At 60.0% G+C, this 57,671-nt stretch carries 49 protein-coding genes (2 of these 49 running past the window's edge); 26 read left to right on the top strand and 23 right to left on the bottom strand.

Annotated elements, in window-relative coordinates; genetic code table 11:
* A protein-coding gene (locus NR126_RS06415; protein WP_256829906.1) for a hypothetical protein crosses the window boundary here: on the top strand, positions 1-65 show its end. It extends 700 nt beyond the left edge of the window; only the last 65 of its 765 coding nucleotides appear in the window; its start codon lies beyond the left edge, outside the window; its stop codon occupies positions 63-65.
* A gap of 119 nt (positions 66-184) precedes the next feature.
* On the opposite strand, the gene NR126_RS06410 is transcribed toward NR126_RS06415, so the two are convergent.
* Together NR126_RS06410 and NR126_RS06405 are read right to left on the bottom strand one after the other, a co-directional pair.
* Positions 185-1,402, bottom strand: coding sequence for an argininosuccinate synthase (locus NR126_RS06410; protein WP_027619731.1), 1,218 nt, complete (start codon positions 1,400-1,402; stop codon positions 185-187).
* Between the two features lie 129 nt (positions 1,403-1,531).
* A complete protein-coding gene (locus tag NR126_RS06405) occupies positions 1,532-2,440 on the bottom strand; it encodes an OmpA family protein (RefSeq protein WP_027619730.1) in 909 nt (302 codons plus the stop codon).
* 158 nt (positions 2,441-2,598) lie between these two features.
* Between NR126_RS06405 and pyrC the strand changes: the two genes are divergently transcribed.
* Positions 2,599-3,645, top strand: coding sequence for a dihydroorotase (pyrC, locus tag NR126_RS06400; RefSeq protein ID WP_105753912.1), 1,047 nt, complete (start codon positions 2,599-2,601; stop codon positions 3,643-3,645).
* On the top strand, positions 3,642-4,316 hold the full coding sequence (gene rnt / locus NR126_RS06395; RefSeq protein WP_027619728.1) for a ribonuclease T: 675 nt from the start codon (positions 3,642-3,644) through the stop codon (positions 4,314-4,316). The genes pyrC and rnt overlap by 4 nt, the downstream gene beginning before the upstream one ends.
* A gap of 69 nt (positions 4,317-4,385) precedes the next feature.
* On the opposite strand, the gene NR126_RS06390 is transcribed toward rnt, so the two are convergent.
* Positions 4,386-4,988: a peroxiredoxin gene (locus NR126_RS06390; RefSeq protein ID WP_019693358.1), complete on the bottom strand. Its 603-nt coding sequence runs from the start codon at positions 4,986-4,988 to the stop codon at positions 4,386-4,388.
* 254 nt (positions 4,989-5,242) lie between these two features.
* On the opposite strand from NR126_RS06390, the gene NR126_RS06385 reads away from it, so the two are divergent.
* Together NR126_RS06385 and bfr are read left to right on the top strand one after the other, a co-directional pair.
* Positions 5,243-5,461: a bacterioferritin-associated ferredoxin gene (locus NR126_RS06385; RefSeq protein WP_027619727.1), complete on the top strand. Its 219-nt coding sequence runs from the start codon at positions 5,243-5,245 to the stop codon at positions 5,459-5,461.
* Positions 5,462-5,659: 198 nt separating this feature from the next.
* Positions 5,660-6,136, top strand: coding sequence for a bacterioferritin (gene bfr, locus NR126_RS06380; protein WP_027619726.1), 477 nt, complete (start codon positions 5,660-5,662; stop codon positions 6,134-6,136).
* A 90-nt stretch (positions 6,137-6,226) separates the two neighbouring features.
* Here bfr and grxD read toward each other — a convergent pair whose 3' ends face one another.
* Positions 6,227-6,568 (bottom strand): Grx4 family monothiol glutaredoxin, encoded by a 342-nt coding sequence (gene grxD / locus NR126_RS06375; RefSeq protein WP_027619725.1) that lies wholly within the window; start codon positions 6,566-6,568, stop codon positions 6,227-6,229.
* A gap of 97 nt (positions 6,569-6,665) precedes the next feature.
* On the bottom strand, positions 6,666-8,774 hold the full coding sequence (locus NR126_RS06370) for a molybdopterin oxidoreductase family protein (RefSeq protein WP_105753936.1): 2,109 nt from the start codon (positions 8,772-8,774) through the stop codon (positions 6,666-6,668).
* 452 nt (positions 8,775-9,226) lie between these two features.
* Here NR126_RS06370 and argF point away from each other — a divergent pair, with 452 nt between their 5' ends.
* A complete protein-coding gene (gene argF / locus NR126_RS06365) occupies positions 9,227-10,147 on the top strand; it encodes an ornithine carbamoyltransferase (RefSeq protein WP_256829905.1) in 921 nt (306 codons plus the stop codon).
* Positions 10,144-11,253, top strand: a complete 1,110-nt coding sequence (locus tag NR126_RS06360) for an ABC transporter ATP-binding protein (protein WP_256829904.1) — start codon at positions 10,144-10,146, stop codon at positions 11,251-11,253. The genes argF and NR126_RS06360 overlap by 4 nt, the downstream gene beginning before the upstream one ends.
* Before the next feature lie 96 nt (positions 11,254-11,349).
* Here the strand turns inward: NR126_RS06360 and NR126_RS06355 are convergent, their stop codons facing one another.
* The gene (locus NR126_RS06355) at positions 11,350-12,132 is read right to left on the bottom strand and encodes a PhzF family phenazine biosynthesis protein (protein ID WP_256829903.1); all 783 of its coding nucleotides are present in this window, start codon (positions 12,130-12,132) and stop codon (positions 11,350-11,352) included.
* A 99-nt stretch (positions 12,133-12,231) separates the two neighbouring features.
* Positions 12,232-12,702 carry a Cys-tRNA(Pro) deacylase gene (ybaK, locus tag NR126_RS06350; RefSeq protein WP_027619720.1) on the bottom strand — a complete coding sequence of 157 codons (471 nt, stop codon included), beginning with the start codon at positions 12,700-12,702 and terminating at the stop codon, positions 12,232-12,234.
* A gap of 368 nt (positions 12,703-13,070) precedes the next feature.
* Here ybaK and NR126_RS06345 point away from each other — a divergent pair, with 368 nt between their 5' ends.
* The 11 genes from NR126_RS06345 to NR126_RS06295 all read left to right on the top strand — a co-directional run bounded on the left by NR126_RS06345 (position 13,071) and on the right by NR126_RS06295 (position 25,420).
* Positions 13,071-13,922 carry an MIP/aquaporin family protein gene (locus NR126_RS06345; protein ID WP_256829902.1) on the top strand — a complete coding sequence of 284 codons (852 nt, stop codon included), beginning with the start codon at positions 13,071-13,073 and terminating at the stop codon, positions 13,920-13,922.
* Positions 13,923-14,000: 78 nt separating this feature from the next.
* Positions 14,001-15,506 carry a glycerol kinase GlpK gene (gene glpK, locus NR126_RS06340; protein WP_027619718.1) on the top strand — a complete coding sequence of 502 codons (1,506 nt, stop codon included), beginning with the start codon at positions 14,001-14,003 and terminating at the stop codon, positions 15,504-15,506.
* Positions 15,507-15,600: 94 nt separating this feature from the next.
* Positions 15,601-16,356, top strand: coding sequence for a DeoR/GlpR family transcriptional regulator (locus tag NR126_RS06335; RefSeq protein WP_027619717.1), 756 nt, complete (start codon positions 15,601-15,603; stop codon positions 16,354-16,356).
* A gap of 195 nt (positions 16,357-16,551) precedes the next feature.
* Positions 16,552-18,087: a glycerol-3-phosphate dehydrogenase gene (gene glpD, locus NR126_RS06330; RefSeq protein WP_027619716.1), complete on the top strand. Its 1,536-nt coding sequence runs from the start codon at positions 16,552-16,554 to the stop codon at positions 18,085-18,087.
* Between the two features lie 338 nt (positions 18,088-18,425).
* Positions 18,426-19,340 (top strand): glutamate/aspartate ABC transporter substrate-binding protein, encoded by a 915-nt coding sequence (locus NR126_RS06325; RefSeq protein WP_027619715.1) that lies wholly within the window; start codon positions 18,426-18,428, stop codon positions 19,338-19,340.
* 191 nt (positions 19,341-19,531) lie between these two features.
* The gene (locus tag NR126_RS06320) at positions 19,532-20,278 is read left to right on the top strand and encodes an amino acid ABC transporter permease (protein WP_027619714.1); all 747 of its coding nucleotides are present in this window, start codon (positions 19,532-19,534) and stop codon (positions 20,276-20,278) included.
* Complete coding sequence (locus tag NR126_RS06315; RefSeq protein WP_027619713.1) at positions 20,278-20,949, top strand: amino acid ABC transporter permease; 672 nt, start codon at positions 20,278-20,280, stop codon at positions 20,947-20,949. Before NR126_RS06320 ends, NR126_RS06315 begins: the two co-directional genes overlap by 1 nt.
* Entirely contained in the window at positions 20,946-21,680 is a 735-nt protein-coding gene (locus NR126_RS06310) for an amino acid ABC transporter ATP-binding protein (RefSeq protein WP_027619712.1), read from the top strand. The genes NR126_RS06315 and NR126_RS06310 overlap by 4 nt, the downstream gene beginning before the upstream one ends.
* Positions 21,681-21,836: 156 nt before the next feature.
* Positions 21,837-23,738, top strand: a complete 1,902-nt coding sequence (locus NR126_RS06305) for a sensor histidine kinase (RefSeq protein WP_027619711.1) — start codon at positions 21,837-21,839, stop codon at positions 23,736-23,738.
* Positions 23,735-25,063, top strand: a complete 1,329-nt coding sequence (locus NR126_RS06300; protein WP_256829901.1) for a sigma-54 dependent transcriptional regulator — start codon at positions 23,735-23,737, stop codon at positions 25,061-25,063. Before NR126_RS06305 ends, NR126_RS06300 begins: the two co-directional genes overlap by 4 nt.
* An 18-nt stretch (positions 25,064-25,081) precedes the next feature.
* Entirely contained in the window at positions 25,082-25,420 is a 339-nt protein-coding gene (locus NR126_RS06295; protein WP_027619709.1) for a GlpM family protein, read from the top strand.
* Between the two features lie 4 nt (positions 25,421-25,424).
* Here NR126_RS06295 and NR126_RS06290 read toward each other — a convergent pair whose 3' ends face one another.
* Positions 25,425-26,459, bottom strand: coding sequence for an alpha/beta fold hydrolase (locus NR126_RS06290; protein WP_105753917.1), 1,035 nt, complete (start codon positions 26,457-26,459; stop codon positions 25,425-25,427).
* A gap of 145 nt (positions 26,460-26,604) precedes the next feature.
* Entirely contained in the window at positions 26,605-28,914 is a 2,310-nt protein-coding gene (metE, locus tag NR126_RS06285; RefSeq protein WP_256829900.1) for a 5-methyltetrahydropteroyltriglutamate--homocysteine S-methyltransferase, read from the bottom strand.
* 106 nt (positions 28,915-29,020) lie between these two features.
* Here metE and metR point away from each other — a divergent pair, with 106 nt between their 5' ends.
* Complete coding sequence (gene metR, locus NR126_RS06280) at positions 29,021-29,938, top strand: transcriptional regulator MetR (protein ID WP_027619706.1); 918 nt, start codon at positions 29,021-29,023, stop codon at positions 29,936-29,938.
* 73 nt (positions 29,939-30,011) lie between these two features.
* Here the strand turns inward: metR and NR126_RS06275 are convergent, their stop codons facing one another.
* Both NR126_RS06275 and NR126_RS06270 read right to left on the bottom strand, forming a co-directional pair.
* Positions 30,012-30,644 (bottom strand): LysE family translocator, encoded by a 633-nt coding sequence (locus tag NR126_RS06275; protein WP_256829899.1) that lies wholly within the window; start codon positions 30,642-30,644, stop codon positions 30,012-30,014.
* A 24-nt stretch (positions 30,645-30,668) separates the two neighbouring features.
* Complete coding sequence (locus tag NR126_RS06270) at positions 30,669-31,091, bottom strand: NUDIX domain-containing protein (RefSeq protein WP_027619704.1); 423 nt, start codon at positions 31,089-31,091, stop codon at positions 30,669-30,671.
* Positions 31,092-31,308: 217 nt separating this feature from the next.
* Here NR126_RS06270 and NR126_RS06265 point away from each other — a divergent pair, with 217 nt between their 5' ends.
* Together NR126_RS06265 and NR126_RS06260 are read left to right on the top strand one after the other, a co-directional pair.
* Complete coding sequence (locus NR126_RS06265; protein WP_256829898.1) at positions 31,309-32,925, top strand: FMN-binding glutamate synthase family protein; 1,617 nt, start codon at positions 31,309-31,311, stop codon at positions 32,923-32,925.
* A 56-nt stretch (positions 32,926-32,981) separates the two neighbouring features.
* Positions 32,982-33,284 carry a putative quinol monooxygenase gene (locus tag NR126_RS06260; protein WP_027619702.1) on the top strand — a complete coding sequence of 101 codons (303 nt, stop codon included), beginning with the start codon at positions 32,982-32,984 and terminating at the stop codon, positions 33,282-33,284.
* On the opposite strand, the gene NR126_RS06255 is transcribed toward NR126_RS06260, so the two are convergent.
* The 4 genes from NR126_RS06255 to NR126_RS06240 form a co-directional block, all read right to left on the bottom strand.
* Positions 33,262-34,809, bottom strand: a complete 1,548-nt coding sequence (locus tag NR126_RS06255; protein WP_105753920.1) for a glycosyltransferase family 39 protein — start codon at positions 34,807-34,809, stop codon at positions 33,262-33,264. The genes NR126_RS06260 and NR126_RS06255 overlap by 23 nt on opposite strands.
* Complete coding sequence (locus tag NR126_RS06250; protein ID WP_051550562.1) at positions 34,806-35,771, bottom strand: glycosyltransferase family 2 protein; 966 nt, start codon at positions 35,769-35,771, stop codon at positions 34,806-34,808. Before NR126_RS06250 ends, NR126_RS06255 begins: the two co-directional genes overlap by 4 nt.
* Complete coding sequence (locus NR126_RS06245) at positions 35,768-36,142, bottom strand: GtrA family protein (RefSeq protein WP_256829897.1); 375 nt, start codon at positions 36,140-36,142, stop codon at positions 35,768-35,770. The genes NR126_RS06250 and NR126_RS06245 overlap by 4 nt, the downstream gene beginning before the upstream one ends.
* A gap of 168 nt (positions 36,143-36,310) precedes the next feature.
* Positions 36,311-37,732 carry an amino acid permease gene (locus tag NR126_RS06240; RefSeq protein ID WP_027619699.1) on the bottom strand — a complete coding sequence of 474 codons (1,422 nt, stop codon included), beginning with the start codon at positions 37,730-37,732 and terminating at the stop codon, positions 36,311-36,313.
* 474 nt (positions 37,733-38,206) lie between these two features.
* Here NR126_RS06240 and NR126_RS06235 point away from each other — a divergent pair, with 474 nt between their 5' ends.
* Both NR126_RS06235 and NR126_RS06230 read left to right on the top strand, forming a co-directional pair.
* Entirely contained in the window at positions 38,207-41,320 is a 3,114-nt protein-coding gene (locus tag NR126_RS06235) for a transglycosylase domain-containing protein (RefSeq protein ID WP_256829896.1), read from the top strand.
* 166 nt (positions 41,321-41,486) lie between these two features.
* A complete protein-coding gene (locus NR126_RS06230) occupies positions 41,487-46,199 on the top strand; it encodes an NEL-type E3 ubiquitin ligase domain-containing protein (RefSeq protein WP_256829895.1) in 4,713 nt (1,570 codons plus the stop codon).
* A 48-nt stretch (positions 46,200-46,247) separates the two neighbouring features.
* Here the strand turns inward: NR126_RS06230 and NR126_RS06225 are convergent, their stop codons facing one another.
* From NR126_RS06225 to NR126_RS06200, 6 genes are all read right to left on the bottom strand, one after another.
* Positions 46,248-47,450 (bottom strand): hypothetical protein, encoded by a 1,203-nt coding sequence (locus NR126_RS06225; protein WP_256350837.1) that lies wholly within the window; start codon positions 47,448-47,450, stop codon positions 46,248-46,250.
* Between the two features lie 147 nt (positions 47,451-47,597).
* On the bottom strand, positions 47,598-48,086 hold the full coding sequence (locus NR126_RS06220; RefSeq protein WP_256829894.1) for a CS1 type fimbrial major subunit: 489 nt from the start codon (positions 48,084-48,086) through the stop codon (positions 47,598-47,600).
* 63 nt (positions 48,087-48,149) lie between these two features.
* Entirely contained in the window at positions 48,150-48,893 is a 744-nt protein-coding gene (locus tag NR126_RS06215) for a molecular chaperone (RefSeq protein ID WP_256829893.1), read from the bottom strand.
* Positions 48,894-48,952: 59 nt separating this feature from the next.
* Complete coding sequence (locus NR126_RS06210) at positions 48,953-50,215, bottom strand: hypothetical protein (RefSeq protein ID WP_256829892.1); 1,263 nt, start codon at positions 50,213-50,215, stop codon at positions 48,953-48,955.
* Between the two features lie 41 nt (positions 50,216-50,256).
* Positions 50,257-52,779 carry a CS1-pili formation C-terminal domain-containing protein gene (locus tag NR126_RS06205; protein ID WP_105753925.1) on the bottom strand — a complete coding sequence of 841 codons (2,523 nt, stop codon included), beginning with the start codon at positions 52,777-52,779 and terminating at the stop codon, positions 50,257-50,259.
* 108 nt (positions 52,780-52,887) lie between these two features.
* A complete protein-coding gene (locus tag NR126_RS06200; RefSeq protein ID WP_027619692.1) occupies positions 52,888-53,364 on the bottom strand; it encodes a CS1 type fimbrial major subunit in 477 nt (158 codons plus the stop codon).
* A 555-nt stretch (positions 53,365-53,919) separates the two neighbouring features.
* On the opposite strand from NR126_RS06200, the gene NR126_RS06195 reads away from it, so the two are divergent.
* Positions 53,920-54,498: a PadR family transcriptional regulator gene (locus NR126_RS06195; RefSeq protein WP_027619691.1), complete on the top strand. Its 579-nt coding sequence runs from the start codon at positions 53,920-53,922 to the stop codon at positions 54,496-54,498.
* Entirely contained in the window at positions 54,495-55,280 is a 786-nt protein-coding gene (locus tag NR126_RS06190) for a siderophore-interacting protein (protein WP_027619690.1), read from the top strand. Before NR126_RS06195 ends, NR126_RS06190 begins: the two co-directional genes overlap by 4 nt.
* 6 nt (positions 55,281-55,286) lie before the next feature.
* Here the strand turns inward: NR126_RS06190 and NR126_RS06185 are convergent, their stop codons facing one another.
* A complete protein-coding gene (locus NR126_RS06185) occupies positions 55,287-55,919 on the bottom strand; it encodes a Pr6Pr family membrane protein (protein WP_033866340.1) in 633 nt (210 codons plus the stop codon).
* A gap of 6 nt (positions 55,920-55,925) precedes the next feature.
* A complete protein-coding gene (locus tag NR126_RS06180) occupies positions 55,926-56,156 on the bottom strand; it encodes a VF530 family DNA-binding protein (protein WP_027619688.1) in 231 nt (76 codons plus the stop codon).
* A gap of 277 nt (positions 56,157-56,433) precedes the next feature.
* Here NR126_RS06180 and NR126_RS06175 point away from each other — a divergent pair, with 277 nt between their 5' ends.
* Positions 56,434-57,671, top strand: the 5' portion of a protein-coding gene (locus NR126_RS06175) for a carbohydrate porin (protein WP_256829891.1). Its footprint extends 139 nt past the window's final position; only the first 1,238 of its 1,377 coding nucleotides appear in the window; it begins with the start codon at positions 56,434-56,436; the stop codon falls past the right edge of the window.

The following is a 57,671-nucleotide window of genomic DNA, read 5'->3' as shown; positions in this document are numbered from 1 at the left end:
CATCTACTCAGGGCCAGGCCGTACATGCCGAGGCTGGAGAGAGAAAAGACAGGAGTGATGATTGAGAAAGCCAAGAACATGGCCAAGGCAAAAAAGGTTCAACAGAACGTCGAAACCCGGAGAATTCAAACCTGTTGTGACCCCGCCCAGGACGGGATCACAACGGGTGATCAACGTAACATCATCAGAACAACTTGCGGCCTTTGTTTGCGGCAATCCGCATACGCAGGGCATTGAGCTTGATGAAGCCCGCAGCATCAGCCTGGTTGTAAGCGCCGCCATCTTCTTCGAAGGTCGCGATGTTGGCGTCAAACAACGAATCGTCAGACTTGCGACCGGTCACGATTACATTGCCCTTGTACAGCTTCAGGCGCACGACGCCATTCACGTTGACTTGGGAAGCATCGATCATCTGTTGCAACATCAGACGCTCAGGGCTCCACCAGTAGCCGGTGTAGATCAGGCTGGCGTACTTGGGCATCAACTCGTCTTTGAGGTGAGCCACTTCACGATCCAGCGTGATCGATTCGATCGCACGGTGGGCACGCAACATGATGGTGCCGCCCGGGGTTTCGTAGCAGCCACGGGACTTCATACCGACGTAACGGTTCTCGACGATATCCAGACGGCCGATACCGTGCTCGCCACCAATACGGTTCAGAGTCGCCAGGACTGTCGCCGGGGTCATCTCGACGCCGTCCAGCGCCACGATGTCGCCGTTGCGATAGGTCAGTTCCAGGTATTGCGGAGCGTCAGGCGCTTTCTCCGGGGAGACAGTCCAACGCCACATGTCTTCTTCGTGCTCGGTCCAGGTGTCTTCCAGCACGCCGCCTTCATAGGAGATGTGCAGCAGGTTGGCATCCATCGAGTACGGGGATTTTTTCTTGCCGTGGCGCTCGATCGGAATCGCGTGCTTCTCGGCATAGTCCATCAGCTTCTCGCGGGACAGCAGGTCCCACTCGCGCCATGGTGCAATCACTTTCACGCCTGGCTTGAGCGCGTAGGCGCCGAGCTCAAAACGTACCTGGTCGTTGCCTTTGCCGGTGGCGCCGTGGGAAATGGCGTCAGCGCCGGTTTCGTTGGCAATTTCGATCAGGCGCTTGGCGATCAGCGGACGTGCGATCGAGGTACCCAGCAGGTACTCACCTTCATAGACGGTGTTGGCACGGAACATCGGGAACACGAAGTCGCGCACGAATTCTTCGCGCAGATCGTCGATGTAGATCTCTTTGACGCCCATGGCTTGAGCCTTGGCGCGAGCCGGTTCGACTTCTTCGCCTTGACCCAGGTCAGCGGTGAAAGTCACCACTTCACAGTTATAAGTATCCTGCAGCCACTTGAGGATCACCGAAGTGTCCAGGCCGCCGGAATACGCCAGAACGACCTTGTTTACGTCCGCCATGCCATCACTCCACGGGGTTCTACGGAAAGCCGCGCAGTCTACCGCTGCGCAAGGATAAATTACAGAGGCGCGACAGCTTATGACGACGAAGCGACAGATTATGTCGAGTCAGCGACGATTTCAGCGGGTTCAGGAGGTCGATGCGGTGTTTTTGGCCGTGCTGTCCTGAAGGACAGGCTCAGCAGCGGGCGCAAGGCGTTCGAGCTGAACGATTACCCGACGATTCTTTGCCCGGTTAGAAGGGCTGGTGTTGGGTACCACCGGATACTGCTCACCGTGGAAACGCAGGGTAATCTGCGACTCCTGAACGCCGTTGGCTTTGAGGTAATCCATCACCGCCAGCGCGCGGCGACGCGACAGGTCGCGATTGGTCAGACGGTTGCCACTGTTATCCGAATGCCCGTCGAGCTCGATGTGATTGACCGTCGGGTCCGCCTTCATGAACGCCAGCATCTGCTGCAAGCGCACTTTCGCCGATGCGTCCAGTTCGATGCCTCCACCCGGGAAACCCACTGCGGACTGCTTGATCTGGTCATAATTGTTCGGCAGCAGTTTGGCGACGCACTCCTGATATTGAGCATAGGCTGTGCTGAAACTGACCGGTAGCACCCGCACCTCGGACATCCGGCCATCCGCCGCGTAATGGCGAACCACAGAACTGCGACCGTCCATCAGTCCGCCGATCAGCCGCCCGGCCTGTATTTGCGAGCTATTGAAGAGCACTTCACCACTGCCGAGTCGTACCGAGCCCAGGTTGATATCCCCGCGCCCCGGCTGCCAGGGCGCAGCCGCTGCCAGCAAGGTCGCCGAGCCGCCCGTCAGCATGGAGTTGTAAGCCTTCAAGCGAAAGGTCGCCTGCTCGCCGGCCCGGCGCACGAACTCTCCGGTGCCGAAATCGGCAATCGGCTGAGCCAGACGGCACTCGAATTTATCACCTTCGACCTTCCACTCGATGCTCTCCAGGCGAGTCTGGAAAGTGAGTGCCATGGCAGGAAGGCTGGCGAACACACTGAGCAAGGCTAAATAGCGCTGGCGCACGGGAGGCTCCATTGATTTTTGCAACGAAAAGACTGACAGACATATATACGGCGTACCTTGGGGATATCGGTCAGGTGCAGCAAAACTTGATAGCGAGTGCCTGCAAGAGTCTTTTCCGGTAGCATTCCCATGAGTTTGACCCGCCTGGAATCCCCCCAATGTCCGACCGCCTGACCCTGCTGCGTCCCGACGACTGGCATATTCATCTTCGCGATGGTGCTGCGTTGCCCAATACCGTGGCGGATGTCGCGCGCACCTTTGGTCGCGCCATCATCATGCCCAACCTGGTACCACCGGTGCGCAATGCCGCTGAAGCCGACGCCTATCGCCAGCGTATCCTCGCTGCGCGCCCGGCCGGCAGCCGCTTTGAACCGTTGATGGTGCTCTACCTCACCGACCGCACAACTGCGGACGAAATCCGCACCGCCAAGGCCAGTGGCTTCGTACACGCCGCCAAGCTTTATCCGGCGGGCGCGACGACCAACTCCGACTCCGGGGTCACCAGCGTTGACAAGATCTTCCCGGCGATCGAGGCCATGGCCGAAGTCGGGATGCCCTTGCTGATCCACGGTGAAGTCACCCGCGGCGATGTCGATGTGTTCGATCGCGAGAAAATCTTCATCGACGAGCACATGCGTCGTGTGGTTGAGCGCTTCCCAACGCTCAAGGTGGTGTTCGAACACATCACTACCGCCGATGCCGTGCAGTTCGTCAACGAAGCGTCGGCCAACGTTGGCGCGACCATCACCGCGCATCACCTGCTGTACAACCGCAACCACATGCTGGTGGGCGGTATTCGCCCGCACTTCTATTGCCTGCCGATCCTCAAGCGCAACACCCATCAGGTTGCCCTGCTGGATGCCGCGACCAGTGGCAGCGAGAAGTTCTTCCTCGGTACCGACTCGGCGCCCCACGCCCAGCACGCCAAGGAAGCGGCCTGCGGCTGCGCCGGCTGCTACACCGCCTACGCCGCGATCGAGCTGTACGCCGAGGCGTTCGAGCAGCGTAATGCGCTGGACAAGCTCGAAGCCTTCGCCAGCCTCAACGGTCCACGCTTCTATGGCCTGCCAGTCAATACCGACCGTATTACCCTGATCCGTGAAGAATGGACTGCCCCTGCCAGCCTGCCGTTCGGCGAGCTGACTGTTATCCCGCTGCGCGCCGGTGAAAAACTGCGCTGGCGCCTGCTGGAGGAAAACGCGTGAGTGATGACAATTACGACGACGATCAGGAAGGTCAAGGTGGCGGTGGCTCGCGTCACCCCATGGCAGCCAGGTTCCGTGGATATCTGCCAGTCGTCGTTGACGTTGAAACCGGTGGTTTCAACTGCGCTACCGATGCCTTGCTGGAAATCGCCGCGACGACCATCAGCATGGACGAAAAAGGTTTCGTGTACCCGGACCACACCTACTTCTTCCGTGTAGAACCGTTCGAAGGCGCCAACATCGAAGCCGCGGCGCTGGAATTCACCGGCATCAAGCTCGATCACCCGTTGCGCATGGCCGTGAGTGAAGAGACCGCCCTGACCGATATCTTCCGGGGCGTGCGCAAGGCCTTGAAAGCCAATGGCTGCAAGCGTGCGATCCTGGTCGGTCATAACAGCAGCTTCGACCTGGGCTTTCTCAACGCGGCCGTGGCGCGTCTGGACATGAAACGCAACCCGTTTCACCCGTTCTCCAGCTTCGACACCGCGACCCTGGCGGGCCTGGCCTATGGCCAGACGGTCCTGGCCAAAGCCTGTCAGGCTGCGGACATCGACTTCGACGGTCGTGAGGCCCACTCGGCGCGCTACGACACCGAGAAAACCGCTGATCTGTTCTGCGGCATCGTTAACCGCTGGAAACAAATGGGCGGCTGGGAAGACTTCGGCGACTGATTGCACGGCGTTTTCTTGCATCCATGAAAAAACCGGCCGAAGCCGGTTTTTTCATACCTTGCGCGTGGCTTACAGCTTGCCAGCGTTCTCGGTCAGGTAAGCAGCAACGCCTTCTGGCGAAGCGGTCATGCCCTTGTCGCCTTTTTTCCAGTTGGCAGGGCAGACTTCGCCGTGCTCTTCGTGGAATTGCAGAGCGTCGACCAGACGGATCAGCTCTTCCATGTTACGGCCCAGTGGCAGGTCGTTGACGATCTGCGAGCGGACAACACCTTTGTCGTCGATCAGGAACGCGCCACGGAACGCTACGCCGCCTTCGGACTCAACGTCGTAGGCCTTGGCGATGTCGTGCTTCATATCGGCAGCCATGATGTATTGAACCTGACCGATGCCGCCGGCATTGATCGGGGTGTTGCGCCAGGCGTTGTGGGTGAAGTGCGAGTCGATGGACACTGCGATCACTTCAACGTTACGCGCCTTGAAATCAGCCATGCGGTGGTCCAGAGCGATCAGCTCGGACGGGCAAACGAAGGTGAAGTCCAGCGGGTAGAAGAACACCAGGCCGTATTTGCCTTTGATGGCCGAGGACAGGGTGAAGCTATCAACGATTTCGCCATTGCCCAGTACGGCTGGTACGGTGAAATCAGGGGCTTGTTTGCCTACGAGTACGCTCATTGGATATCTCCTGGTGTAGTGCGTGAAGATCGGTACCGACCCAGTCTGTCGCGAGTGCACGACAAAATCATGAAGCGGCTACCTTTTACAAAGACCGACCATCATACACTGCGTTTTTGACCTGTCGCCATGCAGCCGTTCGTCAGGCAACCCACACGTGGCAACAATACCCTCAGAAACCACTTTGACAATCATTCTCGTTAACATTAAGATCCATCGCAATTGAGCCAAAACCAGCGATGGGTTCTCACTTTATGTATGTCTGCATTTGCACTGGCGTCACCGACGGCAAAATCCGCGAAGCAATCTACGAAGGTTGCTGCAGCTACCGCGAGGTCCGCGAAGCGACCGGCGTAGCCAGCCAATGCGGCAAATGCGCCTGCCTTGCCAAGCAAGTGGTTCGCGAAACCCTGGCCGACCTGCAATTGAGCCAGGCAGCGATTCCCTATCCTGTGGAATTTTCCGCCGCGTAAATTCAGTATTTCAAAGAACCGGACTTCAAGTCCGGTTTTTTTATGCCTGTAATTCAATCGCTTAGCGTCAGGATGCGGAACACAAACATTCTTATTCCGATTAATTTTCATATATTATTCAATAACTTAGGTTTGACACTAAGTTACGGTCGGCTCAAACTCAGCCTTATATATCGAACTTAAGGACAGGACCCCATCATGAAAGGCGACATCACAGTCATCCAGCATCTCAACAAGATCCTTGCCAATGAGCTGGTCGCAATCAATCAGTACTTCCTGCATGCCCGCATGTACGAAGATTGGGGCCTGAACAAACTGGGCAAGCACGAGTACCACGAATCCATCGACGAGATGAAACACGCGGACAAGCTGATCAAGCGCATCCTGTTCCTCGAGGGCCTGCCGAACGTGCAGGACCTGGGCAAGCTGCAGATCGGCGAGCACACCAAGGAAATGCTCGAGTGTGACCTGCGTATCGAGAAGACCGGCCACGCCGATCTGAAAGTCGCCATCGCCCATTGCGAAACTGTTGGCGACTACGGCAGCCGTGAACTGCTCGAAGACATTCTCGAGTCCGAAGAAGAGCATATCGACTGGCTGGAAACTCAACTGGGCCTGATCGACAAAATCGGTATCGAGAACTACCTGCAATCGCAGATGGGCGAAGACGAGTAAGTTACAACTCGCCTCCCAATAAAAAGCCCCGCTCTCAGCTGAGAAGCGGGGCTTTTTATTGGCTGCAGGGGACTCGCCCCTGCATTCGGATCACGCTTCGGTCTTGCCCGCAGCGGCAGCTTCTACAGCAGCCTTGATCGTGCTCTGCAGGGAACCGTCTGCAGCCATCTCGATCATGATGTCGCTACCGCCGACCAGCTCACCACCGACCCACAGCTGCGGGAAAGTTGGCCAGTTGGCGTACTTTGGCAGGTTGGCGCGGATTTCCGGGTTCTGCAGGATGTCCACGTAAGCGAACTTCTCGCCACAGCCCATGACGGCCTGGGCAGCTTTGGCCGAGAAGCCGCACTGCGGGGCATTCGGCGAGCCTTTCATGTAAAGCAGAACGGTGTTGTTGGCGATCTGCTCTTTAATAGTTTCGATGATATCCATGAAGCACCTCGGCTGAACTTTCCGACTCAGTTGTCGGCACGGTGGCGCATTGTAACGGAAAGCCCGGCGCGATGCGCGATCTGCCCGACAGACTTCGCTACGCCGCCGCCACTGTCACCGGCACGCCATTGAGCGCGGCATTGCCCGACAGCTCGTCAAGGTGGCGCTCATCGGTCAGGTCATTGGCACTCGAACCGGGTTGCGCCGTAGCGATCGCCATCTGCACCCCGGGCCTGGCGTGACCCCAGCCGTGAGGCAGACTGACCACCCCAGGCATCATCTCGACACTGCCCAACACCTCGACCTCAATCTCCCCGACCCGCGAGCTGACCCGCACCCGCTGCCCGTCCACCAGCCCACGAGCGGCCAGGTCGTCAGGGTGCATCAGCAACTGGTGGCGCGGCTTGCCCTTCACCAGACGGTGATAGTTGTGCATCCAGGAATTGTTACTGCGTACATGGCGGCGACCAATCATCAGCAATTCATCGGCCGGCGGCACCTGTAGCGCGGCAAAGCGCGCCAGGTCGGCAAGAATCGCCGGGGGCGCTGCCTGCACGCGCTGATTGGCGGTTTTCAGGCGCGGTGCCAGATTGGCCCTGAGTGGCCCCAGATCGACACCATGGGGATGGTCATTCAGGCTGGCCACCGACAACCTGTGCGGCGAGTCATCGCCGTAGCGACCAGCGCGCAACCCGAAGTCGATCATCTGCGCCGGCGCCATGGTCGGCTTGAGTTGCTTTCCGGTCATGGCGGCGAAGGCCTGGGCCAGGCCGACAAAAATCTCCCAATCATGCAACGCGCCCTGGGGCTTGGGCAGGATTGCCCGATTGAAGCGGCTGACGTTGCGCACCGCGAACATGTTGAACGTGGTGTCGTAGTGATCGTTTTCCAGGGCCGAGGTCGAGGGCAGGATCAGGTCGGCGTAGCGCGTGGTTTCGTTGATGTACAGGTCGATACTGACCATGAACTCCAGGCCGTCCAGCGCCTGCTCCAGTTGCCGGCCATTGGGCGTCGACAGCACCGGATTGCCAGCCACCGTTACCAACGCGCGGATCTGTCCGGCCCCCGGGGTGAGCATTTCCTCGGCCAGCGCCGACACCGGCAACTCTCCCGCGTACTCCGGGCGCCCGGACACCCGGCTTTGCCACTGATTGAAATGCCCACCTGAAGTACTGGCGACCAGGTCTACTGCCGGCTCGGTGCACAGCGCGCCACCGACCCGGTCGAGGTTGCCGGTGACCAGGTTGATCACTTGTACCAGCCAATGGCACAAGGTGCCGAATGCCTGGGTGGAGACCCCCATCCGGCCATAGCAGACCGCCGTACGAGCCGCCGCGAAATCCCTGGCCAACTGGCGGATTTGCTCGGCAGGCACCGCGCACAATGGGCTCATGGCTTCGGCGCTGAACGCCGCGACAGCCTCACGCACCTCATCCAGGCCGTCGACCGGCAAATGACTGTCACGGGTCAGGCCTTCGCTGAACAGGGTATTGAGCAGGCCAAACAGCAATGCTGCATCGCCACCGGGCCGCACAAACAGATGCTGGTCAGCCATCGCCGCCGTCTCGCTGCGCCGAGGGTCAACTACCACCACCTTGCCGCCACGGGCCTGGATCGCCCGCAGGCGCTTCTCGACATCCGGAACGGTCATGATGCTGCCGTTGGATGCCAGTGGATTGCCGCCGAGAATCAGCATGAAATCGGTGTGGTCGATGTCCGGGATCGGCAACAGAAAGCCGTGGCCGTACATCAGGTAGCTGCTCAAGTGCTGCGGAAGCTGGTCGACCGAGGTCGCGGAAAACCGGTTGCGGGTTTTCAGCAGCCCGAGGAAGTAATTGCTGTGGGTCATCAGCCCATAGTTGTGCACGCTGGGATTGCCCTGGTACACCGCGACCGCATTCTGCCCGTGCTCGGCCTGAATACTCGCCAGACGCTCGGCCACCAGCGTGAACGCCTCGTCCCAGCCAATCGCCTGCCAGTCGTCGCCCACGCGACGCATCGGTTGGCGCAGGCGGTCGGGATCGTTCTGGATATCCTGCAGGGCCACGGCCTTGGGGCAGATGTGGCCGCGACTGAAGGTGTCCTGCGCATCGCCCTTGATCGAGGTGATCTGCAGGCCGGCGTCGTCACTGGCTGTGGTTTCGATGGTCAAGCCGCAAATGGCTTCACACAGGTGGCAGGCACGGTGATGAAGCGTCTTGGTCATGGCCATTCTCTGTTTTATTCGCAGGCAACCAAAGGACGGTCGCGGGAATCAAACTATGGGCCGTGATCGAGTGGCGCACCAGCGACGTTCGCCTCGTGAATCGGCCGCCATCAGGCCTGCCGATACTGGCCCCGATGCTGGCGACTGGCGGGCCGCAAAACGACCAGTACGTTGGCGCGAACGCCCGACTCGATTGCCAAGGCGCGCGACGGCAGTGTACAAAGGACCCGCTGCTGTCAGGAACCAGGCTTCAAAAGCGCTATTGCGGTCACCCCGTAGCCCCTCCGAATCCCCTAAAAACCGTAGCCCCGTGGCAAGACGCGACATTTAATGTCAATATTGCGCCTTCCCCTATTTCGTCGCCCCGTGCGGCTTACGCCGCAGGTCTCGCCCGTTTTTCAGATAAACCAGGCTTTGAGTATCTGCGGTCCGTTGCAAAAAGGTATTCAATGATGAGCGCAAGGCACTTTCTCTCCCTGATGGATTGCACGCCCGAAGAGCTGGTCAGCGTGATCCGTCGAGGCATTGAGCTCAAAGACCTGCGTAACCGCGGCGTACTGTTCGAGCCGCTGAAAAATCGCGTCCTGGGGATGATCTTCGAGAAGTCCTCGACCCGCACCCGCCTGTCGTTTGAAGCCGGCATGATCCAGCTCGGCGGCCAGGCTATTTTCCTCTCGCCTCGCGACACCCAACTGGGTCGTGGCGAGCCGATCGGCGACTGCGCCATCGTCATGTCGCGCATGCTCGACGCAGTGATGATCCGCACCTTCGCCCACAGCACCCTGACCGAATTCGCCGCCAACTCGCGGGTCCCGGTGATCAACGGCCTGTCCGACGACCTGCACCCCTGCCAGTTGCTGGCTGACATGCAGACCTTCCTCGAGCACCGTGGCTCGATCCAGGGCAAGACCGTGGCCTGGATCGGCGACGGCAATAACATGTGCAACAGCTATATAGAAGCCGCCATTCAGTTCGACTTCCAGCTGCGCATCGCCTGCCCCGAAGACTACGAGCCTAACCCACAGTTCGTCGCGGCGGCCGGTGAGCGTGTGACCATCGTTCGCGACCCGCAGGATGCCGTGCGTGGCGCCCACCTGGTGAGCACCGATGTCTGGACCTCCATGGGCCAGGAAGAAGAAACCGCCAAACGCCTCAAGCTGTTCGCGCCCTACCAGGTCAATCGCGCCCTGCTCGACCTCGCGGCCGATGACGTACTGTTCATGCATTGCCTGCCGGCGCACCGCGGCGAAGAAATCAGCATGGACCTGCTCGACGATGCCCGTTCGGTTGCCTGGGACCAGGCCGAAAACCGCCTGCATGCACAAAAGGCCCTGCTGGAATTCCTCGTACCACCGGCGTACCACCACGCATGAGTCATCCATTACTGCTGAATCTGCGCAACCTAGCTTGCGGCTACCAGGACCAACGCGTGGTGCAGAACCTCAACCTGCACCTCAACGCGGGTGATATCGGCTGCCTGCTGGGCTCCTCGGGCTGCGGCAAGACCACCACCCTGCGTGCGATCGCCGGCTTCGAACCGGTGCATGAAGGTGAAATCCAGCTGGCGGGTGAAACCATTTCCAGCGCCGGCTACACCCTCGCGCCAGAGAAACGCCGGATTGGCATGGTGTTTCAGGATTACGCGCTGTTCCCGCACCTGAGCGTGGCCGACAACATCGCCTTCGGCATTCGCAAGCATCCGCAGAAAGACCGGGTCACCGAGGAAATGCTCGAGCTGGTCAACCTGAAGAACCTCGGCAAGCGCTATCCCCACGAGCTGTCTGGTGGCCAGCAGCAACGAGTGGCCCTGGCCCGGGCCCTGGCACCGGAACCGCAGCTGCTGCTGCTTGATGAGCCCTTCTCCAACCTCGATGGAGAATTGCGCCGCAAACTCAGCCATGAGGTTCGCGACATTCTGAAAAGCCGCGGCACCAGTGCGATCCTGGTGACTCACGACCAGGAAGAAGCCTTCGCCGTCAGCGATCAGGTCGGCGTGTTCAAGGAAGGCCGCCTGGAGCAATGGGATACGCCCTACAACCTCTATCACGAACCGGCGACGCCCTTTGTCGCAAGTTTTATCGGCCAGGGCTATTTCATCCGTGGTCAGTTGCGCACGCCTGAATCGGTGCAGACCGAGCTCGGAGAATTGCGCGGCAATCGCGCCTACACCTGGCCGGCCGGAGGTGCGGTGGATGTGCTGCTGCGTCCGGACGATATCGTCTACGCGCCCGACAGCGCACTGAAGGCGCGGATTGTCGGCAAGACCTTTCTCGGCGCCTCGACTCTTTATCGCCTGCAACTGCCCACCGGCAGCCAACTGGAGTCGATTTTCCCGAGCCATGCCGACCACCAGGTCGGGGCCGATGTCGGCATTCGCGTAGCCGCCGAACACCTGGTGCTGTTCCAGGCCTCGGGCAGCACGGCGGCGCAGATTCCGGCAGTTGAGTCCGGGGTCCGGCGGTACAACACCGCTAGCTGATTTTTTGTATGAGCGAGCCTGCTCGCGATGGGGCAGTCAGGCCTCAGTAACCTTTGCCTGACACACCGCCTTCGTGAGCAGGCTCGCTCCCACGCTTCAATCCAGATGCAACGTGCCGCTGGCCACCAGCGTCGCATCGCCACCGATCTTCACCCGCTCACCTTCCAGCCGGCAAAACAACTCCCCACCCCGCGCAGAACACTGGTAGGCCGTCAGGCTGAGCTTGTCCAATTGCTGCGCCCAATACGGAATCAACAGGCAGTGGGTCGAACCGGTGACCGGGTCTTCATTGATGCCGATCGCCGGCGCAAAAAAGCGCGAGACGAAATCATGCCGGTCGCCGCGAGCGGTGACGATCGCGCCCAGCCATGGCAATTTCGCCAGCGCCGCCATGTCCGGTCGACACTCCCGTACCGCCTGCTCCGAGTCCAGCACCACGAACAATTGATTGGTACCCAGAACTTCAACCGGCTGCACCCCAAGCGCCTCGGCGATCTGCGGATTGGCCGCCACAGCGGGCGGTGCGATCGCCGGGAAGTCCAGCCACAGGCGCCCGTCTTCGCGCGTCACGCTCAATGGCCCGGACTTGCAGACAAAGTCGAGACGCTCGGCCGGTTCCTTGTAGATATTGAACAACACATAAGCGCTGGCCAAGGTCGCATGACCGCACAACGGCACCTCGGTAGTCGGGGTAAACCAGCGGATATGCCAGGCCTGCCCTTCACGTACGACAAACGCGGTCTCGGCAAGATTGTGCTCGGCAGCAATGCGTTGCATCAGCTCATCACTGAGCCAGGCATCGAGCCGATAGACCATCGCCGGGTTGCCGCTGAACGGACGGTCACTGAATGCATCGACCTGATGGAAGGCTAACGCCATGATTGCTCTCCTTGTTATGTAGGCAGATGCAAGCATGCAGCACTGAAACGGCGCCAGACAGTGACAGAGCAAGGCGTTTTTCACCATACAGGCTGAACGTCATGCGCGGCCTATATCCGCGAACTTGCCCTGGGTATGTTCGGCCAGCACTGAAGCCGCCAATTCAACCTCCAGCCCACGACGTCCGGCACTGACATGAATCGTCGCAAAGCCCTGGGCGCTGCTGTCGATAAAGGTACGCAAGCGTTTCTTCTGCCCCAACGGGCTGATGCCACCCAACAGGTAGCCAGTCGCCCGTTGCGCCGCCGCCGGGTCGGCCATCTCGACCTTCTTCACCCCTGCGGCATGGGCCAGCGCCTTGAGATCGAGGCTGCCGGCGACAGGCACCACTGCCACCAGCAACTCGGCTTTTTCACTGGCGGCCAGCAGCGTCTTGAACACCTGTGCCGGATCCAGACCAAGCTTTTCCGCCGCCTCCAGCCCATACGAAGCCGATTTCGGATCATGTTCGTAACTGTGCACTCGATGTTCGGCACGAACTTTTTTCAACAGGTCCAATGCGGGGGTCATGGCAACTCCAAGCCGGGCAAATGTAAGAAATGCTGGGCTGGATTCTAGGTCATCGATTGCCGAAAGGCTCTATGTAAAGCCTTGAAACCGGGACCTGGAGCCGAAGGCGCTGGCAAATGTGGCCCTCTCAGACTGTAGGACATTCGCCCATTCACCCGACGAATAGTTCTATTGTGACCGACAGTTCACTTTCGACCTTTGACAGCAGCGTTTCTTGTCTATATTTTTTCGTTTCTGAATAATGTGCGAAGATTCCCATCTAGCACCCTCAGCAGTAAACCGGGAACAGGATGGGGATCCTGCCTCGGTGAACATCGCGCTCACTCCTGCCGAGCGAGCGCCAGACAACAACAAAAACGAGGTTTTCGATGACAACTGCTTTACAACAACCCTCGCTCTCGAGCCAATGCATGGCCGAGTTCCTGGGCACCGCCCTCCTCATATTTTTTGGTACCGGTTGCGTCGCAGCCCTCAAGGTCGCGGGCGCCAGCTTTGGCCTGTGGGAAATCAGCATCATCTGGGGCGTCGGCGTGAGCATGGCGATCTACCTGACGGCCGGTGTTTCCGGCGCCCACTTGAATCCGGCTGTGAGCATCGCCCTGTGCGTTTTCACAGACTTCGAAAAGCGCAAACTGCCATTCTATATTTTCGCCCAGGTCGCCGGAGCCTTCTGCGGAGCGTTGTTGGTTTACACGCTTTACAGCAATTTGTTCTTCGATTTCGAACAGACCCATCACATGGTCCGTGGCAGTCAGGCCAGCCTCGAATTGGCTTCGGTGTTCTCAACCTTTCCCAACCCTGCTCTGTCTACCGGTCAGGCATTCCTGGTAGAAGTGATCATCACCGCGATCCTGATGGGCGTGATCATGTCGTTGACCGATGACAACAACGGCCTGCCGAAAGGCCCGCTGGCGCCTCTGTTAATTGGTCTGTTGATCGCCGTGATCGGCAGCTCGATGGGCCCGCTGACCGGTTTTGCGATGAACCCGGCGCGGGACTTCGGTCCTAAACTGATGACTTTCTTCGCTGGCTGGGGTGAAATTTCCTTCACTGGCGGCCGGGATATTCCGTACTTCCTGATTCCGATTTTCGCGCCGATCGTCGGTGCATGCCTTGGCGCAGCAGCCTATCGCGGGCTGATTGCACGCCACCTGCCAGGCGCTGTACCTGCTACAACAGATGCACAACCTGCCATAGATGGCAAAACACGAATTTCCTGATAACGGCGGCGCGTGATACTGCCCAGAACCGATCATGCGCCCCGCTCCACTTCCTTATTTTCGTCCAAGGCAATCGACATGACCGACATACAGAATAAGAACTACATCATTGCCCTTGATCAGGGTACAACCAGTTCGCGGGCGATCATCTTCGATCGTGACGCCAACGTGGTCTGCACCGCCCAACGCGAATTCGCCCAGCATTACCCGCAAGCCGGCTGGGTCGAACACGACCCGATGGAAATCTTCGCCACCCAGAGCGCCGTGATGGTCGAGGCCCTGGCGCAAGCGGGCCTGCACCATGACCAGGTCGCGGCCATCGGTATCACCAACCAGCGGGAAACCACGGTGGTTTGGGATAAGACCTCTGGTCGACCGATCTACAACGCCATCGTTTGGCAGTGCCGGCGCAGCACCGAAATCTGCGAACAACTGAAACGCGACGGCCACGAGCAATACATCCGCGAAACCACCGGTCTGGTCACCGACCCCTACTTCTCCGGCACCAAGCTGAAGTGGATTCTCGACAACGTCGAAGGCAGCCGTGAGCGCGCCCGCAACGGCGAACTGCTGTTCGGCACCGTCGACAGCTGGCTGATCTGGAAATTCAGCGGCGGCAAAACCCACGTCACCGACTACACCAACGCCTCGCGCACCCTGCTCTTCAACATCCACACCCTGGAGTGGGATGCGAAGATGCTGGAGCTGCTGGACATCCCTCGTGAGATGTTGCCGCAAGTGAAATCCTCGTCGGAAATCTACGGCCACACCAAGAGCGGCATCGCCATCGGCGGTATCGCCGGCGATCAGCAGGCTGCGCTGTTTGGCCAGATGTGCGTCGAGCCCGGCCAGGCGAAGAACACCTACGGCACCGGTTGCTTCCTGTTGATGAACACCGGCAGCAAAGCGGTCAAATCCAGTCACGGCATGCTCACCACCATCGCCTGTGGTCCTCGCGGCGAAGTGGCTTACGCCCTGGAAGGCGCGGTATTCAATGGCGGTTCCACCGTGCAGTGGTTGCGCGACGAACTGAAAATCATCAATGACGCCCACGACACCGAATACTTCGCCAACAAGGTCAAGGACAGTAATGGCGTCTACCTGGTACCGGCCTTCACCGGTCTCGGCGCCCCCTACTGGGATCCTTACGCCCGCGGCGCACTGTTTGGCCTGACTCGCGGCGTACGTGTCGACCACATCATTCGCGCAGCGCTGGAATCGATTGCCTACCAAACCCGCGACGTCCTCGACGCCATGCAACAGGATTCCGGCGAACGTCTCAAAGCCCTGCGCGTGGATGGCGGCGCGGTGGCCAATAACTTCCTCATGCAATTCCAGGCCGACATTCTCGGTACCCAGGTCGAGCGCCCGCAAATGCGCGAGACCACAGCCCTCGGCGCGGCCTACCTGGCTGGGCTGGCGTGTGGTTTCTGGAGCAGCCTGGACGAATTGCGCGGCAAGGCGGTGATCGAGCGCGAATTCGAGCCGCAATTGGATGAAGCGGCGAAGGAAAAACTCTACGCAGGCTGGAAGAAAGCCGTCAGCCGTACTCGTGAATGGGAGCCCCACGAAGGCGCTGAATAAGCCATCCAGCGAACTCGTATCGGCATGTAACTGGTCGGAAGCAGATTCCTGCGGCATCATGGGCAAATTTTGCACGGCAGCCCAAAGGACGCCCATGAATCTGCCTCCCCGTCAGCAGCAAATCCTCGAGTTGGTCCGCGAACGCGGCTACGTCAGCATCGAGGAAATGGCCCAACTGTTCGTTGTCACCCCGCAGACCATTCGCCGCGATATCAATCAGTTGGCCGAAGACAATTTACTGCGCCGCTATCATGGTGGCGCCGCTTATGATTCCAGCGTCGAAAACACCGCCTACGCCATGCGCGCCGACCAGATGCGCGACGAGAAACAGCGCATCGGCGAAGCCATCGCCAAGCAGATTCCCGATCATGCCTCGCTGTTCATCAATATCGGCACCACCACCGAGTCCATTGCCCGGGCGCTGCTCAATCACAGTCACCTGAAGATCATCACCAACAACCTGCACGTGGCCTCGATGCTCAGCGCCAAGGACGACTTCGATGTCCTGCTGACGGGTGGCACTGTGCGCCGTGATGGTGGCGTGGTCGGCCAGGCCAGTGTCGACTTCATCAATCAGTTCAAGGTCGACTACGCCCTGGTCGGCATCAGCGGGATTGACGAAGACGGCAGCCTGCTGGACTTTGACTATCAAGAAGTACGGGTCTCCCAGGCGATCATCGCCAATGCCCGTCAAGTGATACTCGCTGCCGACTCGAGCAAATTCGGACGCAACGCGATGATTCGCCTGGGTCCCATCAGCCTGGTCGACTGCCTGGTAACCGATCAGCAACCGGTGCCGGCACTGGCGCAATTGCTGAACCAACACAAGATCCGCCTGGAAGTCGTTTAACCCACTCCCTCTGCATGCTCCCCCACAGGAGCATGCTGCCTGTTCAATGTTCGTAATTTTTCCTTTCTCGCCCTTCGATGAGTTTTTTCAATCGAAGTCGACTGGCTGCGGGCGTCTTTATCGGCTACCATTTTCACAAATGAACATTAATGTTCGAATTCCAATACAGATAATCAAAATGCCTGAGGCTTGCCGATGCCCACTTCTCCCCTGACGCCCCCACTCGCCGAGATCTATGACATCGCCGTTATCGGTGGCGGAATCAATGGCGTCGGGATTGCAGCAGATGCCGCCGGTCGCGGGCTTTCGGTGTTCCTTTGCGAAAAGGACGATCTGGCCAGTCACACCTCGTCCGCCAGCAGCAAGTTGATCCACGGCGGGCTGCGCTACCTCGAACATTACGAGTTCCGCCTGGTGCGCGAAGCCCTGGCCGAACGGGAAGTCCTGCTGCGTAAGGCGCCGCATATCGTCAAACAGATGCGCTTCGTGCTGCCGCACCGCCCACACCTGCGTCCGGCCTGGATGATCCGCGCCGGCCTGTTCCTGTATGACAACCTGGGCAAGCGCGAACAGCTCGCGGGCTCGAAAAGTCTCAAGTTCGGCGCCGACAGCGCTCTGAAAAGCGAAATCACCAAGGGTTTCGAGTACTCCGACTGCTGGGTCGACGACGCCCGCCTGGTGGTACTCAACGCCATGGCCGCCCGCGAAAAAGGTGCCCATATCCACACCCGTACCCGGTGCGTCAGCGCCCGTCGCAGCAAGGGACTGTGGCACCTGCACCTGGAGCGGGCCGACGGCAGCCTGTTGTCGATTCGCGCCAAGGCCCTGGTCAACGCCGCCGGTCCTTGGGTAGCCAAATTCATCCGCGACGATCTGAAGATGGAATCGCCCTACGGCATTCGCCTGATCCAGGGCAGTCACCTGATCGTGCCGAAACTCTACGAAGGCGAACACGCGCATATTCTGCAAAACGAAGATCAGCGCATCGTCTTCACCATTCCCTACCTCAATCGCTTCACCCTGATCGGCACCACCGACCGTGAATACACCGGCGATCCGGCAAACGTCGCGATCACCGAGGGCGAAACCGACTACCTGATCAAGGTGGTGAATGCGCATTTCAAGAAACAAATAAGCCGCGATGACATCCTGCACACCTATTCCGGCGTTCGTCCGCTGTGCAACGACGAATCCGACAATCCCTCGGCCGTCACCCGCGACTACACCCTGGCGCTGTCTGGTGGTGGCGAAGAAGCGCCCTTGCTCTCAGTGTTCGGCGGCAAGCTGACCACCTACCGCAAGCTGGCCGAATCGGCCATGGCGCAGTTGGCACCGTACTTCACCCAGATGAAACCGAGTTGGACCGCGCAGGCCAGCCTGCCAGGCGGTGAACAGATGAGCACCCCACAAGCCTTGTGCGCATTGATTCGCGACAAGTTCGACTGGATCCCGACGGAAATCGCCCGACGCTGGGCCACCACCTACGGCAGCCGCACCTGGCGCATGCTCGAAGGCGTGGAAAACCTCAACGATTTGGGCGAACACCTGGGTGGCGGGCTGTACAGCCGCGAAGTCGACTATCTATGCAGTGACGAATGGGCCACCACCGCTCACGACATTCTCTGGCGACGCAGCAAACTGGGACTGTTCACCACGGCAGACGAACAGGCCAAGGTGCAGTTGTACCTGGACAAGGTTCACGTCAATCGGCGCAAAATCGAAGCGGCCTGATTCACCAGCCAATCCCGACCAAGCCCCTGTTTCTCACGATTCAGGGGCTTTTTACATTCCGCAAACCTAATCCAGGACAAATCCATTCGGTTTTCCGAACGCGACCTGTGGGTCAATTCGGTTAACCGGATCAAACGTCTGGTTTTTTACCGCCATAAATATTTAATATCCTTATAAATCAATGATTTAAACAGTTTGCACTGGCTTGGCACGACTCATGCTCTACACTCTGAACGAATGCCTGATGCGCAATCTCTTCAGGAGCCCGACAGGCATTCCGCTGCACAAGAGGGCCGAAGAACTGGTCCCATAAAAAAAACAATGTCGAGGAAAATTTGATGCGTATCGTTCCCCACATCCTGGGCGCAGCCATTGCTGCCGCACTGATCAGCACGCCAGTTTTCGCCGCCGAGCTCACCGGCACACTGAAGAAGATCAAAGAGTCCGGCACCATCACCCTGGGCCACCGCGACGCTTCCATCCCGTTTTCCTACATTGCAGATGCTTCCGGTAAACCGGTCGGCTACTCCCACGACATCCAGTTGGCCGTCGTCGAAGCGCTGAAAAAAGACCTGGACATGCCCAACCTGCAGGTCAAGTACAACCTGGTGACTTCGCAGACCCGTATCCCGCTGGTGCAGAACGGCACCGTGGACCTGGAGTGCGGCTCCACCACCAACAACGTAGAGCGTCAGCAACAAGTTGACTTCTCCGTCGGCATCTTCGAAATCGGTACCCGTCTGCTGTCCAAAAAGGACTCGACCTACAAGGATTTCGCTGACCTGAAAGGCAAGAACGTCGTGACCACCGCGGGCACCACGTCCGAGCGCATTCTCAAAGCGATGAACGCCGACAAGCAGATGGGCATGAACGTCATCTCCGCCAAAGACCACGGCGAGTCGTTCCAGATGCTGGAATCGGGCCGCGCGGTTGCCTTCATGATGGACGACGCATTGCTGGCCGGTGAAATGGCCAAGGCCAAGAAGCCAGCCGACTGGGCTGTGACCGGTACTCCACAATCGTACGAAATCTACGGTTGCATGGTCCGTAAAGGCGATGCCTCGTTCAAAAAAGCGGTGGATGACGCCATCGTCGCTACCTACAAGTCGGGCGATATCACCAAGATCTATGACAAATGGTTCCAGCAACCAATCCCGCCAAAAGGCCTGAACCTGCAGTTCCCGATGAGCGACGAGCTCAAGGCCCTGATCGCCACGCCGACCGACAAAGCGGCTGACGACAAGAAGTCCTGATTTCTGACTAACCTTATCTCCTGAAAGGGCAGCCGCTCTTTCAGGAGACTGTCACTACCTGCTGGCATTTTTGGAAACACTCGAACCGGTGGCTGTCGAGCCGCTCGCGTGTGCCTGGCCGTTACGCCAGGAGGGAACGGAGTTCCCCCAGGCAGGTGCTTGTACATCGATTGATCTGAGGGGAGACCCTAATGAATTACAACTGGGATTGGGGCGTGTTCTTCAAGTCCACCGGCGTGGGCAGCGAGACCTATCTCGACTGGTTCATTTCCGGGCTGGGCTGGACCATCGCTATCGCCATCGTGGCCTGGATCATTGCATTGCTGCTGGGCTCGGTACTGGGCGTGATGCGCACCGTGCCGAACCGCATCGTGTCAGGCATCGCGACCTGCTACGTCGAACTGTTCCGTAACGTACCCCTGCTGGTTCAGCTGTTCATATGGTACTTCCTGGTGCCCGACCTGCTGCCACAAGACCTGCAGGACTGGTACAAACAGGACCTCAACCCGACCACCTCGGCCTACCTGAGCGTTGTCGTGTGCCTGGGCCTGTTCACCGCCGCACGGGTCTGCGAACAGGTACGTACCGGTATCCAGGCACTGCCACGCGGCCAGGAATCGGCGGCCCGCGCCATGGGTTTCAGCCTGCCGCAGATCTACTGGAATGTACTGCTGCCGCAGGCCTACCGGATCATCATTCCGCCGCTTACCTCGGAATTTCTCAACGTCTTCAAGAACTCGTCCGTGGCCTCGCTGATCGGCCTGATGGAACTGCTCGCGCAGACCAAGCAGACCGCCGAGTTCTCCGCCAACCTGTTCGAAGCCTTCACCCTGGCGACGCTGATCTACTTCACCCTGAACATGAGCCTGATGTTGCTGATGCGCCTGGTCGAGAAGAAAGTCGCAGTGCCCGGCCTGATCTCCGTGGGGGGTAAATAATGGAATTCGATTTCAGTGGCATCATCCCGGCCATTCCCGGCTTGTGGAACGGCATGGTGATGACCCTCAAGCTGATGGTGCTGGGCGTCGTCGGCGGCCTCATCCTCGGTACCGTTCTGGCCTTGATGCGGTTGTCCCACAACAAACTGCTGTCGAACTTTGCCGGCGCCTACGTCAACTACTTCCGTTCGATCCCGCTGCTGCTGGTGATCACCTGGTTCTACCTGGCGGTGCCGTTCGTGCTGCGCTGGATCACCGGCGAAGACACGCCGATCGGCGCGTTTGCCTCCTGCATCGTGGCCTTCATGATGTTCGAAGCGGCGTACTTCTGTGAAATCGTGCGGGCCGGCGTGCAGTCGATCCCCAAGGGTCAGATGGGTGCAGCCAAGGCCCTGGGTATGACCTACGGCCAGATGATGCGCCTGATCATTCTGCCGCAGGCGTTCCGCAAGATGACCCCGCTGCTGCTGCAGCAGAGCATCATCCTGTTCCAGGACACCTCGCTGGTCTACACCGTCGGCCTGGTGGACTTCCTCAACGCCTCGCGCGCCAGTGGCGACATCATTGGTCGCTCCAATGAGTTCCTGGTCTTCGCCGGTCTCGTGTATTTCATCATCAGCTTTGCCGCCTCGCAGCTGGTCAAGCGTCTGCAAAAAAGGTTCGCCGTATGATCTCTATCAAGAACATCAACAAGTGGTATGGGGACTTCCAGGTGCTGACTGACTGCAGCACCGAGGTCAAGAAAGGCGAAGTGATCGTGGTGTGCGGGCCTTCCGGCTCCGGCAAATCGACGCTGATCAAGTGCGTGAACGCACTGGAACCGTTCCAGAAAGGCGACATCGTGGTCGATGGCACCTCGATTGCCGATCCGAAAACCAACCTGCCGAAACTGCGTTCGCGGGTGGGGATGGTGTTCCAGCATTTCGAGCTGTTCCCGCACCTGACCATCACCGAAAACCTGACCATCGCGCAGATCAAGGTACTGGGTCGCAGCAAAGAAGAGGCCACCAAGAAAGGCCTGCAACTGCTCGACCGCGTCGGCCTTTCGGCACACGCCCACAAGCACCCGGGCCAGCTCTCAGGCGGTCAGCAACAGCGTGTGGCAATCGCCCGAGCCCTGGCCATGGACCCGATCGTCATGCTGTTCGACGAACCGACCTCGGCCCTCGACCCGGAAATGGTCAATGAAGTATTGGACGTGATGGTGCAGTTGGCCCACGAAGGCATGACCATGATGTGCGTAACCCACGAAATGGGCTTTGCGCGCAAAGTGGCCGATCGGGTGATCTTCATGGACGCCGGCAAAATCATCGAGGACTGCCCTAAAGAAGAGTTCTTCGGCGACATCAACTCCCGAGCCGAACGTACCCAGCACTTCCTCAACAAAATTTTGCAGCACTAAGCGATACACACCCCCCCTGTAGGAGCGGGCTTGCTCGCGAAGGCGGCAGCACATTCAACTGCAATGTGTCTGACAGACCGCCATCGCGAGCAAGCTCGCTCCCACACGAGGGCGTGGCGGCTATACAAGTGTTGTGGTTGACCCAAGGCATCTGTGATGAAATGCGACCCCAATCTTTATCGCGCCGCACCGCCATCACTCGCCGTGAAACCTCGTCTGATTCGCCACTTGTTCCTGCCACCGCTGATCATCCTGATGATGAGCGCGCTGGGCTACCTCGGCTTCTGGGTCAGCGAGCACTACGGTATTCGCAGCCTTGGCGAAAACGGTCAACGCCAGCTCGAACTGCACGCCCGTGCGGTCGAAAGCGAAATCAGCAAATACACCTACCTGCCCAGCCTGCTGGAACTCGAATCAAGCGTTTCACAGTTACTGGCCGAGCCGACGCCGGAACATCGGCAGGCGGTCAATACCTACCTTGAAGGCCTTAACCGGCGCAGCCGCAGTCGGGCTATCTATGTGATGGACACCACCGGCCGGGTCGTGGCCACGAGCAACTGGCGCGATGTCGACAGCTACCTCGGCGAAGACCTGTCCTTCCGTGCCTACTTCCAGAATGCCGTACGCGGCCAACCCGGACGCTTCTACGGCATCGGCAGCACCAATGGCGAACCGGGTTACTACCTGGCCCACGGCCTCGAAGAGCAGGGCAAGATCATTGGCGTCGCGGTGGTCAAGGTGCGCCTTGAGGCCCTCGAAGAACGTTGGCAGCGTGCGCGCCTGGAGGCGTTCGTCAGCGACGAGAACGGCATCATCATTCTCTCCAGCGATCCGGCGCGCCGCCTCAAGGCCGTACGCCCGCTGAGCGAAGACACCAAGGAACGCCTGGCCCGCAGCCTGCAGTACTACTGGTTCCCCCTCAACGAACTGGAACCGCTGGCCCGCGAGCGCCTGGCCGAAGGGATGGAGAAGCTGACCTTTCCGGCCAACGCCGAGCTGGTGTCCGACGGCGAAGACATCAGCTACCTGGCGCAGACGCGCCCGCTGAGTGACACGCCGTGGAATTTCACCCTGCTCACGCCGCTGCAGGACCTGCGGCGCGAAGCCATCAATCAGGGCATCCTGGTGGCCGTGGCTTTTGCCTTGGTGGCGTTCCTGCTGATCGCCTGGAATGAGCGGCGCAAAGTCATCGCTACCCGCCTCGCCGCACGTGAGGCCCTGCAGGAAGCCAACAATCAACTGGAGCGACGGATTACCGAACGCACCAGCGATCTGCGCGCCAGCAACGAACGCCTCAAGGGCCAGATTCGCGAGCGGCGCCAGGCCGAGGAAACCCTGCGCCGCGCCCAGGATGAACTGATCCAGGCCGGCAAACTGGCCGCCATCGGCCAGATGTCCACCAGCATCGCCCACGAACTGAACCAACCGCTTGCGGCCTTGCGCACCCTGTCGGGCAACACCGTGCGCTTCCTCGAACGCGGGCAATTGGACACCGCCAGTGCCAACCTGAAGACCATCAACGAATTGATCGACCGCATGGGTCGCATTACTGCCAGCCTGCGCTCCTTCGCCCGACGCGGCGATGACAAGGGCCAGGCCAGCCTGGGCAAGGCCGTGGATGCCGCCCTGCAATTGCTCGCGGGGCGCCTCGACGGTACTCCGTTGCAAATCCATCGAGCATTCACTGACCAACAGGTGCAAATCGACCAGACACGCCTGGAGCAAATCCTCGTCAACCTGATCGGTAACGCTCTCGACGCCATGCAGGCCCAACCGCAGCCCGAGCTGTGGCTCGAAGGCGAAGTTGTCGAGGGCAAGTACCGCTTGCGCGTGCGCGACAACGGTCACGGTATCGACGCCGAAGCGCGCAAGCATTTGTTCGAACCCTTTTTCACCACCAAACCCGGCGAACAGGGCCTGGGCCTCGGCCTGACCCTGTCGGCGAGCCTGGCCGCCGCCACCGGCGGTAGCCTGAGCGTCGAACACCCAGTCAGCGGTGGTACCGCCTTCGTCCTCGGTTTACCGTTGGTAAGCCCTCACCCTGCCGAGCCGATATGAACAACGACCTTAGTGTGCTGATCGTCGAAGACGATCCCCATGTCCTGCTCGGATGCCAGCAGGCCCTGGCCCTGGAAGACATCCCCTGCACCGGTGTCGGCAGCGCCGAAGAGGCCCTGGCGCTGGTCGGCGATAACTTCGCCGGGATCGTCATCAGCGACATCCGCCTGCCCGGCATCGACGGCCTGGAACTGCTCGGCCGCCTCAAGGCCCGCGACCGCAGCTTGCCGGTGGTGCTGATCACCGGTCACGGCGACATCTCGATGGCCGTCGGCGCCATGCAGAAAGGCGCCTACGACTTCATGGAGAAACCCTTCTCCCCCGAACGCCTGGTGGACGTCGCCCGCCGCGCCCTTGAACAGCGCGGCCTGGCCCGGGAAGTCAGCTCGCTGCGCCGGCAACTGGCCGAACGCGACTCGCTGGAAGGACGCATCATCGGTCGTTCGCCGGCCATGCAGCACCTGCGCGAATTGATCGCCAACGTCGGCGATACCTCGGCCAACGTGCTGATCGAAGGCGAAACCGGGACCGGCAAGGAACTGGTTGCCCGTTGCCTGCACGACTTCAGTCGACGCCAGGCGCAACCCTTCGTCGCCCTGAACTGCGGTGGCCTGCCGGAGAACCTGTTCGAAAGCGAAATCTTTGGCCATGAAGCCAACGCCTTCACCGGGGCCGGCAAACGGCGAATCGGCAAGATCGAACACGCCAACGGCGGCACCCTGTTTCTCGATGAAGTGGAAAGCATGCCGCTGCCGCTGCAGATCAAACTGCTGCGGGTCCTGCAGGAGCGCACCCTCGAACGCCTGGGTTCGAACCAGAGCGTGGCGGTCGACTGCCGGGTGATTGCCGCCACCAAGTCCGACCTCGACGAACTGGGACGCGCCGGCCAGTTTCGCAGCGACCTGTATTACCGCCTCAACGTGGTGACCCTGGAGTTACCGCCGCTGCGCGAGCGCCGCGAAGACATCCTGCAATTGTTCGAGCACTTCCTACAGCAGTCTTCCCTGCGATTCGACCGTACCGCGCCCGAGCTGGATAACCAGACCCTGTCGAACCTGATGAGCCACGACTGGCCGGGCAACGTGCGCGAACTGCGCAACGTCGCCGAACGTTTCGCCTTGGGCCTGCCGGCGTTCAAGAAGTCTGGAAACACGGGCGCAGCTCAGGGCCTGGCGTTTTCCGAGGCGGTGGAAGCCTTCGAGCGCAACCTGCTCAACGACGCCTTGCAGCGCAGCGGCGGCAACCTGACCCAGGCCAGCCTGGAATTGGGCATGGCCAAGACCACGCTGTTCGACAAAGTCAAAAAATATGGCCTCAGCCACTAACCCGCAGCGAGCATAACCATGGATCTGTTATTGAAAGCGGCACTGGGTGCCGCCGTGGTGGTGATTCTCGCCGCACTGGCCAAGACCAAGAACTATTACATCGCTGGGCTGGTACCGTTATTTCCGACCTTCGCCCTGATTGCCCACTACATTGTCGGCAAGGGCCGTTCGCTGGACGACCTGAAGACCACCATTGTGTTTGGCATGTGGTCGATCATCCCCTACTTCGTCTACCTGGCGACCCTGTACGTGATGGTCGACAAGATGCGCCTGGAAGCATCGCTGGCGGTGGCCGCCGTGGCCTGGTTGATGGCCGCGACCGTGCTGGTCAGCGTCTGGGTCAGGGTCCACGCCTGAGACGTCAGAGCAGGTTGATCCCGCGCACTGGCTCGATCTGCGCCCAATGCGAAGTGTCCTCGCGGTGCTGCCGCAGATAGGGCAACACCGCTGCCAGCAACGGCGCCTTGAAGGCTTCCTGGAAGCGATGGGCGAGCCCCGGGATGAGTTTCAACTGGCTGCCCTGGATGTGCGCCGCCAGATGAATGCCGTGCATCACCGGCAGCAATGGATCGGCGGTGCCATGCACCACCAGGGTCGGCACTCGCAGTTGATTGAGCAACGTGACCCGGCTCGGCTCGGCCAGGATCGCCATGATCTGCCGCTTCACACCTTCGGGATTGAACGCCCGGTCATAGGACTGCGCCGCCTGCTGCAGCAACGCCTGGCGGTCATCAGTCACTTGCGGACTGCCCAGCGCCGCCAGCAAGTCAGCCTGCTGCTCCAGCGCTACCTCGCGGTTCGGCGCGCTGCGTCGCGAGAGCAACTGCACCAGCGCCGCGTTGGGTGCCGGCAAGCCTTCGGCACCGGAACTGCTCATGATCAATGTCAGGCTTTCAACCCGTTGCGGCGCCATCGCAGCCACATGCTGGGCAATCATCCCGCCCATGCTCGCGCCCAGCACGTGGAACTGTTCAATGTGCAGGCCGTCCATCAAGCCCAGGGCATCGTCCGCCATGTCGGTCAGGGTATAAGGCGCCGAAACCGGCAGGCCGAGCTTGTAGCGCAACGCCTCGAAGGTCAGGTTGGCGCTGGCCGGAGCCTGGCGCCAGGTCGACAAACCGACGTCGCGGTTGTCGTAGCGGATCACCCGAAAGCCCTGCTCACAGAGCGCGACCACCACCTCGTCCGGCCAGTGGATCAACTGCCCACCGAGGCCCATCACCAGCAGCAATGCCGGATCCGAGGCCCGTCCGATGCTCTGGTACGCCAGGCTGAGCTGGGCCAGATCGACGCGCTCGACAGGAACGTTGACGTCGCAACGCGAGGCCGCCAGAGCTGGCAGGCCGAACAACAGCGCGGCTAGAAAAAAGACTTTTGAAAAGAAACCAGCACCCATGAAAAAACACCGAAACGCAGAACCCCAGTAGAGCGCGAGTCTGATGATGTTTGTTCAAGCGCGCTGCCACAGTTGCGTGACAGTTTGATGAAGGGCGCCGAACGGTCATGGCCGACAGCGATGTCGACCATGACCAATAACCCTGTTACGCCAGCTGAGTACGCAACTGCCTCGCCGCCGCCACCATGTTCACCAGCGCCGCTTCGGTCTCCGGCCAGGCGCGGGTTTTCAGGCCGCAATCCGGGTTGACCCACAAGCGCTCGGCCGGGATGCGCTGCACGGCCTTGGTCATCAGCTTGACCATCTCGGCGGTGTCCGGCACCCGTGGCGAATGGATGTCGTAGACGCCTGGGCCGATATCATTCGGGTAGTCGAAGGCCTTGAACGCTTCCAGCAGCTCCATGTCCGAACGCGAGGTTTCGATGGTGATCACATCCGCATCCATGGCGGCGATGGCTTCGATCACATCGTTGAATTCGCTGTAGCACATGTGGGTGTGGATCTGGGTTTCGTCCCGCACCCCACTGGCGCTCAAGCGGAAAGCCTCCACTGCCCAGTCCAGGTACTCCTGCCATTGTGCGCGGCGCAGCGGCAGACCTTCGCGGAACGCCGCTTCGTCGATCTGCACAATCTTGATCCCGGCCGCCTCCAGGTCCTGCACTTCGTCACGCAGCGCCAGGGCCAGTTGTTGCGCCTGGACTTTGCGCGACACGTCTTCACGGGGGAAGGACCACATCAGCATGGTGACCGGGCCGGTGAGCATGCCCTTCATGATCTTGTCGGTCTGCTGTTGGGCGTAGCTGATCCACTCGACAGTCATGGCTTGCGGACGGCTCAGGTCGCCATAAATGACGGCAGGTTTCACGCAGCGTGAACCGTAGCTCTGGACCCAGCCGAACCGGGTGAACAGGTAGCCATCGAGTTGCTCGGCGAAGTACTCGACCATGTCATTGCGCTCGGCCTCACCGTGCACCAGCACGTCCAGCCCAAGGCGCTCCTGTACCTGCACGGCGTGGCGGATTTCGTGACGCATGGCATCGGTGTAATCGTTGGCCGAAAGCTTGCCTTGCTTGAATGCCTGACGCGCCAGGCGAATCGACCCCGTCTGCGGGAACGAACCAATGGTGGTGGTCGGAAAAGCCGGTAACTTCAGACGGGCACGCTGTTGCTCAATACGTTGGGCAAAGGCTGAATGGCGTTGACTGTCAGCAGCCGTCACCGCACTGACCCGCGCCTGCACCTCGGCCTTGTGAATCCGTGGCGACTCGGCGCGACTGGCGGCAATCGCCCGGCTTTCGGCCAGCGCCATTTGCACCTTGGGCGCTTGCGGATCGTTCAAGGCATCGCGCAGTACCGCAATTTCGCCGCACTTCTGCACGGCGAAGGCCAACCAGCTTTTCAATTCCGGATCGAGCTTGTCTTCACGCTCCAGATCCACCGGGCTGTGGAGCAGCGAGCAGGAACTGCTGACCCACAGGTTGTCGCCGAAACGCTCCTGGGCAAATTGCAGTTGCGCCAGCACCGGCTCCAGCTCGCAGCGCCAGACGTTGCGCCCGTTGACCAGGCCGACCGAGAGAATCTTGTAGGTCGGCAGGCGATCGAGCACATGCAGCAGTTGGTCGGGGGCACGCACGGCGTCGATGTGCAGGCCCTGCACCGGCAGGCCGACCGCCAACCCGAGGTTGTCCTGCAGGCCGCTGAAATAGGTCGCCAGAAGCTTTTTCAGCGGCGAGTACTGGAGGATGTGATAAGCGCGTTCGAAGGCGCTTTTCCAGGCCTGCGGCAAATCGAGGGTGAGGATAGGTTCGTCGATCTGCACCCACTCCACGCCCTGAGCGGCCAGGCGGCCAAGGATCTCGTTATACAGCGGCAGCAAGCGCTCCAGCAGGTCGAGCTTGTCGAAGGCGTTGCCCTTGGCCTTGCCCAACCACAGGTAAGTCAACGGACCGATGATCACCGGCTTGACGGTATGGCCCAGGGCCTTGGCTTCCTCGACTTCATCGAACAGTTGTTCCCAGCTCAGGCTGAACTGCTGGTCGGCGCTGAACTCCGGGACCAGGTAGTGGTAGTTGGTGTCGAACCACTTGGTCAGTTCCTGGGCGTATTGCGCCGTACCGTGTTCGGCGCAGCAGCCGGTGGTAGCACCACGGGCCATGGCGAACAGGGTGTCGAGGGTCGGCAGGCCGCGCTCGTCGCGGGTGCTGTCGAAACGCTCGGGGATCACCCCGAAAGCCAGCGAATGGCTCAGCACCTGGTCGTACCAGGCAAAGTCGCCGACTGGCAGCAAATCGATACCGGCGTCTTTCTGTAACTGCCAGTGGCTGGCGCGCAGTTGCCGGCCGACGCTGTGCAGGGCCTGCTGGTCGAGGTCGCCCTTCCAGTAGGCTTCGAGGGCTTTTTTCAGTTCGCGGTCGGCGCCGATGCGTGGAAAACCGAGGGTGTGGGCCAAGGCCATGGTGAATTGCTCCCTGTAAAAGATGGCCTATTGTCGACAGCCGACCCATCATGAGACAAACTCAACGTTTTCGTGTTGAACATAAAATTTATTCATGGAGGCCACGGTGCTCGAAATCCGTCACCTGAAGACCCTGCACGCCCTGCGCGAAGCCGACAGCCTTGTCGAAGCCGCCGAACGCCTGCACCTGACCCAGTCCGCCCTGTCCCATCAGTTCAAAGAACTGGAAGAGCGCATGGGCATGCCGCTGTTCGTGCGCAAGACCAAGCCGGTGCGCTTCACCAGCGCCGGCCTGCGCCTGCTGCAACTGGCCGATGCGACCCTGCCGCTGCTGCGCGCCGCCGAACGCGACATCGCGCGACTGGCCGGCGGCACGGCCGGGCGCCTGCACATGGCCATTGAATGCCACAGTTGCTTCCAATGGCTGATGCCGACCATCGACCAGTTTCGCGACGCCTGGCCGGAAGTCGAACTGGACCTGGCCTCGGGCTTCTCCTTCGCCCCGCTGCCGGCCCTGGCCCGTGGCGACCTCGACCTGGTGGTGACCTCCGACCCGCTGGAACTGGCCGGGATCACTTACGTGCCACTGTTTACCTACGAAGCGATGCTCGCCGTGGCCAACCAGCATCGCCTCGCCAGCAAGCCCTTCATCGTCGCCGAAGACCTGCTCAGCGAAACCCTGATCACCTACCCGGTGGAACGCGACCGCCTGGACATCTTCACCCGCTTCCTCGAACCGGCCGACATCGAACCCGCGCAAGTGCGCACCTCCGAGCTGACGGTGATGATGATGCAACTGGTCGCCAGCGGCCGCGGCGTCTGCGGCATGCCGCACTGGGCGCTGCATGAATACAGCTCACGGGGCTATGTAAAGGCCAAGCGCCTGGGCGAAAAAGGATTGTTCGCCACCCTGTACGCGGCAATCCGCACCGACATGCTCGATGCGCCTTACATGCGCGACTTCCTGCTGACGGCCAAGGACACATCGTTTTCGACGTTGGATGGGGTTAGTGTGGTGCGTTAAGAGCAGGGGCAAGATGACAGCGGCAAGCTAAAGCGTGACTCGTAGGGCTTTAGCTTGCCGCTTGAAACCGCTCTCAGCGCTTCTGCTCAGAGAGCAGGCGAACCGCCAACCCCGCCAACACCGCCCCCATGAAGTAACGCTGCACCGCCAGCCACGTCGGGTTGTTGACGAACCACGAGGCGATACCCGCCGCGAACAGGGCGATCAGCAGGTTGACGGTGAAGCTCACGCTGATCTGGGTCAGGCCCAGGGCGATACTCTGGAAGAAGATCGAGCCGTATTCCGGATTAATGAACTGCGGGAACACTGAAAGGTAGAACACCGCAATTTTCGGGTTTAGCGCGCTGGTGAAAAAGCCCATCAGCATCAGCTTGCGCGACGAGTCCGGCGGCAATTGCTGGGCCTCGAACGGCGAGCGCGCGCCGGGTTTGACTGCTTGCCAGGCCATCCACAACAGGTACAGCGCCCCTGCCCACTTCAGTACCTCATACGCCATCGGCACCGCCAGGAACACCGCGGTCAAACCGGCGGCAGCGGCGAACAGGTGCACGAAGAAGCCCGCGACCACGCCAATCAACGACGTCACGCCCGCCTTGCGACCCTGGCAGATCGAGCGCGAGATCAGGTAGATCATGTTTGGCCCCGGTGTCAGGACCAGCAACAGCGAGGCAGCGGCGAAGATCAGCAAATCGTGGACAGGAATCATCACGTCATCCTTGTGAATGAACAGTCAGGCTGGGGTCTGTAACGAGTTGCAATAAAACGGCAGGATCAGGTCACGCGTCAAGGGGGCCAGCGGTACCTGAGTCTCTTGATGCGGGTCGAGCCACAGCACCTCTTCGATCTCTGCTTCAGGGCTGACCGCCTGCTCGATCGGCAACAGGAACACCTCGGCCTCGACGGTGAAACCGGGCTCGTTCGCCGCCGGCGCGGCAAACGCTCCCAAATAACTGGCCTGGGCCGGATCAACGATCAGCCCGAGTTCCTCCTGCAGTTCACGCACTAGCGCCTGCAGCGGTTGTTCATGGGCTTCGATCTTGCCACCAGGCTGCATGAACGCCTCAGTGCCCCGCTTGCGCACCAACAGCGTACGGCCATCCCCAGCGATCAACAGTGCGGCGGCGATGCGGATAGTGCGCGATGAAACAGTCATGGCGGAGTGAGCCTCAAGGCAAAAAGCGCAAGGATCACATGCGCGTGACAGCAGCGCCACCTTCGCTGGATTGCCCCAGCGGACCGGGTGGGCCAGTATGTCGAGCTAGATGGCATCAGGCCCACGACGCCCGAATGCCCTTTGCAGCGCTATCCTCAGGGTGCCCAGACACTTCACTGGCGCTGCACTCCACCGAGTCCGAACCCAAGGAACCCGTATGAGCCTGTCACTCCTGAGCCGCTACGCCTTCTTTGCTGTCTGTGTAATCTTCACCCTCGCCAGCCTGCCCTTTCTCGAGTACGACTGGATCTGGCCGCTGACCCTGGTCACCGGCGCGCTGAGTCTGCTGGGCATTTTCGATCTGCTGCAAAGCCCCCACGCGGTGCGCCGCAATTATCCGATCCTGGGCAATATCCGCTATCTGGTCGAAGGTATTCGCCCGGAGATCCGCCAATACCTGCTGGAGTCCGACAGCGATGCCCTGCCCTTCTCTCGGGCGCAGCGCTCGCTGGTCTACTCACGGGCAAAAAACGAAAGCGCTGACAAACCCTTCGGCACCCTGATCGATGTCTACCAGTCGGGTTTCGAATTCATCGGCCATTCGATGCGTCCGGCGCCGCTGACCGACCCGGACAGTTTCCGGGTGATCGTCGGCGGTCCGCAGTGCAACCAGCCGTATTCAGCGTCAGTGTTCAACATCTCGGCCATGAGCTTCGGCTCCCTGAGTGCCAATGCCATTCGCGCGCTGAACCAGGGCGCCAAACTCGGCAACTTCGCCCATGACACCGGCGAAGGCAGCATCAGCCCCTATCACCGCGAGCACGGCGGCGACCTGACCTGGGAACTGGGCAGCGGCTACTTCGGTTGCCGCACCGCCGAGGGCCGTTTCGACCCAGAGCGTTTCGCCGCCCAGGCGCAGACCCCGCAAGTGCGGATGATCGAAATCAAGATGAGCCAGGGCGCCAAACCCGGCCACGGCGGCATCCTGCCCAAGCATAAGGTGACCCGCGAGATCGCCGACACCCGTGGTGTGCCGATGGGTGAGGACTGCGTGTCGCCGTCGCGGCACAGCGCCTTTTCCACGCCGATCGAAATGATGCACTTCATCCAGCAACTGCGTGAGTTGTCGGGTGGCAAACCGGTGGGCTTCAAGTTCTGCCTGGGTCACCCGTGGGAGTTCATGGGCATCGCCAAAGCCATGTTGGAGACCGGGATTCTGCCGGACTTTATTGTGGTCGACGGCAAGGAAGGCGGCACCGGCGCCGCGCCCGTGGAGTTCACCGACCACATCGGCGTGCCGTTGCGCGAAGGCCTGCTGTTCGTGCACAACACCCTGGTCGGCCTGAACCTGCGAGACAAGATCAAACTCGGCGCCAGCGGCAAGATCGTCAGTGCGTTCGACATCGCCAGCGTGCTGGCCATCGGTGCCGACTGGGCCAACTCGGCGCGTGGCTTCATGTTTGCCATCGGCTGCATCCAGTCGCAGTCCTGCCACACCAACAAATGCCCGACCGGCGTCGCCACCCAGGACACCCTGCGCCAGCGCGCCCTGGTGGTGCCGGACAAGGCCCAGCGGGTCTACAACTTCCATCGCAGCACCCTCAATGCGCTGGCGGAAATGCTTGCCGCCGCCGGCCTCGAACACCCTTCGCAACTGTCCGCAAAGCACCTGGTACGGCGCATGTCAGCCACCGAGATCAAGCTGTTCTCGCAACTGCACGTGTTCCTCAAGCCCGGTGAGTTGCTGACCGGTGAAGTGAGTGGCGAGTTTTACTCACGGATGTGGCAGATGGCCCGGGCTGATAGCTTCGAGCCCAACGACATCGCCGCCTGACGCGTCATCAACGCCCCGTCGTCGCCGGCGACGGGCTTCAACATCAAGGAAGACCCATGCTCAAAGTCATCGCCGAAGACTTCATCCAACCCGAACACATCGAGACCGTGCGCCCGTGGTACGCCGAACTGGTGGAGAAAACCCGCCAGGAACCCGCGTGCATCGCCTACGATCTGTTTGTCGACCAGCGCGACCCGGGGCATTTCATCTTCATCGAACAATGGCCGGACCAGGCGGCGCTCGATGCACATTGCCAGACCGAGCACTTCCGGCGGTTGGTGCCGCAGATCAATCGGCATCAGGCGCGAGAAGGTGTGGTGGTGTTGATGGATGGATTCAGCGCTCAGCGTTCGGAATAAACAGCCGCGCCTCGATGTCACCGCCATCGATTGTCTGCGTCTGTTTCCAGCCTTTGGGGAATGTCACGGTATATATCCTTGGATTCTTGTGGGCCACCCACCAGACTCTTTTCGCAACGGGCTCCAATGCCGAGACATCGCTGAAAAAAATCCAGTCCAGGCGCTGAGGAATGACCAACCAGCCGCCATAGGCGAGCGGCCCGCTGGGCTTTCCGCTGGGCAACCTGGACACATAAAGCCGTGGCTGAATCCCGGTGTCGTTGTAATAACTGAACGGCAAATACCAGAACAAGTCATCTATGACGATTTCATCTCCCGCCTGAAACTCGCGCCTTATCCCCTCGGCAATACTGTCCAGCCTGACCATTTTGCGCGGTAGGGTGCCGTTCAGTCCGTCCTGTTGCGCATACACGCGCTGCAGTCCACTCCACTGTGCGGCTGCGAATAGACACAGGCACAACAGCGCAGCGATAGGCCAGCGTGCAGCGATTCGATCCAGAGTGATGGCAACCAGCATCGGCAGGCCGACGGCGGCAAACACCAGGTATCTGGGGATGAAAATCGGCACCGCCCATGACAGCAGGAACACCACAACAACCGGCACGAAAAAATAAGCGACCAGCAGCAGCGCCGAACGCCGATCAATACGCCGATCAGTCAATACCCGGACAGCGCAGACAATCATCAACGCCGATACGATCAATCCGCCCCACCATCCGCCTTCGGCGGGCGTTGTCATTACCGTGCTTTGGCTGATGAAATCTGGCAACGTCTGCCACGTCATCGGCGGGATCCACTCCAGCCCCTTCATTGTCCGCGCCTGCTCAACAAAGTTCGGCAACCAAGGCATATAAAGCAAGACAATCGCCACATTGACCAACAACCATCTGCGCACCGGCAGCAACACCGGTTCGCCACTGCCCAGCCCAGACCAATACAGCCAATGCACCAGCACACACAGCGCGGCAAAGTAGTGGGTGTAAAAGGCCGCTGCCATCAGCAGCACATACAACAATGGATAACGTCTGGAGTACGGCTGTCGCCCCCAACACACCAACACGACCGTGGCCGCCATCAGCCACAGGCCGAGCAACGTGTACATGCGCACTTCCTGGCTGTAGCGCACGGCAAGCGGCAGCAGTGCGAACAACACGCCTGCGATCAGTGCGGCACGCCGACTGACCAGCAAGCTCATCAGCTTGATGCACAACAGCAGCGTTCCGACATCGGCGAGCGCGCTCAGGCTGCGTACCGACAGCACGCTGCGGCCCAATAGCGCCGTCCAGTAGTGCAAGACCACGTAGTACAACGGCGGATGCACATCGCCCGCCGTGGTGGTCCAGATCAGCGCGGGCGAACGCTGGCTCAACAGCAGGCTGAAGCCTTCGTCATACCAGATCACCGGCTCGGTAATCCCATGGAACCTGGCGAGCAATGCCAGGCCAACCAGCCCGATCACCCCCATGCGATGCAGCGTCCAGCGCTCGATCATCACGACACCCGCCTCGCCTGTCCCTGCGTTCATACAATCCGTTGCAGCACAGCCTTTTCAGTCGTTTCAGAGCTGCGCCTGACGATGTCCTTGACCACATACCGCGGCCGATGCTTGGCCTCGATATAGATGCGTCCGATGTACTCGCCGAGGATGCCGATGCCGATCAACTGCACCCCGCCGAGAAACAGAATCGCGGTCATCAACGACGGGTAGCCGGGCACGCTGTTGCCGAAGAAAATCTTGTCCAGCACCATGTACACCGCGTAGAGCACGGCAAAAATCGAGATCGCCCCGCCGACGTAGCTCCACAGGCGCAGCGGGACGGTGCTGAAGGAGGTCACCCCTTCCAGCGCCAGGTTCCACAGTTTCCAGCCGTTGAACTTGCTGCTGCCGGCCACTCGTGGGGCGCGCTGGTACTCCACCACCACCGTGTTGAACCCTGCCCAGGACAGCACGCCTTTCATGAATAGCTGGTGCTCGGGCAAGGTGCGAATCACGTCCACTACCTTGCGGTCCATCAACCGAAAGTCGCCGACGTTTTCCTCGATGCGGGTGTAGGAAATCCGATTCAACAGCTGATAGAACAGGCTGGCACTGTGGCGTTTCAGATAGCCGTCACTGGCTCGATCCCGACGCTTGGCCAACACCACGTCCGCGCCTTTGTGCCACGCTTCGACCAACTGCGGGATGACGTTGATCGGGTCCTGCAGGTCGACATCCATCGGGATCACCGCGTCGCCCGTGGCGTACTCGAGGCCGGCGAACAGCGCCGGCTCCTTGCCGAAGTTGCGCGAGAAATTGATCGCCACTACCTGGTCATCGACCTGCGCCAGGGCCGCAATCTGTTGCGCGGTGCCGTCGACGCTGCCGTCGTTGATAAAGACGATCTCCACCTCGGCATCATCCAACTGCAACTCGCGACGCACAGCGTGATAGAACAGCGCGATGGTCTGTTCTTCGTTGAACACCGGAACCACCAGCGAGATCTTCATGCGGCATGCTCGCGAAACACCACGTATTTGGAAATGAAGAAACCCAGCACCAGGCTCAGCGCCGAAAACAGCGCCACCGTCAGCAACCCATGCAAGCGCCACAGATCACCCAGATGGCCGACGCCGTAGCTCAATGCGCCCATCGCCGCCATGAACAGCAGGTAACCGCCCACCGACAGCTTGTGGTCGAAGGTGTACAGCGCATTCATGTAGAAGGAAAACGAGGCGGCAACGCAGAAGGCGATGAGATTGCTGCGTGCCTGGCGCCAATCGAGCGCGACACTGAGCAGGAAAAAAACCTGCCAGTGAATGAGGGTGTTGGCGACGCCAATCACCGTGTAGCTGGAAAAACCTTTCCACACCTGTCCCATGGCGACACCCCCGCTTGCACAAGGCCCACCCTCGCTAAAGATATTGAGCGTGTCTACTGTCAGAAATCACAGGTGCAAATGCCTTTCGGACCAGCGGTATCAGCCCCCTGAAAGGCATAAAAAACCCCGATCATCTCGACCGGGGTTTTTTATTACCGCGCGACAGGCTTACGCCGTCTGACGCACTGTAGCTTGGGACACACTGGTCGGATGCAGCTTGAAGGCATAGAACAGCACGGTCAGCAGCACCAGGAACGCCGGGCCGACGTACAGCGCGATGCGGGTCTCAGGGAAGTACGCCATCAGGCCCACCACCAGTACCAGGAACGCCAGCGCCAAGTAGGAGCTGATCGGGTACAGCCACATGCGGTACTTCAGCGCCGCACGCTCAGAGGCGCTCAGGCCCTGGCGGAATTTCAGTTGAGCCAACAGGATCATGACCCAGGTCCAGATCGCGCCGAAGGTGGCGATGGCAGTGACCCAGACGAAGACTTTTTCCGGTACCAGGTAGTTCAGCAGCACGCCCAGCAGCAGCGCGCCGATCGACAGCAGCAAAGCACGACGCGGCACGCCGTTGCTCGAAGTCTTGGCAAACCCGGCCGGGGCCTGACCGTTCTGCGCCAGGCTGTAGAGCATGCGGCCGGTGCTGAAGATGCCGCCGTTGCAGGACGACAGCGCGGCCGTGATCACCACGAAGTTGATGATGCCGGCGGCGGTCTTGATGCCCAGGCGCTCGAAGGTCATCACGAACGGGCTGCCCTGGGTGCCGATTTCGTTCCATGGGTAGATCGACAGGATCACGAACAGCGCACCCACGTAGAACAGCAGAATCCGCCAGAACACCGAGCCGATCGCATCGGGGATGGTCTTCTGCGGGTTCTTCGCTTCACCGGCAGTCAGGCCGATCATCTCCACGCCCAGGTAGGCGAACATCACCATCTGCAGGGACATCAGCACGCCTTGCACGCCATTGGGCATGAAGCCGCCATGGGTCCACAGGTTGGAAATGCCCAGGGCCACGCCGTCGTTGCCGAAGCCAAAGGCAATCACCCCGATACCGCCCACGACCATGGCGACGATGGTGACAATCTTGATCAGGGCGAACCAGAATTCGAACTCACCGAACGCCTTGACCGCGATCAGGTTGATCGAGCCCATGCTGATCAGCGCAGCGAGCGCCCAGATCCAGCGCGGCACATCGGGGAACCAGATGCCCATGTACACCGCCACCGCGGTAATTTCCGCCACGCAGGTCACCAGCCACAGGAACCAGTAGTTCCAGCCGGTTAAAAACCCCGCCAATGGGCCCAGGTAGTCTTGCGCGTAACGGCTGAACGAGCCCGCCACCGGGTTGTGCACCGCCATCTCGCCGAGGGCGCGCATGATCACCAGGATCGCCAGGCCACCGATGATGTAGGAGAGCATGATTGCCGGGCCGGCCATTTCGATGGCCTTGGCCGAACCGAGGAACAGACCGACACCGATACAGGCGCCAAGCGCCATCAAGCGAATATGCCGTTCGCCGAGTTCGCGTTTGAGCGGGCCGCCTTGAGCGGTCTCGCCGTGGGGCTGGTGATTGCCGACTGGCATAGGGGTACAACCTCGTCTTGTTATTGGATATGACCACCGAGTGTCAAAGCCCAGACCGATAAGCCTGGGCTTGCTAAAACCGGATCCACTTCGTGGGTAGAACCGTCCTGTAGGACAAAACCTGCAAGATCAGCGGGGGGCGCAGTATAAAAAGCTTGTTGCAGTTATTTTCACTCTATAAACGACGAAATTCAGAAAGAACTCTCGGAAAATTCCGCTCCTGCAGAGCGGTATTTACTGTGTTTCATCGTTTTTCAAGCTGCCAAACGGCGCGGAGTATTGCACAGCCCAGTGCGAGCGTCATGCCCCTACCTAGGCCGTATTTACCCGTTGGACCGCTCTGGGATGGGGCTTCCATGAGGGTTTGACGAGGAGCCGGTCGAAAATTCTGCCGTTACAAATTTTTCACCCCGCGCCACCAGCGTCTAAGCTTCAGGCAAGTCCGATCAATCTGCGTGAATGGATCAATCGACTATGGGCGCTCTGTGGCAAACCGATTCGAGTAAACCTGTGGTGCCAACTGAAAGCGTGGACGAAGCGCCTCTACCGAAAAAAAAGCCTCGTGGTCGTTTTGTCTGGCGGTCATTCTGGCTATTGCTGGTGATCATTCTGATCGTGCTGGGATTCGCCATCGAAAAAGAAGTCCGCACCTCACGTTTCCAGGCCCGCGAGTTCAGCCGCTTCGCCGCGTCATTGAGTTATTCGATGCACCCTGGACCCAGCGATTCGATTTTCTATCCGGGTGCCGGTCCTTTCGATAAACGCCTGGGCTACAGTGCCTTGGGTGAATTCCTTCCGCGCCTGCTCAAACGCGACTACGTCATCACAGAGCAAACCCGCTTCTCGCCCAAGCTGCTGGAGTACAGCGAGAACGGATTTTTCGTACCCTACGCTGAGAAGATCCAGGCCGGGCTGTCGATTACCGACTGCACCACCGCCCCGCTCTACCAATACAAATATCCGCAACAGCTGTACGCGGATTTCGCCTCGATCCCGCCACTGGTGACCCACAGTTTGCTGTTCATCGAGAACCGCGACCTGCTCGACCCCAAAGAGCCGAAATCCAACCCCGCCGTAGACTGGCCACGCTTTGCCAAGGCGGCCTGGTCGCAGGTGGCGAAGATGCTGCACCTGCCCGGGCAGACCGCCGGCGGCAGCACCCTGGCTACGCAGTTGGAGAAGTACCGGCACTCCCCGGATGGCCTGACCGTGTCGGGCGGCGAAAAAATCCGCCAGATGATTTCCGCCAGCGTGCGCGCCTATCAGGACGGACCGCAAACCCTCGGCGCCCGGCAAAACATCGTGCGCGATTACCTCAACAGCGTGCCCCTGTCGGCGGTGCCGGGCCACGGTGAAGTGCACGGCATGGCCGAAGGCTTGCGCGTCTGGTACGGCGCCGACTTCAATCAGGTCAACCAGGCGCTGGCCAGTGAGGCCACCGATCCGCAAAGCCTGGCACAACGCGGCCTGGCCCTGCGTCAGGTGTTGTCGCTGATGATTGCCCAGCGGCGACCTTCCTATTACCTGACCAAGGGCCGTGACGATCTGGCCGACCTCACTGACAGCCACATTCGCCTGCTGGCGCAGAATGCCGTGCTCAGCCCGGCCCTGACCGCTGCGGCATTGACCAGCAAAGCCACGTACCGCGACTGGGTGCAGCAACCGACCATCCAGCCGATTGAAACCAACAAAGGCATCAGCGTCGCCCGCAGCCGCCTCGCCTCGATGCTCAATCGCCCACTCTACGACCTCGACCGCCTCGACCTGTCCGCCACCAGCACCTTGCAGGGTGATCTGCAAACCCAGGCCAGCGACTACCTCAAGCGCCTCGCCGACCCGGCCTTCGCCTCCCAGATCGGGCTGATCGGAGAACGCCTGCTGACACCCACCAGCACCGCACAAGTTCGCTACAGCTTCACCTTGCTCGAACTGACGGCCGATGGCTCGCGGGTACGGGTGCAGACCGACAGCACCGACCAGCCCTTCGACATCAATGAAGGCAGCAAGCTCGAACTGGGCTCCACTGCCAAGCTGCGGGTGCTGACAACTTACTTGCAAATCATTGCTGAACTGCACGACAAATACGGCAACCTGCCCCCCGCCGAACTGAAAAAAGTCGAGATCGCCGACCAGGACCGCCTGAGCCGCTGGGCCGTCGACTACCTGATCCAGAACAACGACCGCAGCCTGAGCAAAATGCTCGGCGCGGCGCTGGATCGAAAATACTCGGCCAGCCCCGGCGAGGCGTTTTTCACCGGCGGCGGCCTGCATACCTTCCACAACTTCCGCAAGGAAGATAACGGCCGCCTGCCGACCCTGCGCGATTCGCTGCGCGAGTCGATCAACCTGCCCTTTATCCGTCTGATGCGCGACCTCGTGCGTTACACCACCTACTCCGGTCCGGACAACAGCGGGCAACTGCTCAAGGACGACATCAATCCGCGTCGCCAGGAATACCTGGCGCAATTCGCCGACCGTGAAGGCACCTCATTCCTGCTGAAGTTCTGGAAGAAGTACCAGAAAAAAGATACCCAGGCCCGGCTCGACACCTTCCTCGACAGCATGCACCCGACCGCCATGCGCCTCGCTGCCGTGCACCGTTACCTGTTGCCTGAAGCGCCGCAGGAGAGCTTCAATGCGTTCGTGCGTTCGCACCTCAAGACCCTCAAGGACAAAGACAAACTCACCGACGAACGTCTCGAGCGTCTGTACGCCAACTATGGCCCGGGCGCCTATGATCTGCCCGACCAGGGCTTTATCGCCAAGGTCCACCCCCTCGATCTGTGGCTGATCGGTTACCTGCTCAAGCACCCCGACGCCACCTTCAGCGACATCGTCAAAGCCAGTGTGTTCGAGCGTCAGGAGGTCTACAGCTGGTTGTTCAAGAGTCGACACAAGAGCGCCCGCGACAGTCGTATCCGCACCATGCTGGAAATCGAAGCCTTCCTCGACATTCACCAGCGCTGGCAGAAAGTCGGCTATCCGTTCGATCACCTGGTGCCCTCCCTGGCGACCGCCATCGGCAGTTCCGGCGACCGCCCTGCCGCGCTTGCAGAATTGATCGGGACCATTCTCAACGACGGCGTACGCATGCCGACACTGCGCATAGACAGCCTGCACTTCGCCGCTGACACCCCGTACGAAACCCACCTGACCAACGACCCCGACGTCGGCAAACGGGTGATGCCGTCCGAGGTCGCCACCGCCCTGCGCGAAGCCCTCTCGCAAGTGGTGGACGCCGGCACCGCGAAACGGGTCGCCGGAAGTTTCAAACTGGCCGACGGCACCCCGCTGGCCATGGGCGGCAAGACCGGTACCGGCGACAACCGCATCGAAGCCATCGGTTCCGGTGGACGGATTCTCAGTTCCAAATCACTCAACCGCACGGCGACCTTCGTGTTCTACATTGGCGAACACCACTTCGGCACCCTGACCGCCTTTGTGCCCGGACGCTCGGCGGAAAACTTCAAATTCACCTCGGCGTTGCCGGTCCAGGTCCTCAAGGGCATGGCACCCATTCTTACGCCCTACCTGCAACCGGGCACCCACACTTTGTGCCAGGCTCCCGAGGCGAGCGCGGCGCGATAACCAGAAATCGAACGGCACTCAAGTGTCGTTAACTATATGTTTTTCACTCTTTAATATTAAATGTATCAACTAACAGACTGGCAAAAACCCAGTCTGTATTTGAACTTTTTTTCACCTATCCCTTTACTTAGTCTGTTGCCTCAACATTCAGCAATCGGACAAACACATGCCCATTATTCCGCCGACGCCACTCGCGCCAGGCCTGACTTCACTCGCCTTGAATAACAACAGCAGGCACCACGACTTTATTAAAAAGGCCATTCCGGCCTGGTTGAAAGAGACGTCCCCTGCCCGAGTCAACGAACTAAAAAGTGTTCCACTGCGTATCCCCCAATGGAACAAGGCAGCCCCGGCTTCCGCGCACCTGCGCTTGCAAGGTGCAATCAAGGACCACTGGACCACCCAGAATGGTGTCGACCAGGCACTCAACGGTCTGCAGGACGTCTACGCCTTTGCCGAACCGCTGCTGCAAAAAGCCCTCAAGGATCGCTACGGTGTCGAGGTCAACGTCAAGCAAACCTGGTTGCGACTCTATGCCCCGGCGACCACTTCCTGGTGGACCCATGATTTCGCATCGGCAGTCACCAGCCGCACGATTTCCCTGCTGGACGCGGCACTGCATAACTTCGCAACCAGCGAAAACTTCACCTCTGACTCCGAGTTCATCACCCAACCCGATGCGCGCGGGCACTTCCTGATAAAGCCCCTTAAACACAAGATCAGCATTGAACAGTTCAAGTCACTGTGCCGTGAACTGGATATTGGTGCCCAGTATCAACAACACTTGAAGGCCGTGTTACTGCCCTCGGACAGCGTGGCCAGCAGCACCCTGCAACACAAGATCATCCTCAGTAAGAAGAGCGCGCTGAGTGCCGCCGCTCACTTGGCCCTGATGAAAAAAGACATCAGCCAAAGTGCTTATGAGGTTGTACAAGGCGCCCTCGACAAGCGCAAAAACCTGAAGTGGAACGACAGACCCGTCAGGTATTGCAACCTGGCAATGATGGATACCTCCCTGACCGGAATTATCCTGATGGTTTGTGGGACATCGACCAGCGCTGCGCCCGAGCGCTTGATTGCCTACATACCCCACGACCCGGAACACCCACTCAAGGAGTACGCCTCGTCGATCGAGTTCATGACCGAGCTGACTCGCCAACTGCGAGAAAGCCGGGCACCACAAACACCCGCCTCGACCGGCTCGCCATTGACCCAGAGCTACCAACAGTTCTTCAGCCAGTTCGTGGCGCACGAACAACGGGGGCACTTTTTTTCCCGGCTGAATGAGCGCTTGAGCAAGGTGACCTGGCCCCCCGCCACTCCGGGCTCCAATCTCCCCAGCTGGCGTGAAACGGCGGTGGACAAGCCGGACCTGCAGTTCAGCGTAACCCGCCTGGAAGATGACCGCAGAGGTGCATTCGATGGCGATCTGTGGCGCTACTGCTACCAGCAGGCACTCAACAAAATCCTCAACGATGCCCGGGAAATTGCCATTTCCACCTCATACGTCGACCGCATGGCGCGTTGGGCCTGGTGGGACAACCTGGAAAAAATCCTCTCGGACATCCTCAACGTCGCGTTGTTGGTGGTCACACCCTTTGTGCCGTTTCTCGGCGAGTTGATGCTGGCCTACACCGCCTATCAACTGACCGATGGCGTGGTCGAGGGTGTGGTTGATCTGGCTGAAGGCCACCTGGCCGAGGCTGGCGAGCAGGCCATTGGTGTGTTGGAAAGCGTTGTACAGCTTGGGGCATTCGCAGCCGGTGCCACGCTGGGCAACGTCGCACGGGCGAAGCTCTCGCCATTCTTCGAAGGCCTGAAACCGGTGCAGTTGGCCAACGGTGAGACGCGCTTGTGGAACCCTGACCTCAGTCCTTATCAACGCACCGACGTGGATTTGCCCGCGGACGCCCGGCCTGATGACCAGGGCATTCACCAGCATCAGGGCCGGCGCATCTTGCGCCTGAACGAGCAACACTTCGAAGTGCTGGAAGACCCGGTCACTGGGCAACAGCGCATCCGCCACCCCCGACGCACCGATGCCTACGCGCCAACCCTGCGCCACAACGGCCAGGGCGCCTGGGTCAGCGAAACGGAGAACCCGCGCGAGTGGGAAGGCTCGACCCTGATGCGCCGCCTCGGCCACAGCACCGATACTTTCAACGATGAACAACTGGAGCAAGTTCGCCAGATCAGCGGCACCGATGAAGCCGTGCTGCGCAGGGTGCACGTTGAAAACGCCCCGCCGCCACCGCTGCTGACCGATACCCTGCAACGCCTGTCGTCACCGCCCATTGCACCCGCTGCGATATCCCCAGAGATTGCGCCATTGTTCAGCGAGTTCCCCGAGCTGCCGGCGACCGTTGCAGAGCAAATCCATGCGCGTGCCAGTGCCGCGGAACGTCAGCGGATCACACAAGAAAACCGCCTGCCGCTGCGCCTGAGGACCCAGGCACGAGAGCTGCAATTCGAAACGCAAGCAGTACGAGCGGCCCAGGGTCTGTACCCGAGTGCATCAATCACGCCCGACACCGAGCGCCTGGTGCTGGGCACCTTGCGCTTCAACACCGATACCTTCGGCGACCTGCGCCTGGAAATTCGTCAGGGAACATTCGATGGCGAGCTGCGTTACAGCGTCGGCCCCGATGACGCCACGCGGGTGCGAGTACTGATTCGCGACGAGGCCGGGCAGTATCAGGTGCGTGATGGCGAGGATCAGCCGATCCATGAAGCGGATGACTTTTTCGAAGCCGTGCTGCAGGCCACGCAAGAGAATGGACGCACTGCCCTGGGCTACAAATCGGGTGACGCGGAACAGTTCAGGCAATGGGTCATGCTCAAGTCGGCAGCGCCCAGCGAACGCCGGACCGTGCTTGCCGACCCGCCGATTCGACCGATGGCCGAACTTGAAACGATGCTGTTGGTGCGGGGCGGTGGGCTTAGCAGGGACGGCCAAACCGTGCATGAGCGCATTCATGATCTTTATCCGCACTTTAGTGATGCCGAGGTCGATACGTTTGCCAGTGCCCTGATTGAAAGGGGTGAGCCAATGCAGTTTCTGGAAGAGCAAGAAAGTGTTCTCAACGAGCTGAACGATGTGCTCATTCGCTGGAATGCAACGTTTTACGATGAGGAGGGTGCAATGGGTTCGCCAGTAAACGGGATCCGGGGACACATTGCCGATCGCTTGCGCGACTGTTTCAACCGAAGGAACACCCAATTCGGTAGTCGTACCGATCCGCATGGCTATGCGCTCGATCTGTCACACAAGGAGTTTCTGTTGCCTCTGAATCTGCAGTCCGAATGGCCCGAACGGCAGCAGCTACAAAGTTTTCTGAACAAGGTCACGATTCTGAAACTCGACAACACCCGTTTTTCCGCCAAAGCCAACGGCTTGCTGAAAGACTTCCCCAACCTGCGCGAACTCAGTGCCAGTCGATGCAACCTGACGAGCCTGCCGGAACACCTCGGTGCCATGCACCGGCTCGAACGCCTACGCTTGAGTGACAATGAGATCGTGCTGGACACCCGTGCCGTCGAGCAACTGAAACAACTGACCTACCTGGAAATCCTGCGCCTGGATGAGAACCCCTTGGGCAGGGTTGTCGACATCTCACGCATGCCCCGGCTGAAGGTCGTAGGGTTGCGGGACACGGTCACTACCGCCTGGCCTGAAGGTACGCTGAGCAAAACCAGGCCCCGCGGTTTTCTGCTGGATCTTAGAGATAACCCGATCAGCCTGATTCCCGATGTGGTTCCCGGCTCAGCGCAGGCCTGGGTCGTGGCGCGTACCCGGCTGGATGTCGGCAACCTGTCGGAGTTAAACCAGGTTCGCTATCAGGCGATCCGTCGCTCGGTGCAACTGCCCCCGGAACCCATCGTGCCCTCCAACAGCCTGGCCGACTGGGTGGTCAACTCCGACTACAGCGCGCGCCACTGGAACGATGTACCCGGCTGGGGCGTCGAGCGGGCCAATCTGTGGGCGGAGCTGGTCGATGAGCCCCAGGCCGAGCGTTTCCTGAACGTGCTGCTCGATACCCGGCTCTCTGCCGACTACAAAGCCGGTGGCCAGGCCCGAGATCAACTGGTGCAGCGTGTCTGGCGCATGCTCGATGCGGTCTACGTCGACACGTCGCTGCGCGAAAAGCTGTTCACCATGGCCATCGCGCCGGTGGATTGCGCTGATGCCGGGGCGCAGTTGTTCAATCACATGGGCATCCACGTGCTCGCCTACGAGGCCCATGCGTATACCACCGACCCGGCGCAGCTCGAACAGAAACTGGTGACCCTGGCCAAAGGCGCCGCACGGCTGGAACAGGTTAACGACATTGCCCGTGCCGATGTCGCCAGCCGTGGCGGCAACCCGGACGAAGTCGAGGTCTACCTGGCCTATCAAACCGGATTGGCAGAGCGTCTCGACTTGCCCTGGCAATCGAAGGGTATGCTGTTTCGGCCGGTGTCCGGTGTCACCGACGCAATGATCGATCAGGCCTATGACACGGTGCTCAGCCTGGGCGAAGGTGATGGCCTGGTCGATCGAATGCTCGAACAGGACTTCTGGCAAACCCATTTGAACCAGCGCTATGCCAGCCAAATGGACACCAATAAAAGTCGCTACCAGCGCCTGTCGGATCAACTCGACACCTTGCGCGATACACAGCGCCAATGGGTCGAGTCGAACACTGAAATCCAGCGCGGCGCATTGCGCAGCCAGCTTCGGGAACTGATGAACGACCTGCCGGCACCGGACACGGTAGTTTTTGCCGATGAGCCGTTCAGCGATGCGGTTTTCGACCGATTACTGGTCGACCTGGGCGACGCCGAGAAGGAACTGTCGAGACGCTTGACCCGCACAGCCATGAGTCGCGCCGGCCAGTAAAAGCACAGCCGTGAGCGTCAGACACCTAGGGTGCTGGATGTGCGGACCTCAGATTTCCGAATCCCAGATCACGGTGACCTTGCCCTTGTAGATGGGACCGGCACCCGGCGCCAACATGAATTCCATCTGCCGTTGCGGCACTTCGAAATGCAGGGTGCCCGGCGCCCGGTCGACGTAGAAACCCGGCTGCAAATACAGCGCATTGGCCTCGCCCGCGCGCAGCCGTCGGTGCCTCACGGGTTGCCCGCTCATGTCCGTCAGACCATTGGGCAGGGTGACATAGAGTTGTAGTTCCACACCTCGCTTGGAGACCCGGTCATCGAGCAGGCAATCGTATACAGTGCCCCACCACTCACATTCCATGTACATCTTGAAACGCGAGGAGGCCGAGATATTGAAGGTCTGGTCACGGAACAATCGCGCCGGTTTGCGCCCCGCCTGCAACCAGCTCTGCCAGCCACCGGCCGGGACCAACTCGACCTTTTCACCTCCGGGCGGGATATCGACCTTGAGCGTATGTTGCACCTCGAGATTGAAGTTCATGGCCAACACCGGACTGCTCGGCAACATGACATCGCCAAAGTCGAAGTCGCCGTTGGGGCCGACGGTATAGGTCAACGAGCCCGTGTAATGACCGGCCAGCATGCCCAACGGATTCGGCGTGACCAGCTCATAGGAAAAGTCCAGAAAGTCGTAACGCAGCCACGGCACAGTGAATTTCGCCTGTTTGTTACACGCGGCCACCACCGGGGTTTTCCAGAAAAAACCGTAGTAGTTGGTAGCGTAGTAACCCACCCCACTATAAACACATGGCGTCGGGGTGTTTACCCAGCTCGATCCCCAGAGGAGGTTGTGCGCAAGCCTGTAATCGTCGGCCCCTCCGACCAACTCCATCACGTCCTCTGTCACGTACCTGGAGCCCACGCCGGTAATGCGCATTTGTACCGTCTCCACCGCTCCAGACTCATGACGAACCGTCAGATCACGCCATTGCGCCGGCACCTTGAAGGTTGCGCCCTGGCGCGGCGACGCATGGTTGGCCGCAATCGCTCGACTGGAGTTGAACTGAATGGGCACTTGCAGGCTGAACGTCTGGTTTTCAACACATTGCCCCGGATATTGCTGGCAATACCCACTGAGTGGCGTGGTGTTCTTGAATTGGTTGAGATGTGGATGAGCCGAATCAGGCTTGAACAACGCCGTGATGGAAACGTCCTGCGCCAAGGCCTGGGGAATCAGCCCCCACACCATCAAAAGACGCCAAAACCAGGAAAACTTCGTTGAACACAAAAAATCTTTAGCGCTCATCTGCACCCATCTCCGATAACCCCGCCCGGTTCCCTGGGTGGGTCGATATTCACTCGCACTCACGTTTTTTTTATCCCTGCAGAACTGCGATCAGGGCGCGGCGGCGCTGAAAATCAGCAGGACCGTTCCGTAGTAAGTGCCCGCCTTATAGCCACCGGCCGGCACCTTCGGCTGGATTTCCAGAGGAAATCGCCCGCCTGCCATGGCCTGCGCCGCCGACACCACTTCACGTGGCATGGGCTCGTGGCTCAGCTCTTGGCCGTTGAAGCTGACGCGCAAGTAGATGTTCTGGTCTTCACGCCCGTTGAACAGATAGGGCTCGGCGTCCAGCCGCGCTTCGATCGCACCGGTGTCGTGCTTGACGTCGAAATTCTTGCGCAACCCTTCCAGCTTCGACGTGTTGATATTCCACGCCAGGGCCTGCTCCAGATGAATCCAGTTCGTCTCGGCCGGTATCACGTAAAAGCCCAGGGTCGGAATATCCACCCACACCTCGAACGTGCGCTCCTCCCGTGCCGCGAAAACCTGGGCACACGTCATCACGCCCACACAGAGGGCGATGGCCGATTGCTTGATCATGTCAGTTACCTGTTGCGTGAGAAAAAGCGGCGAGTTCTGCAGCGCGACTCGCCTTGGGCGGTGTTACTGGCTGGCAACGCGCAACGCCTTTTTGTCGGCGCCCTCGATCAGGTTGAAGCGGTATTCCCGACCGGGTTTCTTCTCGAACTCGAACGACTTGCCCGCCAGGACGTGATGCTTGGTGGTCGGCTCGCACTCGGTTTCATTCTTCTGAGAGCAGTTACGAAACTCATCGATCACCACCACGGTGTTGCCGTTATTGCGCACTCGATAAACCCCGGCGCTGTCATCGATCACGCTGTCGAACCGACTGTTTTTGGGGCGGACAAAAAACACCGTGCCAAACCCGGTCATCACGTTGACCCCCGCCGAGAGGTTCTCCTTGTAGGCGTCGCGCTCTTCACTCGATACGGCGAACTCGTCTTCCTTCTCCGGAACCACGGGCACGAAGCGCACACGGAAATAGCGCTCGGTGTCACGGTCTCCCATGAGCAGCAGGCGGGTGCCCTGCATGCCGTTGGCAGGGACGATCAGACGCGCCGGACTGGCCATCAAGCCATTGCGGCTGCTGCCATCGGTTTGCGGCTCGACCGGTACTTCGCGGTGACTGCCATCGGCGTCGTAGATGATTTCGAGGATGTTGACCTTGACGAACGCGGTGCTGTCGCCGCTGTTGTAAACGCGCTTGAGGTAAGTGCTCTTGTCGCTGTCCAGATAGTCGTACACCGTTCCGACGTTGATCTGCGGGCCGGCCTGAACCGCCAGAGAGATCCCGCTCAAACCCAACAGCAACCACAAACGCTTCATACCCTTGAACCTCATGACATTGAACACAACACAGGCGCGGCCCATCGATAGGCGGCCCATCAGATTTCCGAATCCCAGATCACGGTGACAGAGCCGGTGTAGGGGCTCGCCACATTGGGTTGCTGAAGCATCCACTCCACCTCCTCCTTTGGCACCTCGAAGTGCAGAACGCCAGGCGCCCTGTCCACGTAAAAACCCGGTTGGAAAATTTGCGCACCTTCAGGTCCGGCCTTGAGTCGTCTATGTCTGACCGGTTGGCCGGACGGGTCGGTCAAGCCATTGGGCAGGCTTACGAAGACCTGCAACTCCACCTGTCGTCTGCCGAGCGCATCCTTGATCGTGCAATCGAAAGAGACCCAGGCCTGACATTCGTAATACATCTTGAAACGCGAGGAGGCCGAGATATGGAAGGTCTGCTCGCGGAACAGGCGCACTGGTTTGCGCCCCGCCTGCAACCAGCTCTGCCAGCCCCCGGCCGGAACCAACCGAACCTTTTCGCCACCGGGCGGGATGTCGACCTTGAGGGTGTGTTGCACCTCGAGGTTGAAGTTCAGGGTCAACGCCGAGTCGCTCGGGATCAACACATCGCCGAAATCGAAATCGCCGTTGGGGCCGATGGTGTACGTCAGCGAGCCGGTGTAGTGCCCCGAGGACATCTGCAACGGGTCCGGGGTTTCAAGCTCATAGGCGAAATCCAGGTAATCGAAGCGCAACCACGGGACGTCATATTTCGCCTGTTTTGCACAGGCCCCCAACCTCGGCGTCTTCCAGAAAAATTCGTAGAAATCAGTGCTGTAAAAACCACTGCCGGTGAAGTCGCAAGGCTGTGGTGGATACACCCAGCTCGAGCCCCATAAACGATTGTGGGCAATCTGGTAATTCTCAGCGCCGCCCACCAGTTCCATCACATCATCGGTGACCGCGCGCGAGCCAACGCCAGCGATGCGTATGCGCACCCTTTGCGGGTCGCCGGTCGCTTCGTTTATCACCGTCAGGTCTCGCCAATTCGCCGGTGCCTTTAACATCGCCCCTTGCCGTTGGGATGGATGATTAGCCAGGATCGGCGCACGTGAATGGAATTGAACCGGCACCTGCAAACTGAATAAATCGTCGCTCTCACACTGTTGCGCATGGCTTTGACAGTACCCGCTGGGCGGCGTGGTATTGGTGAATTTGTTGAGGTGCGGATGCGCCGAATCCGGCTTGAACAACGCCGTGATCGTAGCCACGTGAGCCTCGACTGGGCTGGCGACGGCACACGCGAGCAAGGCCGCCGCCCACCAATGGCCAGTACGTGAAACGAAAGAACGCGAGACGTTCATGTAAGCCAAACCTCCGATAACCAGATACAACGACGGGCCAATCAACCCGCCGTCTCGGCGTTGTGGGTGGCATCCGCCAGGGTGTCCGGCGAACAGCGCAAATCACCGATCATCAGCACGTTGTTTTCACTGCGGTGTTTGTCGATATCGAGGCGGAACTGGCAGAGCAACTGGTCGGCATACCGCACCTCCAGGGTCGGTGAGCCGGCGTTCATTTCCATCGAGAAGAAGCCATCGACCTCGCTGACGCCACGGCTGGCGTGGTTGATCACGTGGTGGCCCTTGAGCGGTCGCCCCTGCGGATCGAGCAGACGTCCGAGCACGGTCAGGGTTTTCATCACCCGCACCTTGCGGTACTCCACGCCCCCCTTGTTCAGGTGATAACGGCTGCGCGCCGGCTCGATACTCGCCGCCGGTACATCCGTGCCCTCGAAGTCGAAGCTCACCGAACTGTTTTTGTAGGCGGTCAGCGGAATGAAATTGCGTCCGGGACGCAGCGCCGCACTGCCGCCGCTGAGGTCATCGGCACGCAGGGCGATCCCGTCGATATCTGACTCGACGTCGACGATCATCCCGGCGCCCCGCCCTTGATGCTGGCTGGTCAGGGCCATGCGTTGCGCCCCCACCACCAGGGTGCTGTCGAGGTTCACGCCACCGGTGAATTTTTCGCTGAACGATGAGCGTTGGATAAACCCGTCGCCGTTGACGACGTCGGAGCTGAAGCTCGCCAGGCTCGACAAGCCGACGCCATAGGTATCGGTGAGCGCAGTCACCGAGACGCTCTGTAACACGTGGTCCTGCAGGTCTTTGCGGTAGCCGAAGGACGCATTGTTGTCGCGGTTGCCATCACGGGCCGTGCGGCTGCCGATGCTGCCGGAAATCTGCTGCCCCGGCCCACCGAGCGCCATGTTGACACTCAGGTCGACCCCACGATTACGCGCGTCACCGCTGCTATAGCTGCCGGGGCGATCGAACAGCGACAACCGCCAGTTGGCATCGCTGCCAAACAGTTGGGTGCGTTGCGTCCAGCCCAGGTCGACCCCCACGCCTTCAACGTTCCCCTCGCTGTGGGAGACGCGCGCATTGAGCGAGTTTTTACGACTGACCCGATGATTGAGCGCCAGCGATGAGTTGCTGGCCTCGCCGGTAAACACGTTGCGTTGGCGCACGCGAGTGCCGTCGGGCAGGGTTTCGTAAGTGTTGGTGGTGTCGAGCCAACTACGGTTGTGGCTGATCACCAGGCTGCCAGAGCCGTAGTTGTACAGCCCTTGCAGGTCAGCACCGGTGCCGTGATCTTCGGTCTGGTAGAGGTTGGCGTAGAGACTGGTGCTATCGCCCAGGCTCCAATCGATGGAGCTGCCGTACTGCAGCTTTTCCTGCACCTGACGGGCCGAAAGCCCGAGAATCAACCGCGGGTGCAGCAGGTAGTTGATCGATGCGCCCGCGGTGAGATCACCGCTGTCCTGTTCATCCCAGTTGCTCAGCAGTTTGCTTTCCTGCCCGGCAAACACGTTGTAACGCCAGCGCTCCTCGTGGTTGCGCCAGTTGTTGGGCTTGTAGATCAGTTCCTGGGTGGTCGAGGTGATTTGCCCGTCTTCGATCAAGCGCACCTCCACCTCGTAGATGCCCCCTGGCAGCGGACGAGTGTCGAGGGTCTGCAAACCGGCCGGTACCGACTGTGTGTTGATCAGCAGGCCCTCGCGATAGATCTCGACGGATGCCTGGCGGTTGGCCGTGACATACACCGGGTAAACGCTGGGCTTGGGGCTGTCGATCGCCAGGCTGTCGGAGCTGCCAAACATCACGCCCACCGCGGTGTCGGGGCTGGTACCGAAGGAGCGCGGCTCCCGTGTCAGGCCTTCGGAACTGGGAGTGAAGTAGCCCAGGCGGACAAAACTGCCCTGCAGTTCGCGCTGGGTGTAAAGCTCATGCACGGAGTGGTAGGTCTTGTCGTCCGGGCCGCCCAGACGCGCCAATTGCATGTTGAATGCCTGGCTCCAGTTGCCCAGGCTGGCGCTGGCCTCCAGCCCAAAACGTCCGCCCAGGTCTTGATCCTGGCCGCCGTTGAGATTGAGCTGGTTACGTACCATCAACCCGCTGCTGCCGCCTTCGGGCTGATCGTAGAAATGTTTGACTTGGCTATCGCGCTCGGCATTTTCGGTGACGATCGACAGCAAAGAATTTTCCAGGTTGTAGTGCACCGCCAGCATCTGCTCCGGGCATTGGCCCGTGCAGGCGCCCAGCGCCACACCGGACTTCAGGATATCGGCCCAGGTGTCACGCTCACCGGCACCAAAACGGCTTTCGCTGGTGTCGGTGAAATCGAGCAAGGTCACTCGGTCATCGCGGGACAACACAATCATCGCCTCGCCCAGCGGTTGTTGATCGAGTTCAACCCGCACCGCCAATGGCACATCAAAAAAATGCTCCTCGAATTCCGCCGGCAAGCCTTTGGCCTGGGCCAGCAAACTTCGCGGCGTGGTATCAACGGAAGCGGGCGCCGCAAATGCACTGCTACAAAGCAGCAGCGCAAGCGCCGTCGCGATGGGCGTCATCGGGAACATGAACAAATACTCTGATTGCAAAGAAGTCGATGCCCGACCGACAAACAGAAATGTTTGCCGGCCGGTTCGTTACTGAGAGCAGTAAGCGATTAAGAGCCAGGGTTGTGCTTACACAGAAGGCTCGACCACCATCGTGACGATGCCGGTGTAATCACCTGCTTCTGGCTTGGCACCGACGGCCGAGATCTTGAACGGTGCGCGATAGCGTATGTTCGACTCGTCCGCACCCACCACTTCCTGGGAAGTGGTGGTCAGTTGCTTGCCATTGAGTTCGACTTTCAGGGCAATGGTCTTGCTGCCACCGATCAGCATGGGCGTACCTTCCAGGCGGGCGTTGACCTTGCCTGCGGTGTGCAAAACGTCAAAGTGACCGTCCACGGTACGCATGGCACCGGTCGATGGGTTGAAGCTCATGTCCTGGTCCTTGTTGACCAGATCCGAATCAACCGGAACAGCATAGAAATCATCGGCCGGGACATGGGCAATCAGACTGATGGAGTGGCGGGCTTCGGTGGCGGCAAATGCCAGGGAGGAACTGAAGGCCAGAACAGCCAGGGGAGCAGTAAGCGCGAGTTTCTTCAACATCATTCAATACCTGTCTTTTTTAAAGGGTCGATGCCGTAAAAGCGACAACTGACTGTGACCAGCCAGACGCCGAGATGGCGTTTTGTCTCAACTTTCAAAGCCAGCAAATCATCGACCATTTATTTTTAAAAGTAAGCAGGCAAGTTCCGTATTTGGCGTAGCTATAGTTCGATCAAAGTTGAAAGAAAAAACAATAAAAATCAAACATTAACATCAACATCCGTAAGGCATTAACCACAAACAGATTATCGAAAAATACCACACAGATGAAACCATTAGTGCAACTTCCGTAAGACTAATAGCAAGACCTTTATAAAGAAAGGGGCAAACAAGTTAATTAGAGCGTTAGCACTAAAAACACCGGCGAGCGCAATAAACAAATGCCCCCCTGGGAAGGATCAAACCCGACCCAGGCGAGCACAGGGGGGCCTGGCAGATTCGCTGGACGTGTCGATCAGAGGGGTTGCATGCCGCCTGCACCGTTGGTCCGGGGTGCTTGCATTTTCTAAAAGATATATCTTAAGTTGTGTCTAAACACGACGAGAGAAGACTGAAATGAGAGACCATCATTCCCACCGCGAACACGCAGACGGCCGCGACGGCTTCGAAAAACGCCCTGGCCCGGGCCGCGAACGCGGTGGCCGCGGGCCCCGGGTATTCGCCCCTGGCGACCTGAAACTGCTGTTGCTGGCGTTGATCGCCGAACAGCCCTGCCACGGCTATGACCTGATCCGCCAGATCGAAAGCATGTTCGATGGTGCCTATAGCCCCAGCCCCGGGGTGATCTACCCGACCCTGACCTTCCTGGAAGAAAGCGAACTGATCCTGGGCGATGCCGACGGCGGAAAAAAACGCTACGCCATCACCGACGCCGGGCGCCAGTCGCTGGGCGAACAGGCGATTGCCCTGGACGGCGTGCGTATGCGCATTGACGTCAGCAAGCGCTCCCTGCGCGGCCACGACCGCCCGGCCGAGATCCATGAGGCGGTGCATAACCTGCGTCACGCCCTGCAGATGCACCACGGTCGCTGGAGCCCGGAAGAAATCCTCCGAGTGCGCGACCTGCTCAACAACACCGCCAAGGCCATCGTCGACGGCCCGCTGTCGTCCCCTGCCCAGGAGAACCCGCAATGACTGAAGTGAACACCCAGACCATTCACCGCGTCATGCACGAGATCAAACGCCGCCGCCTGCAGGTGCTGCGAGTGGTCGACCTGACCCCGCGCATGCGCCGGATCACCGTCGGCGGGCCGGACCTGGCCGGCTTTATCAGCCTGGGCAGCGACGATCATGTGAAATTGCTGTTCCCGCAAAACGCCGAGGAACTGGCCGCCCTGGAGCACTTCGCACCGGGCGCCAACAAGGATCAGGGACCGAAACCGGCGATGCGCGACTACACCCCGCGCCGCTATGACCTGAACACCCTGGAACTGGACATCGATTTTGTCCTGCACGGCGACGGCCCCGCCTCGACCTGGGCCGAACAGGCGCAGCCCGGCCAATTCCTGCACATTGCCGGGCCGCGCGGTTCGATGGTGGTGCCGGATATCTTCGACAGCTATCTGCTGATCGGCGACGAAACCGCCTTGCCCGCCATTGCCCGACGCCTGCAAGAGCTGCCGGCCAATCGCCGGGCGCTGGTGATTGTCGAGGTGGAGAACGGCAAGGAGCAGCAAGTGCTGGAGAGCGCGGCCGAGATCAACGTGATCTGGGTCCTGCGTGAAGCTGGCAAGGACCACCTGCTTTCCACCGTCCGCCAGATACAACTGCCCGGCGGCAGCCTGTACGCCTGGGTCGCCACCGAGAGCAAGTTGTCGCGGCAGATTCGCCGGGTGCTCCTCGATGAGCACGGGCTGGATGAGCAGTTCGTCAAAGCTGCGGGTTACTGGCGCCTGGATGATTCGCCGGAAGAGTAAGCGCGCTCAGCGACGCCGGTCGACCCCGATCAACAGCAGCGCCACAGCAACAAACCCCAGCAGTATCCCCCCGGCATTGATGAACACCTGGAGATAGCCCAGCTTCTCCACATCAATGAACGGGTAGGGATACACCGCCAGCACATGTCCGCGCAGCAGCGAGTAAGCGAAGTACACCAGCGGATAGATCACCCACAATCCGACATGCCCCAGACGCAGCTGGCCCTTGGGCACGCAACGCCACCAATAGAGCAGGAACAGCACGGGCATGACGTCGTGCAGCAACACATCCGCCAGCCACTGCCAGCCTTGCGGGTGCCACAGGTGGCGCAACAGCAGGTTGTAGGCCAGTCCGACCACGACGATGCTCACGGCAACGCCACTGCTGACCCACGGTTGCAGCAACCAACTGCGCCCCTTCGATTGCCGGGTGGTCACGGCGCAGGTCAGCACCGCCGCCACCAGCGTATTGCTCAGCACCGTGAAATAACTGAAGTAACTCACCAGCCCGCCCAACAGGCTGGCGTCGACACTCCAGCGCGCATAAAACACCAGGTACAGCTGAATGCTCAGGCCCAGCCAGCCGAGCGCCGCCGCGAGTTGGACGCAGCGGTGCTCAATAAGTGAAAGTCGCGTCAACACACCTCAGACCGGCCGCTTGGTACGCATCAATTTGACGTAGAGCCGTTCGACTTTCTCGCGCGCCCAGGGAGTCTTGCGCAGGAAGGTCAGGCTCGACTTGATGCTCGGGTCGCTCTTGAAGCAACGGATGTCGATGCGTTCGGCCAGCCCCGACCATTCGTAGTGCTGCACCAGCGCGTTGAGGATCTGTTCCAGCGTCACGCCGTGCAGCGGGTCGGTATTGTGTTCGGTCATGCCGGGCCTTTGGACGAAGAATGAATGAAAGGCGCGCACCTTAGCCGAGCGACTCCACGGGTGGAAGGATTCTGTGCGCAATTCACTCAATGTAGGCCACAGCCGGACACTCGACGACTGTTACCGATTTCGAAAGTCAGCTTGTCGAGAAAAGCCCTTTCTCTATTTGTAACAGATCATTATCCTTCGCACCCTCAAGCTGAAACGCTTCCGCCAGACACTGCATGCCCTGCCCGCGCAGTTCATTCCATTAGAAAAGACCCTGAAGTTCTTCTTTATGCCTTACTTGCAGATTTTCCGAGACAGCGCTGTCTCAACAGCCCGCCGAAAGACCCTGAGCCTGATCGCCGGCACCACCGCGCTTGGCCTGGCGAGCGGTATCCAGGCGGCACCGGCCTTCGACAGCAACTCGCCCTGGATGCTCGGCGACTGGAACGGCACGCGCAGTGAACTCGCCGCCAAGGGCTACGACTTCAAGCTCGACTACACCGGGGAAATGGGCAGCAACCTGCACGGCGGCTACGACCATGATCGCACTGCGCGCTACAGCGACCAGTTCGGCCTGGGCACCCACCTGGACCTGCAGAAGATCCTTGGCTGGGATGACGCCGAGTTTCAACTGACGATCACCAAGCGCAGCGGCAACAACATCAGTAACGACCGGATCAACGACCCGCGCGTCGGCGGCTTCACTTCGGCCCAGGAAGTCTGGGGCCGGGGCCAGACCACTCGCCTGACGCAGATGTGGTATCAGCAGAAATTCCTCGACCAGAAGCTCGACATCAAGGCCGGTCGCTTCGGCCAGGGCGAAGACTTCAACAGCTTCCCCTGCGACTTCCAGAACCTGGCGTTCTGCGGCTCCCAGGTCGGCAACTGGGCTGGGTCCATCTGGTACAACTGGCCGGTCAGCCAGTGGGCGCTGCGGGTTAAATATCACCTGACGCCTGAGCTCTACGCGCAGATCGGCACCTACGAACAGAACCCGTCCAACCTCGACAAGGACAACGGCTTCAAGCTCAGCGGCAGCGGCACCCAGGGCACCGTGGTGCCGGTGGAACTGGTGTGGACACCGACACTCAACGGCCTGCCGGGCGAATACCGCGCCGGTTACTACTACAGCAGCGCCAAGGCCAGCGACGTGTACAAGGACAGCCACGGCCAGCCTGCAGCACTCAGCGGCGAAGCCTATCGCAGCGCTTCGAGCAAGCACGGGGTGTGGCTGGGCGTCCAGCAACAGGTGACCAGCGTCGCCAGCGATAACTCGCGCGGTCTGAGCCTGTTTGCCAACGGCACGATGCACGACAAGAAGACCAACGCGATCGACAACTACGTGCAGGCCGGCCTGGTCTACAAAGGCCTGTTCGATGCCCGCGCCAAGGATGACATCGGCTTTGCCATGGCCCGCGTCCACGTCAACCCGGCCTATCGCAAGAATGCCGAGGCCAGCAACCAGGCCCGCGCGGTGTTCGATTACGACAACCCGGCCTACCTGCCACCGCAAGACACCGAGTACAG

Source organism: Pseudomonas sp. Pse1 (genome assembly GCF_024519635.1).
Taxonomy (GTDB): Bacteria; Pseudomonadota; Gammaproteobacteria; order Pseudomonadales; family Pseudomonadaceae; genus Aquipseudomonas.
Note: the sequence above shows the minus strand (reverse complement) of the source record. Positions and strands in the feature narration are given on the sequence as shown.

Excerpts from the sequence above, each read along its gene's own strand:
- NR126_RS06325 (WP_027619715.1), top strand. The coding sequence starts at position 18,426 with ATGCGTATCGTTCCCCACATCCTGGGCGCAGCCATTGCTGCCGCACTG.
- grxD (WP_027619725.1), bottom strand. The coding sequence starts at position 6,568 with ATGGATATCATCGAAACTATTAAAGAGCAGATCGCCAACAACACCGTT.
- NR126_RS06295 (WP_027619709.1), top strand. The coding sequence starts at position 25,082 with ATGGATCTGTTATTGAAAGCGGCACTGGGTGCCGCCGTGGTGGTGATT.
- NR126_RS06210 (WP_256829892.1), bottom strand. The coding sequence starts at position 50,215 with ATGAACGTCTCGCGTTCTTTCGTTTCACGTACTGGCCATTGGTGGGCG.
- NR126_RS06275 (WP_256829899.1), bottom strand. The coding sequence starts at position 30,644 with ATGATTCCTGTCCACGATTTGCTGATCTTCGCCGCTGCCTCGCTGTTG.
- bfr (WP_027619726.1), top strand. The coding sequence starts at position 5,660 with ATGAAAGGCGACATCACAGTCATCCAGCATCTCAACAAGATCCTTGCC.
- NR126_RS06250 (WP_051550562.1), bottom strand. The coding sequence starts at position 35,771 with ATGAAGATCTCGCTGGTGGTTCCGGTGTTCAACGAAGAACAGACCATC.
- NR126_RS06300 (WP_256829901.1), top strand. The coding sequence starts at position 23,735 with ATGAACAACGACCTTAGTGTGCTGATCGTCGAAGACGATCCCCATGTC.
- NR126_RS06320 (WP_027619714.1), top strand. The coding sequence starts at position 19,532 with ATGAATTACAACTGGGATTGGGGCGTGTTCTTCAAGTCCACCGGCGTG.
- NR126_RS06245 (WP_256829897.1), bottom strand. The coding sequence starts at position 36,142 with ATGGGACAGGTGTGGAAAGGTTTTTCCAGCTACACGGTGATTGGCGTC.
- NR126_RS06260 (WP_027619702.1), top strand. The coding sequence starts at position 32,982 with ATGCTCAAAGTCATCGCCGAAGACTTCATCCAACCCGAACACATCGAG.
- NR126_RS06390 (WP_019693358.1), bottom strand. The coding sequence starts at position 4,988 with ATGAGCGTACTCGTAGGCAAACAAGCCCCTGATTTCACCGTACCAGCC.
- glpK (WP_027619718.1), top strand. The coding sequence starts at position 14,001 with ATGACCGACATACAGAATAAGAACTACATCATTGCCCTTGATCAGGGT.
- NR126_RS06270 (WP_027619704.1), bottom strand. The coding sequence starts at position 31,091 with ATGACTGTTTCATCGCGCACTATCCGCATCGCCGCCGCACTGTTGATC.
- NR126_RS06410 (WP_027619731.1), bottom strand. The coding sequence starts at position 1,402 with ATGGCGGACGTAAACAAGGTCGTTCTGGCGTATTCCGGCGGCCTGGAC.
- NR126_RS06385 (WP_027619727.1), top strand. The coding sequence starts at position 5,243 with ATGTATGTCTGCATTTGCACTGGCGTCACCGACGGCAAAATCCGCGAA.
- NR126_RS06200 (WP_027619692.1), bottom strand. The coding sequence starts at position 53,364 with ATGTTGAAGAAACTCGCGCTTACTGCTCCCCTGGCTGTTCTGGCCTTC.
- argF (WP_256829905.1), top strand. The coding sequence starts at position 9,227 with ATGAGCGCAAGGCACTTTCTCTCCCTGATGGATTGCACGCCCGAAGAG.
- NR126_RS06190 (WP_027619690.1), top strand. The coding sequence starts at position 54,495 with ATGACTGAAGTGAACACCCAGACCATTCACCGCGTCATGCACGAGATC.
- NR126_RS06235 (WP_256829896.1), top strand. The coding sequence starts at position 38,207 with ATGGGCGCTCTGTGGCAAACCGATTCGAGTAAACCTGTGGTGCCAACT.
- NR126_RS06335 (WP_027619717.1), top strand. The coding sequence starts at position 15,601 with ATGAATCTGCCTCCCCGTCAGCAGCAAATCCTCGAGTTGGTCCGCGAA.
- NR126_RS06355 (WP_256829903.1), bottom strand. The coding sequence starts at position 12,132 with ATGGCGTTAGCCTTCCATCAGGTCGATGCATTCAGTGACCGTCCGTTC.
- NR126_RS06360 (WP_256829904.1), top strand. The coding sequence starts at position 10,144 with ATGAGTCATCCATTACTGCTGAATCTGCGCAACCTAGCTTGCGGCTAC.
- NR126_RS06290 (WP_105753917.1), bottom strand. The coding sequence starts at position 26,459 with ATGGGTGCTGGTTTCTTTTCAAAAGTCTTTTTTCTAGCCGCGCTGTTG.
- NR126_RS06305 (WP_027619711.1), top strand. The coding sequence starts at position 21,837 with ATGAAATGCGACCCCAATCTTTATCGCGCCGCACCGCCATCACTCGCC.
- NR126_RS06215 (WP_256829893.1), bottom strand. The coding sequence starts at position 48,893 with ATGAAGCGTTTGTGGTTGCTGTTGGGTTTGAGCGGGATCTCTCTGGCG.
- NR126_RS06240 (WP_027619699.1), bottom strand. The coding sequence starts at position 37,732 with ATGCCAGTCGGCAATCACCAGCCCCACGGCGAGACCGCTCAAGGCGGC.
- NR126_RS06220 (WP_256829894.1), bottom strand. The coding sequence starts at position 48,086 with ATGATCAAGCAATCGGCCATCGCCCTCTGTGTGGGCGTGATGACGTGT.
- NR126_RS06195 (WP_027619691.1), top strand. The coding sequence starts at position 53,920 with ATGAGAGACCATCATTCCCACCGCGAACACGCAGACGGCCGCGACGGC.
- ybaK (WP_027619720.1), bottom strand. The coding sequence starts at position 12,702 with ATGACCCCCGCATTGGACCTGTTGAAAAAAGTTCGTGCCGAACATCGA.
- NR126_RS06310 (WP_027619712.1), top strand. The coding sequence starts at position 20,946 with ATGATCTCTATCAAGAACATCAACAAGTGGTATGGGGACTTCCAGGTG.
- NR126_RS06265 (WP_256829898.1), top strand. The coding sequence starts at position 31,309 with ATGAGCCTGTCACTCCTGAGCCGCTACGCCTTCTTTGCTGTCTGTGTA.
- NR126_RS06230 (WP_256829895.1), top strand. The coding sequence starts at position 41,487 with ATGCCCATTATTCCGCCGACGCCACTCGCGCCAGGCCTGACTTCACTC.
- NR126_RS06370 (WP_105753936.1), bottom strand. The coding sequence starts at position 8,774 with ATGACCAAGACGCTTCATCACCGTGCCTGCCACCTGTGTGAAGCCATT.
- pyrC (WP_105753912.1), top strand. The coding sequence starts at position 2,599 with ATGTCCGACCGCCTGACCCTGCTGCGTCCCGACGACTGGCATATTCAT.
- metE (WP_256829900.1), bottom strand. The coding sequence starts at position 28,914 with ATGGCCTTGGCCCACACCCTCGGTTTTCCACGCATCGGCGCCGACCGC.
- NR126_RS06315 (WP_027619713.1), top strand. The coding sequence starts at position 20,278 with ATGGAATTCGATTTCAGTGGCATCATCCCGGCCATTCCCGGCTTGTGG.
- NR126_RS06205 (WP_105753925.1), bottom strand. The coding sequence starts at position 52,779 with ATGTTCCCGATGACGCCCATCGCGACGGCGCTTGCGCTGCTGCTTTGT.
- NR126_RS06345 (WP_256829902.1), top strand. The coding sequence starts at position 13,071 with ATGACAACTGCTTTACAACAACCCTCGCTCTCGAGCCAATGCATGGCC.
- NR126_RS06255 (WP_105753920.1), bottom strand. The coding sequence starts at position 34,809 with ATGAACGCAGGGACAGGCGAGGCGGGTGTCGTGATGATCGAGCGCTGG.
- glpD (WP_027619716.1), top strand. The coding sequence starts at position 16,552 with ATGCCCACTTCTCCCCTGACGCCCCCACTCGCCGAGATCTATGACATC.
- NR126_RS06225 (WP_256350837.1), bottom strand. The coding sequence starts at position 47,450 with ATGGTGTGGGGGCTGATTCCCCAGGCCTTGGCGCAGGACGTTTCCATC.
- NR126_RS06180 (WP_027619688.1), bottom strand. The coding sequence starts at position 56,156 with ATGACCGAACACAATACCGACCCGCTGCACGGCGTGACGCTGGAACAG.